At 34.4% G+C, this 57,671-nt stretch carries 58 protein-coding genes, 2 tRNA genes and 2 rRNA genes (1 of these 62 running past the window's edge); 10 read left to right on the top strand and 52 right to left on the bottom strand.

Annotated features, from left to right (window positions below; translation table 11 throughout):
* Window positions 1–879, bottom strand: partial view of an ABC transporter ATP-binding protein gene (locus NE544_RS03720; protein WP_118115515.1) — the 5' portion only. The gene continues 858 nt to the left of window position 1, outside the view; only the first 879 of its 1,737 coding nucleotides appear in the window; the start codon lies at window positions 877–879; its stop codon lies off the left edge, out of view.
* 89 nt (window positions 880–968) lie between these two features.
* On the opposite strand from NE544_RS03720, the gene NE544_RS03715 reads away from it, so the two are divergent.
* Entirely contained in the window at window positions 969–1,739 is a 771-nt protein-coding gene (locus NE544_RS03715) for a Cof-type HAD-IIB family hydrolase (RefSeq protein ID WP_256268372.1), read from the top strand.
* Between the two features lie 39 nt (window positions 1,740–1,778).
* Here the strand turns inward: NE544_RS03715 and fusA are convergent, their stop codons facing one another.
* The 16 genes from fusA to gap form a co-directional block, all read right to left on the bottom strand.
* Window positions 1,779–3,851, bottom strand: coding sequence for an elongation factor G (gene fusA, locus NE544_RS03710; RefSeq protein WP_256268371.1), 2,073 nt, complete (start codon window positions 3,849–3,851; stop codon window positions 1,779–1,781).
* A 10-nt stretch (window positions 3,852–3,861) separates the two neighbouring features.
* Window positions 3,862–4,533: an ankyrin repeat domain-containing protein gene (locus tag NE544_RS03705; protein WP_117571872.1), complete on the bottom strand. Its 672-nt coding sequence runs from the start codon at window positions 4,531–4,533 to the stop codon at window positions 3,862–3,864.
* Between the two features lie 222 nt (window positions 4,534–4,755).
* The gene (locus tag NE544_RS03700; RefSeq protein WP_256268370.1) at window positions 4,756–5,136 is read right to left on the bottom strand and encodes a VOC family protein; all 381 of its coding nucleotides are present in this window, start codon (window positions 5,134–5,136) and stop codon (window positions 4,756–4,758) included.
* A complete protein-coding gene (gene rnr / locus NE544_RS03695; protein WP_256268369.1) occupies window positions 5,129–7,195 on the bottom strand; it encodes a ribonuclease R in 2,067 nt (688 codons plus the stop codon). The genes NE544_RS03700 and rnr overlap by 8 nt, the downstream gene beginning before the upstream one ends.
* Before the next feature lie 45 nt (window positions 7,196–7,240).
* Complete coding sequence (secG, locus tag NE544_RS03690; RefSeq protein WP_256268368.1) at window positions 7,241–7,471, bottom strand: preprotein translocase subunit SecG; 231 nt, start codon at window positions 7,469–7,471, stop codon at window positions 7,241–7,243.
* A 55-nt stretch (window positions 7,472–7,526) separates the two neighbouring features.
* Entirely contained in the window at window positions 7,527–8,297 is a 771-nt protein-coding gene (locus tag NE544_RS03685) for an HAD-IIA family hydrolase (protein WP_199593230.1), read from the bottom strand.
* Window positions 8,298–8,320: 23 nt separating this feature from the next.
* The gene (nusG, locus tag NE544_RS03680) at window positions 8,321–8,866 is read right to left on the bottom strand and encodes a transcription termination/antitermination protein NusG (RefSeq protein ID WP_117925674.1); all 546 of its coding nucleotides are present in this window, start codon (window positions 8,864–8,866) and stop codon (window positions 8,321–8,323) included.
* Between the two features lie 10 nt (window positions 8,867–8,876).
* Window positions 8,877–9,074 carry a preprotein translocase subunit SecE gene (gene secE, locus NE544_RS03675; RefSeq protein WP_117571877.1) on the bottom strand — a complete coding sequence of 66 codons (198 nt, stop codon included), beginning with the start codon at window positions 9,072–9,074 and terminating at the stop codon, window positions 8,877–8,879.
* Between the two features lie 9 nt (window positions 9,075–9,083).
* Window positions 9,084–9,233 (bottom strand): 50S ribosomal protein L33, encoded by a 150-nt coding sequence (gene rpmG / locus NE544_RS03670; protein WP_117571901.1) that lies wholly within the window; start codon window positions 9,231–9,233, stop codon window positions 9,084–9,086.
* Window positions 9,234–9,277: 44 nt separating this feature from the next.
* Window positions 9,278–9,874, bottom strand: a complete 597-nt coding sequence (locus tag NE544_RS03665) for a hypothetical protein (protein WP_256268367.1) — start codon at window positions 9,872–9,874, stop codon at window positions 9,278–9,280.
* Window positions 9,875–9,949: 75 nt separating this feature from the next.
* Window positions 9,950–10,666, bottom strand: coding sequence for a 23S rRNA (guanosine(2251)-2'-O)-methyltransferase RlmB (rlmB, locus tag NE544_RS03660; protein ID WP_117925677.1), 717 nt, complete (start codon window positions 10,664–10,666; stop codon window positions 9,950–9,952).
* On the bottom strand, window positions 10,663–11,049 hold the full coding sequence (locus tag NE544_RS03655; protein ID WP_118116320.1) for a Mini-ribonuclease 3: 387 nt from the start codon (window positions 11,047–11,049) through the stop codon (window positions 10,663–10,665). The genes rlmB and NE544_RS03655 overlap by 4 nt, the downstream gene beginning before the upstream one ends.
* Window positions 11,049–12,380 (bottom strand): cysteine--tRNA ligase, encoded by a 1,332-nt coding sequence (cysS, locus tag NE544_RS03650; RefSeq protein ID WP_256268366.1) that lies wholly within the window; start codon window positions 12,378–12,380, stop codon window positions 11,049–11,051. The genes NE544_RS03655 and cysS overlap by 1 nt, the downstream gene beginning before the upstream one ends.
* 71 nt (window positions 12,381–12,451) lie before the next feature.
* Window positions 12,452–13,132 (bottom strand): hypothetical protein, encoded by a 681-nt coding sequence (locus tag NE544_RS03645; protein ID WP_256268365.1) that lies wholly within the window; start codon window positions 13,130–13,132, stop codon window positions 12,452–12,454.
* On the bottom strand, window positions 13,125–13,301 hold the full coding sequence (locus NE544_RS03640; RefSeq protein ID WP_186998664.1) for a hypothetical protein: 177 nt from the start codon (window positions 13,299–13,301) through the stop codon (window positions 13,125–13,127). Before NE544_RS03640 ends, NE544_RS03645 begins: the two co-directional genes overlap by 8 nt.
* 179 nt (window positions 13,302–13,480) lie before the next feature.
* Window positions 13,481–14,494 (bottom strand): type I glyceraldehyde-3-phosphate dehydrogenase, encoded by a 1,014-nt coding sequence (gap, locus tag NE544_RS03635; RefSeq protein WP_040466502.1) that lies wholly within the window; start codon window positions 14,492–14,494, stop codon window positions 13,481–13,483.
* A 193-nt stretch (window positions 14,495–14,687) separates the two neighbouring features.
* Here gap and NE544_RS03630 point away from each other — a divergent pair, with 193 nt between their 5' ends.
* Together NE544_RS03630 and NE544_RS03625 are read left to right on the top strand one after the other, a co-directional pair.
* The gene (locus NE544_RS03630; protein WP_117926831.1) at window positions 14,688–15,182 is read left to right on the top strand and encodes an Lrp/AsnC family transcriptional regulator; all 495 of its coding nucleotides are present in this window, start codon (window positions 14,688–14,690) and stop codon (window positions 15,180–15,182) included.
* Complete coding sequence (locus NE544_RS03625) at window positions 15,182–16,342, top strand: pyridoxal phosphate-dependent aminotransferase (RefSeq protein WP_256268364.1); 1,161 nt, start codon at window positions 15,182–15,184, stop codon at window positions 16,340–16,342. The genes NE544_RS03630 and NE544_RS03625 overlap by 1 nt, the downstream gene beginning before the upstream one ends.
* A gap of 59 nt (window positions 16,343–16,401) precedes the next feature.
* On the opposite strand, the gene NE544_RS03620 is transcribed toward NE544_RS03625, so the two are convergent.
* The 8 genes from NE544_RS03620 to NE544_RS03585 form a co-directional block, all read right to left on the bottom strand.
* Entirely contained in the window at window positions 16,402–18,096 is a 1,695-nt protein-coding gene (locus NE544_RS03620) for a phospho-sugar mutase (RefSeq protein ID WP_305145698.1), read from the bottom strand.
* Between the two features lie 67 nt (window positions 18,097–18,163).
* Window positions 18,164–18,430: a phosphocarrier protein HPr gene (locus tag NE544_RS03615; RefSeq protein WP_003866017.1), complete on the bottom strand. Its 267-nt coding sequence runs from the start codon at window positions 18,428–18,430 to the stop codon at window positions 18,164–18,166.
* 61 nt (window positions 18,431–18,491) lie between these two features.
* Window positions 18,492–18,917: a DUF523 domain-containing protein gene (locus NE544_RS03610; protein WP_118116604.1), complete on the bottom strand. Its 426-nt coding sequence runs from the start codon at window positions 18,915–18,917 to the stop codon at window positions 18,492–18,494.
* Window positions 18,917–20,356 carry a glycogen synthase GlgA gene (glgA, locus tag NE544_RS03605; RefSeq protein ID WP_118116602.1) on the bottom strand — a complete coding sequence of 480 codons (1,440 nt, stop codon included), beginning with the start codon at window positions 20,354–20,356 and terminating at the stop codon, window positions 18,917–18,919. The genes NE544_RS03610 and glgA overlap by 1 nt, the downstream gene beginning before the upstream one ends.
* Window positions 20,356–21,471 (bottom strand): glucose-1-phosphate adenylyltransferase subunit GlgD, encoded by a 1,116-nt coding sequence (glgD, locus tag NE544_RS03600; protein ID WP_118116600.1) that lies wholly within the window; start codon window positions 21,469–21,471, stop codon window positions 20,356–20,358. The genes glgA and glgD overlap by 1 nt, the downstream gene beginning before the upstream one ends.
* Before the next feature lie 2 nt (window positions 21,472–21,473).
* On the bottom strand, window positions 21,474–22,613 hold the full coding sequence (locus NE544_RS03595) for a glucose-1-phosphate adenylyltransferase (RefSeq protein ID WP_256268363.1): 1,140 nt from the start codon (window positions 22,611–22,613) through the stop codon (window positions 21,474–21,476).
* 115 nt (window positions 22,614–22,728) lie between these two features.
* Window positions 22,729–23,949 carry a chloride channel protein gene (locus tag NE544_RS03590; RefSeq protein WP_256268362.1) on the bottom strand — a complete coding sequence of 407 codons (1,221 nt, stop codon included), beginning with the start codon at window positions 23,947–23,949 and terminating at the stop codon, window positions 22,729–22,731.
* A 62-nt stretch (window positions 23,950–24,011) separates the two neighbouring features.
* Window positions 24,012–24,380 carry a desulfoferrodoxin family protein gene (locus NE544_RS03585; RefSeq protein ID WP_118114986.1) on the bottom strand — a complete coding sequence of 123 codons (369 nt, stop codon included), beginning with the start codon at window positions 24,378–24,380 and terminating at the stop codon, window positions 24,012–24,014.
* A 91-nt stretch (window positions 24,381–24,471) separates the two neighbouring features.
* Between NE544_RS03585 and NE544_RS03580 the strand changes: the two genes are divergently transcribed.
* Window positions 24,472–25,233, top strand: a complete 762-nt coding sequence (locus NE544_RS03580) for an RluA family pseudouridine synthase (RefSeq protein WP_158570502.1) — start codon at window positions 24,472–24,474, stop codon at window positions 25,231–25,233.
* Here NE544_RS03580 and NE544_RS12280 read toward each other — a convergent pair.
* The 4 genes from NE544_RS12280 to NE544_RS03565 are packed head-to-tail and all read right to left on the bottom strand — an operon-like array spanning window position 25,206 to window position 28,446.
* Entirely contained in the window at window positions 25,206–25,667 is a 462-nt protein-coding gene (locus tag NE544_RS12280) for a prepilin peptidase (RefSeq protein WP_370866036.1), read from the bottom strand. The genes NE544_RS03580 and NE544_RS12280 overlap by 28 nt on opposite strands.
* Before the next feature lie 52 nt (window positions 25,668–25,719).
* Window positions 25,720–26,916 carry a cation:proton antiporter gene (locus tag NE544_RS03575; RefSeq protein WP_256268361.1) on the bottom strand — a complete coding sequence of 399 codons (1,197 nt, stop codon included), beginning with the start codon at window positions 26,914–26,916 and terminating at the stop codon, window positions 25,720–25,722.
* 14 nt (window positions 26,917–26,930) lie between these two features.
* Window positions 26,931–27,818, bottom strand: coding sequence for an RluA family pseudouridine synthase (locus tag NE544_RS03570; protein ID WP_256268360.1), 888 nt, complete (start codon window positions 27,816–27,818; stop codon window positions 26,931–26,933).
* A complete protein-coding gene (locus NE544_RS03565) occupies window positions 27,805–28,446 on the bottom strand; it encodes an HAD family hydrolase (protein WP_256268359.1) in 642 nt (213 codons plus the stop codon). The genes NE544_RS03570 and NE544_RS03565 overlap by 14 nt, the downstream gene beginning before the upstream one ends.
* 137 nt (window positions 28,447–28,583) lie before the next feature.
* On the opposite strand from NE544_RS03565, the gene NE544_RS03560 reads away from it, so the two are divergent.
* Together NE544_RS03560 and NE544_RS03555 are read left to right on the top strand one after the other, a co-directional pair.
* On the top strand, window positions 28,584–30,101 hold the full coding sequence (locus NE544_RS03560; RefSeq protein WP_256268358.1) for a 4Fe-4S dicluster domain-containing protein: 1,518 nt from the start codon (window positions 28,584–28,586) through the stop codon (window positions 30,099–30,101).
* A 65-nt stretch (window positions 30,102–30,166) separates the two neighbouring features.
* On the top strand, window positions 30,167–32,071 hold the full coding sequence (locus tag NE544_RS03555) for an NAD(+) synthase (RefSeq protein WP_256268357.1): 1,905 nt from the start codon (window positions 30,167–30,169) through the stop codon (window positions 32,069–32,071).
* 14 nt (window positions 32,072–32,085) lie between these two features.
* Here the strand turns inward: NE544_RS03555 and NE544_RS03550 are convergent, their stop codons facing one another.
* From NE544_RS03550 to NE544_RS03505, 10 genes are all read right to left on the bottom strand, one after another.
* Complete coding sequence (locus tag NE544_RS03550; protein ID WP_256268378.1) at window positions 32,086–32,301, bottom strand: DUF2179 domain-containing protein; 216 nt, start codon at window positions 32,299–32,301, stop codon at window positions 32,086–32,088.
* 175 nt (window positions 32,302–32,476) lie between these two features.
* Window positions 32,477–32,821: a type II toxin-antitoxin system RelE/ParE family toxin gene (locus NE544_RS03545; protein WP_256268356.1), complete on the bottom strand. Its 345-nt coding sequence runs from the start codon at window positions 32,819–32,821 to the stop codon at window positions 32,477–32,479.
* Window positions 32,818–33,123, bottom strand: a complete 306-nt coding sequence (locus NE544_RS03540) for a type II toxin-antitoxin system RelB/DinJ family antitoxin (protein WP_256268355.1) — start codon at window positions 33,121–33,123, stop codon at window positions 32,818–32,820. The genes NE544_RS03545 and NE544_RS03540 overlap by 4 nt, the downstream gene beginning before the upstream one ends.
* Before the next feature lie 84 nt (window positions 33,124–33,207).
* Complete coding sequence (gene yihA, locus NE544_RS03535) at window positions 33,208–33,792, bottom strand: ribosome biogenesis GTP-binding protein YihA/YsxC (protein WP_118012332.1); 585 nt, start codon at window positions 33,790–33,792, stop codon at window positions 33,208–33,210.
* 1 nt (window position 33,793) lies between these two features.
* Window positions 33,794–36,100 carry an endopeptidase La gene (gene lon / locus NE544_RS03530; protein ID WP_256268354.1) on the bottom strand — a complete coding sequence of 769 codons (2,307 nt, stop codon included), beginning with the start codon at window positions 36,098–36,100 and terminating at the stop codon, window positions 33,794–33,796.
* A 64-nt stretch (window positions 36,101–36,164) separates the two neighbouring features.
* On the bottom strand, window positions 36,165–37,442 hold the full coding sequence (gene tig / locus NE544_RS03525; RefSeq protein WP_256268353.1) for a trigger factor: 1,278 nt from the start codon (window positions 37,440–37,442) through the stop codon (window positions 36,165–36,167).
* The gene (locus NE544_RS03520) at window positions 37,435–38,166 is read right to left on the bottom strand and encodes a DUF3196 family protein (protein ID WP_118114997.1); all 732 of its coding nucleotides are present in this window, start codon (window positions 38,164–38,166) and stop codon (window positions 37,435–37,437) included. The genes tig and NE544_RS03520 overlap by 8 nt, the downstream gene beginning before the upstream one ends.
* Before the next feature lie 114 nt (window positions 38,167–38,280).
* Entirely contained in the window at window positions 38,281–39,657 is a 1,377-nt protein-coding gene (locus NE544_RS03515; protein ID WP_256268352.1) for an MATE family efflux transporter, read from the bottom strand.
* Window position 39,658: 1 nt separating this feature from the next.
* Window positions 39,659–40,426 (bottom strand): InlB B-repeat-containing protein, encoded by a 768-nt coding sequence (locus NE544_RS03510; RefSeq protein ID WP_256268351.1) that lies wholly within the window; start codon window positions 40,424–40,426, stop codon window positions 39,659–39,661.
* A 228-nt stretch (window positions 40,427–40,654) separates the two neighbouring features.
* Window positions 40,655–41,056 carry a hypothetical protein gene (locus tag NE544_RS03505; RefSeq protein WP_256268350.1) on the bottom strand — a complete coding sequence of 134 codons (402 nt, stop codon included), beginning with the start codon at window positions 41,054–41,056 and terminating at the stop codon, window positions 40,655–40,657.
* A gap of 383 nt (window positions 41,057–41,439) precedes the next feature.
* On the opposite strand from NE544_RS03505, the gene NE544_RS03500 reads away from it, so the two are divergent.
* Window positions 41,440–42,279, top strand: coding sequence for a CPBP family intramembrane glutamic endopeptidase (locus NE544_RS03500; protein WP_256268349.1), 840 nt, complete (start codon window positions 41,440–41,442; stop codon window positions 42,277–42,279).
* Between the two features lie 176 nt (window positions 42,280–42,455).
* On the opposite strand, the gene NE544_RS03495 is transcribed toward NE544_RS03500, so the two are convergent.
* The 4 genes from NE544_RS03495 to NE544_RS03480 form a co-directional block, all read right to left on the bottom strand.
* Window positions 42,456–42,532, bottom strand: a tRNA-Arg gene (locus NE544_RS03495).
* A 54-nt stretch (window positions 42,533–42,586) separates the two neighbouring features.
* Window positions 42,587–44,410, bottom strand: a complete 1,824-nt coding sequence (locus NE544_RS03490; protein WP_256268348.1) for an ABC transporter ATP-binding protein — start codon at window positions 44,408–44,410, stop codon at window positions 42,587–42,589.
* The gene (locus NE544_RS03485; RefSeq protein WP_256268347.1) at window positions 44,400–46,130 is read right to left on the bottom strand and encodes an ABC transporter ATP-binding protein; all 1,731 of its coding nucleotides are present in this window, start codon (window positions 46,128–46,130) and stop codon (window positions 44,400–44,402) included. Before NE544_RS03485 ends, NE544_RS03490 begins: the two co-directional genes overlap by 11 nt.
* 30 nt (window positions 46,131–46,160) lie before the next feature.
* Window positions 46,161–46,586, bottom strand: coding sequence for a MarR family winged helix-turn-helix transcriptional regulator (locus tag NE544_RS03480; protein WP_256268346.1), 426 nt, complete (start codon window positions 46,584–46,586; stop codon window positions 46,161–46,163).
* Window positions 46,587–46,695: 109 nt separating this feature from the next.
* Between NE544_RS03480 and rlmD the strand changes: the two genes are divergently transcribed.
* Window positions 46,696–47,991, top strand: coding sequence for a 23S rRNA (uracil(1939)-C(5))-methyltransferase RlmD (gene rlmD / locus NE544_RS03475; protein WP_256268345.1), 1,296 nt, complete (start codon window positions 46,696–46,698; stop codon window positions 47,989–47,991).
* 14 nt (window positions 47,992–48,005) lie between these two features.
* A tRNA-Leu gene (locus NE544_RS03470) sits at window positions 48,006–48,091 on the top strand.
* 67 nt (window positions 48,092–48,158) lie between these two features.
* On the opposite strand, the gene NE544_RS03465 is transcribed toward NE544_RS03470, so the two are convergent.
* Genes NE544_RS03465 through NE544_RS03455 form a run of 3 tightly spaced genes read right to left on the bottom strand, consistent with a single transcriptional unit; the run spans window position 48,159 to window position 51,959 of the window.
* Window positions 48,159–48,449 carry a septum formation initiator family protein gene (locus NE544_RS03465; protein WP_117926585.1) on the bottom strand — a complete coding sequence of 97 codons (291 nt, stop codon included), beginning with the start codon at window positions 48,447–48,449 and terminating at the stop codon, window positions 48,159–48,161.
* 53 nt (window positions 48,450–48,502) lie between these two features.
* Complete coding sequence (gene mnmG, locus NE544_RS03460) at window positions 48,503–50,350, bottom strand: tRNA uridine-5-carboxymethylaminomethyl(34) synthesis enzyme MnmG (RefSeq protein WP_256268344.1); 1,848 nt, start codon at window positions 50,348–50,350, stop codon at window positions 48,503–48,505.
* 1 nt (window position 50,351) lies between these two features.
* Window positions 50,352–51,959 carry an oligosaccharide flippase family protein gene (locus NE544_RS03455; RefSeq protein ID WP_256268343.1) on the bottom strand — a complete coding sequence of 536 codons (1,608 nt, stop codon included), beginning with the start codon at window positions 51,957–51,959 and terminating at the stop codon, window positions 50,352–50,354.
* Window positions 51,960–52,059: 100 nt separating this feature from the next.
* Here NE544_RS03455 and NE544_RS03450 point away from each other — a divergent pair, with 100 nt between their 5' ends.
* The gene (locus NE544_RS03450; RefSeq protein WP_256268342.1) at window positions 52,060–53,556 is read left to right on the top strand and encodes an NAD(P)H-hydrate dehydratase; all 1,497 of its coding nucleotides are present in this window, start codon (window positions 52,060–52,062) and stop codon (window positions 53,554–53,556) included.
* Here the strand turns inward: NE544_RS03450 and NE544_RS03445 are convergent.
* The 6 genes from NE544_RS03445 to NE544_RS03420 all read right to left on the bottom strand — a co-directional run.
* Window positions 53,553–54,338 carry a nucleoside phosphorylase gene (locus NE544_RS03445; RefSeq protein ID WP_256268341.1) on the bottom strand — a complete coding sequence of 262 codons (786 nt, stop codon included), beginning with the start codon at window positions 54,336–54,338 and terminating at the stop codon, window positions 53,553–53,555. The genes NE544_RS03450 and NE544_RS03445 overlap by 4 nt on opposite strands.
* A gap of 8 nt (window positions 54,339–54,346) precedes the next feature.
* Entirely contained in the window at window positions 54,347–54,646 is a 300-nt protein-coding gene (locus NE544_RS03440; RefSeq protein ID WP_118115008.1) for a hypothetical protein, read from the bottom strand.
* Window positions 54,646–54,933 (bottom strand): hypothetical protein, encoded by a 288-nt coding sequence (locus NE544_RS03435; protein WP_256268340.1) that lies wholly within the window; start codon window positions 54,931–54,933, stop codon window positions 54,646–54,648. Before NE544_RS03435 ends, NE544_RS03440 begins: the two co-directional genes overlap by 1 nt.
* Before the next feature lie 9 nt (window positions 54,934–54,942).
* Window positions 54,943–56,406 (bottom strand): DUF1846 domain-containing protein, encoded by a 1,464-nt coding sequence (locus NE544_RS03430; protein WP_117572897.1) that lies wholly within the window; start codon window positions 56,404–56,406, stop codon window positions 54,943–54,945.
* Between the two features lie 64 nt (window positions 56,407–56,470).
* Window positions 56,471–56,584 (bottom strand): 5S ribosomal RNA (rrf, locus tag NE544_RS03425).
* Window positions 56,585–56,644: 60 nt separating this feature from the next.
* Window positions 56,645–57,671 (bottom strand): 23S ribosomal RNA (locus NE544_RS03420); the annotation flags it as partial.

The following is a 57,671-nucleotide window of genomic DNA, read 5'->3' as shown; positions in this document are numbered from 1 at the left end:
TTCAATTGGAGAAACAAAGACATTGATATATAAGGCAAACGTAGCTAACACAATTGGGTTTAAATCGCCATTAGCGATAAACAGCCCACCAAATACAATGATTGTGACATATAAAAGTCCTTGGAAGAAATTATTTCCACCTTGAAAAGTACCCATAACACGATAATTGTCTTTTTTAGATTCCAAAAATTCCATGTTTGAATGATTGAATTTATCAATTTCAATATCTTCATTCGCAAAAGACTGTACAACACGAATACCACCTAAGGAATCTTGAAGACTTGCATTCACACTACCAATCTTCTTTCTGTTTTCCATAAAGGTTCTTCGCATCTTTTTATTTTGAGAATAACTAAACACCATCATCACAACAGTCACTGCCAAAAGAATCAATGCCAATGGCCAATAAATCGTAGCCAAAATAATGAAAGATCCAACAATTTTGAATAATGAAATAAATAAGTTTTCAGGACCATGATGTGCAAACTCACAAATATCAAATAAGTCTGAAACAACACGAGACATCATAACCCCTGTATTGTGTTTATCATAATAGGAGAAAGATAAACGTTGATATTGATTGAATAAGTCTTGACGCATATCACTTTCCATGTTGGCTCCCATCACATGGCCTTGACAACTCACATAATAACGACACAATGCACGTATCACATACATAACGAGTAAACCTATTCCTAATACGAAAACTCCTTTTAAAATTTCATTCGATGATTTCAAAAAAAATTGTCCTGTACAATAACTTAGAATCAAAGGAAACGAAAGATCTACAATACACATGATAAGTGCACAAAATAGATCCATAAAGAAAATCCCTTTATATGGTTTATAATATTGTAAAAATCGCTTAAATGTACTCATATATACCCTCCCCGATTTCTGTATTATACACAAAATTTATTGAATTTTCCAAAGTAATGCTAAAATAAAATAAGAATGGAGAATGGATTATGATTAAAATTTTATTTTTTGATATTGATGGCACACTTTTAGAACTTGGCAAGAAGGAAATGCACCAAGAATTGATTATTGCATTAAACTTAGTTAAGCAAAAAGGCATCAAAATCATTTTAGCCACGGGAAGGCCTCCTTTTGTCGTTCCTAAATTTCATGGCATCGAATTTGATGGAGTACTTTCCTTTAATGGATCTTATTGTTTCACACCTAACGAATTGATATACAAAAATCCCCTAAATAAAAAAGATATTCAAACATTCGTAGATAATGCCAAGAAATTAAAAAAGGCTGTTACTCTAGCTGGAATCAATAAGATGGGATGTAATTTTGATGATGAAATCTTAGAAGAATATTTCATGATTGCCAACCAACATGTTCATGTACTTGATGAATTTAATAATTTTATGGAAGAAGAAATTTATCAAATGATGGTTGCCACTACAGAAGATCAAAATGAGTTGATTCTAGAAAACACAACCACATTAAAAGTAGCTCGCTGGTGGAATAGAGCTTGTGACATTATTCCTTGTAACGGTGGAAAAGATATAGGTATTCAAAAGATATTGGATTATTTCAATTTCAACAAAGAGGAAGCTATGGCCTTTGGTGATGGAGGAAATGATATCTCTATGTTGAAATATGTTGGTACCGGTGTTGCGATGGGTAATGCCAAAGATGACGTTAAAGCTATAGCTGACTACATTACAGATTCTGTACAAGAAGATGGAATAGTCAGTGCGTTAAAACATTTTGAAATTATATAGAAAAAGACAGCCTTTTTTTGCTGTCTTTTTACGTATGTCCTATTCTTTTTCTTTCTTGCTATCTTCGATCACTCTTGAAGCATAAGGTTCTGGTACTGGATCATAACGGTCCATTTCCATTGTATATGTTCCTAAACCAGTTGTCATACTTCTAAGTTCAACACAATATCTAGACATGTTTGCCATTGGAACTTGTGCATCAATTTCTTGATCTGAATCCACTGGAGTCATACCCATGATTGAACCTCTACGCTTGTTCAAATCACCAATGACAGCACCTGTAAATTCATCTGGAACACGAATCTTGACATTCATGATTGGTTCTAATAAGATTGGGCGAACTTTTGTCATCGCATCTTTAAAAGCTAAGTGAGCAGCCATCTTAAATGCCATTTCACTTGAGTCAACATCATGATATTTACCATCTAACAATGTCGTTTTTACATTTACCATCTTATATCCTGCTAAAGGACCCTTTTGGCAACATTCACGAAGACCCGTTTCAACAGCTGGGAAGTATTGTTTCGGAACAGCTCCACCAAATACCTTTTCTGCAAATACCATTTCTTCTTCATCAGGATTAGGACTAAATTCTACAAATACATGTCCAAATTGTCCATGTCCACCCGATTGTTTTTTATGACGACCTTCACCAACAGCTGTCTTTGTGATAGTTTCACGATAAGTAACCTTTGGATTACTTAAGACAACTTCAGCTTTAAATTTAGAATTTAATTTATTCACAATCACGTCTAAATGCTGATCACCAATACCATAAATCACTGTTTCTTTTGTTTCCGGATTATTCACCACTTTAAATGTTGGATCTTCTTCTTGTAAACGAGCAAGACCATTTGATAAACGATCCTCATCATTTTTAGTCTTAGGTACAACAGCCTGTCCATACATTGGAGTTTCAAATGTGATTGGATCAGCCATCAACAATTTACCTTTATCACACAATGTATCGTTTGTTCTAGTATTTTGTAGTTTTACTAAAGCGCCAATATCTCCTGTAAATAATTTACCAGCCGCTGTCTGATGTTTACCCTTAACAATATAGATTTGACTGATTTTTTCTGGTTTACCATTATTGGCATTCACAACTGTACTATCAGCTGCAAGTACACCACTCAATACTTTTACATAACTAATTCTTCCAACAAATGGGTCCATAATCGTTTTAAATACTTGTGCTGTTAAAACTTCTGTTTCACTTGTCAACAATTCAACTTTAACACCATTTGGAGTTGTAGCTGTGTACATACCTCTTTCTGAGTATGTTGGGAAATAATCAACGATTAAATCCATCAAACGTTGGATACCAATTGAATTGACTGCACTACCAGAATATACTGGACAAATTTCTCCATTACGCACACCAATTCGAACACCACGTTTTAATTCGGCATCACTAAATTCTTCACCAGAGAAGAATTTTTCCATTAATTCATCATCCCCCATAGCTACAGCTTCTGCAATCTGATCTTTATAAAGAGCTACTTCTTCTTGCATAGATTCAGGAACTGGGCATGGTTTATCTGCCAATTCTGGATTATAATACCAAGCTTTATTTTTAATGATATTTACAGATCCAACGATTTTACCATCTTCAACGATAGGAACTTCAAACGGAATAACACTTTTACCAAATTCTTCACGCAACGCTTGATAACTTGCATCAAAGCTTGTGTGTTCTTCATCTAATTTATTAATAAAGAAAATAGTAGGTTTCTTTTCAGCAACGGCTTGTTTATACGCAAGTTTTGTTCCTGATTGTAAAGGATCTTTGGCATTAACTACGATTAAACTTGAATCACCTACCGAAAAACCACCTTGTTTTTCACCAACAAAGTCTAAATAACCTGGTGTGTCAATGAAATTAATTTTACTATCTTCCCATTCAATTGGAACAATTGTTGTATAAACAGATAGTCCACGGCGAATTTCTTCAGCATCGAAATCGATCATTGAACTTCCTTCTGTTGTTTTACCAAAACGATCTGTTGCCTTTGTATAATATAACATAGCTTCTAGAACACTTGTTTTTCCTGCTCCACTATGTCCGATTACGCTTACGTTACGTACTTCAAAACTCTGATAATCTCTCATACGCTTAACCTCATCTTAAGATCGGCTCTAATTGAGCTCTACAGTGTTCACGAACATAATCTAATGCAACGCGACCTTGTTTATCTGTCATATCTTTATCAGCGCCATATGCCAATAATTTTTCTACTAAACTTGGATATCCTCCATAAGCTGCACGCATCAATGCAGTTACACCATTATTATCAAATAAGTTTACATCTGCGTTTCTTTCAAGCAATAAGTGAATTGTGTCACGCTTAAACGCAATACAAGCTTCCATTAAAGCACTACGACCTACTTCATCTTGATCATTGATTTTTGCCCCAGCATCTAATAATACTTCAACACAACGATCTTGTCCTAATAAGCAAGCACGCATTAAAGCTGTACGTCCTCTGTCATCTTTGGCATTGACATCTGCACCTGCATCAATCAAAGCCTTTAAAATTGTTTTATTACCTTTTTTTGCAGCTGTCATTAAAGCTGTTTTCCCTTTATTATCTGAAATATTCACATCAGCCCCATTATCAAGTAAAACCTGCACAACATCTTTACGGTCACGCTTACTTGCACGCATCAATGCAGTACGTCCATCACCATTTTGATAGTTTACGTCCGCTCCTGCTTTGATTTGAGAACAAACCATTGGGAAATCTCCATTCGCACATGCATCCCAAAATACCTTATTAAAATTCTGATCCATTTCAACCATCCTCCTCATCATTATTGCTCTTGAAATCACAGAAAAACTGGAATGATAGTTCACCCCAGTTTACATATGTACAAAGAAAAGATTGAAATTTTTATTTACTTTTACGCCTTGAACTTGATTCATCTCAATCACTCCTTTGTTTAACTGATTCCATTCTAACAAAGAAAATATTTAGTGCAAATCAAGTACCAACTTGGACAGAAAACCTACCAATTATGCCTTTTCACAAAATAATTCGATAGATTCATGAAGCGGACCTTCAATAAAAGCTACACGAATAGGAAATACAGGATCTGTTTTCATAACTACATCTACAGGTTCAACACTCACTATATAGCCATCATTACGAACTTTTTCAACAATTTTATCCACATGATCTGTTTCAAACGCAAAATGACGAATACATCCTTCACCGACGGATTTTGTGCCATCCAAAAAGATTTCAATACAACTATTAAAACAATCCAAATGAATTCCTGAATCCCACTTTCTTAAAATAGGAAGTCCAAGTAATTCGTGATAAAAATAAATCATTTCATCAAATTGTTCTTGTGTCTCACATTTAAATGCGACATGATGAATACCTTTAATCATAATTTCTCCTTTCCAACAAGCTAAATGTAACTTGTCCTTTTTCTCTTTGGACATCCGTACAAACAACACGTACACGCATTCCCATTTGGAACACTTTACCATGTGTCTGTCCCTTTAAAGTCATTGTATCTGCATCATAATCGTAGAAGTCATTTGATAAAGTATGAACTGGGACAAGTCCTTCCACTGTATTATCCATTTCTACAAAGAAACCAAAACTCATCACACCAACAATTGTTCCTTCAAAAACTTGACCAATTCTTTTTTCCATGAACTGTGCCTTCTTATAGTCATTCACCATTCTTTCCATCATGATCGCATCTCTTTCTTTTTCAGAAATATGGAAAGCCTGTTTTTTGATTTTCTTTTCATCATTTGATGGTGTACGCTTTTGTTCATTAAAACAATACGCATGCAGCATACGATGTACTACTAAGTCTGAATAACGACGAATTGGACTTGTAAAATGACAATACTCTTCAAGTGCCAAACCAAAGTGTCCTAAACAATGCGCATCATAACGCGCCTTTTGCATAGAACGCAAAGCAACCATAGACAAGACTTCATATGCATTTTCATCTTGAATCGATTCTAAGAATTTTTGAATTTGACTGGCATTCACTTCATCTGGATAGAAATCAAATGGAATACGCAAAGAATTCGCAACAGTACAAATTGTTGCCACTTTTTTAGGATCTGGATTTTCATGCACACGATACATGCTTGGAATTTTATTCACATGCATATGGTGAGCCACACAAACATTGGCTAAGATCATACATTCTTCAATCATTTGTTCGGCAAAACCGCGCTCTAAAACTGTTACATCTACAGGATAGCCATTTTTATCCATAATGATCTTTGCTTCTTTGGTATTAAAATCAATACATCCACGATTGTGTGACTGTTTCTTTAATAATTTAGCCAAAGACTCTAAAGTAAACAATAAATCTTTAACTTCTGAATACTCTTCCAGTATAGTTTCATCTCCAGCTAAACATGCGTTTACCTTTTTATATGTACAGCGCTTATCGGAATGAATCACACTCGGGAAGACATTATATGTTAATAGATTTCCCCTCTCATCCACTTGCATAGCACAAGTAATCGTTAAACGGTCTACATTTGGATTTAATGAACAAATACCGTTACTCAAATCAAATGGAAGCATAGGCACAACTCGATCACAAACATATATAGAATTTCCTCGTAAATAGGCTTCTTGATCAAGGGCACTATTTTCTTTTACATAATGTGAAACATCGGCAATATGTACATACAATAAATATCCCTTTTCATTTTTCACAATCGAAATTGCATCATCAAAATCCTTGGCATCATCCCCATCAATTGTGACAGTTAATAGATTTCTTAAATCTTTACGATTTTCAAGTTCATCCTTTTGTACTTTTGCTGGGATTCTTTTACACTCTTTTACAATTTTCCCATTAAATACCTGACGAACCTGGTTGCTTGTAAGCATAGCACTAATATCTACGCCTGCATCGTCTGGATGTCCTAAGACTTGGATGATCCTTACTTCTAGAGGATCTGCATACTTCACAATTTGGCATACAACTTTTGTACGTTTTTTAAAACTAAATTCTTTTTCATTGACTACACGAATTGAACAGTGTAAATCTAAATCGCTATAGAAGAATGTTTTCTTCTTTTTAACAATCATAACGCCTGTAATATTTGTCAATCCATGATTAAACACTTTGATTAAAGACGGTTCTGGCTTTAAGCGTACTAAAACTTCATCTTTATCAAAGATCTTCATCTTTTTATTTTTAGGAACATACACCTTATTATTTTCATTAAAAACAGCAATTTCATATCTGGAAATATCTTTCGCACTTCCAGCCATAAAATGTATATCATCAATCAAATATAGGCTTGTATGATCGTTATAAATCAATTTTTCATCTTCTAATTCATTTAAAGACTTCACCATTTCTGTAAATTCTTTACTTGACTTAGGTCGAACGACTTTTTCTAAATCACGTATTTTACATTCTTTTTTTTCTTCTAAATATTGAATGATTTTTTCTTTCATTTCTTCCTCCTTTAAAACAGAAAAAAGACCTTAACGGTCTTTTAATTACACAATCTGCAATGCGATCACAATCGCAAAGAACAAAATTCCACAAACCAAAGTTAAACGAGAGATAACTTTTTCAGGGCCTCTTTCTTTTTGTACCGCAAACAAGTTCAAATCTCCACTTCCTGTAAAGGCAGCAGACAACCCGTCTGATTTACCACTTTGTAATAATGTCAATATAATAATAACACCAGATAATGTCATTAAAACCACGTTTAATATATCTTTCATTTTTTCATCACACCTTCTACGATATTTCGATTATACCAATAATTCAATAAAAATACTAGTCAAAATTATAGTCTACTAAATCCATCAACGTATTCACCACATGAGTTGGATATATTTTTAGTCGTTCAATATCTTCCTTGTTGTGAACCCCCGTCTGTACAAGCACAGTTTCAATATTTTGTTCATACCCAAGTTTAATATCCGTTTCAAGATTATCACCAATTAATACAATTTCATCTTCTTTTAAGCCAAAATATTCTAAACACAAATCAAGGATTGCTCGATTAGGCTTACCAATACGAGGAGATTTTTGATTGGCTGCATACTCAAACATATCGACTACACTTCCATTACCTACTTCAAATCCGCCAGGTTTTGCTAAGATACGATCATTATTTGTACCAATAATTTTGGCTCCATTTAAAATCAAAGATAGAGCTTTTGAGTAAGATGCATATGTGGCATCTTTATCCAATCCTATGAAGACAAAATCTGGATTTTCATCATCAATAATAAAACCTTCTTGATTCAATGCATCTTTCATGCCTTGTTTTCCAATGTAATAAGCTTTATTCCCTTCATAATGTTTCTTAACATATTGGCTAGCTGCCATAGCACTATTATAAAACATCTCTGGCTTAATATTTGTATATCCCATCTCTTCCATATGCTTTACATTTTCTTGTGGGGTACGCATCGAGTTGTTTGTCAAAAAAATAAATGGAATGTCCTTTTGGATACAATAATCTAAAAATTGATGAGCACTTTCAATGATCTGCGTCCCACGATACATTGTGCCATCTAAGTCAAATACTAAAGTTTTCATTATTCACCTAAAAAAAGAAAGTCTTAGTCGACTTTCTTTAAATCCATATATGGAATTTCTGTTGGTGTTTCACGACCAAATAAGATTAATAGAACTGTAGCTTCTTTCTTTTCTTCGTCCATAGCTTCAATAACACCTTCGGAGTTTTTGAAAGCTCCATTTGTGATTTCTACACGGTCTCCCACTTCAAAATCAACTTGAACATTTACATCCTGACGTCCTAGACGGCGTAATACAGCATCAACTTCTTCTTGAGCTACTGGGAATGGTTTAGCACCCTTTCCACTTGATCCGATAAATCCAGTTACACCTGGAGTGTTACGTACAACATACCAAGCTTCATCTGTCATGATCATTTGCACTAATAAATAACCAGAGAATAGATTGTGTGTTTTTTCTACTGGTTTACCATTTTTATATTCAATTTCTTTTTCTTCAGCAACGACGATCTGGAACAAAGAATCTTCAAGACCCATAGTTTTTACACGACGTTCCAAGTTTTCTTTTACACGATTTTCTTGACCTGCATATGTATTTACTACATACCATTCTTTTTTTAACTCTGACATATTTTCCTCCCTATGCGCCAACGATCATTTTCACAAGACCGCTTGATAAAACCTCACAAACAAAGAAATACAAACCAAATAATACTGTAAATACGATTACCAAACCACTTGATGACATTAATTCTTTAAATGTTGGCCATTTAACAGTTTTTAATTCTTTGAACACTTTTGATGGTGAATATGTTCTTTCTTTTTTTTCTTTACTCATATGGATTCCTCACTTTGTTTCCTTATGCAAAGTATGCTTGCCACACTTTGGACAATACTTTTTAATTTCAAGACGTTGCGTGTTGGTCTTCTTATTCTTTGGGGTCGTATAATTTCTTGATAAACACTCTGTACACGTCAAAACAACTTTATCTGCCAATTCCTTCACGCTCCTTAACTCAATAAATGTACCATTTTATCCAGTCAACTGTCAATTGTCGTATACCACTTTTTTACCTTTTCAAACATAAAACTTACCTTTGAAGCGCTTAAGCCAAGTTCTTCCGCTATATTTTTTAAAGTATAGCCCTCCATTCGATAGTCAATGATCTGTACATAATCTTCACCAAAAACTCGGTTGATACGATTTTTTGTATATTCCCACATGAGTTTATCTAAAACAACATCATGAACTTCTAATGAATCAAACATGTTCACATCACCATAGTATAGTTTTGTATCCTCACGAATTCTTTGGTCTAAACTAATACAGGTTTGATTTAAGTAACACTGCTTTCTTATGCTATGACGCAAAATATCATAGGCCTTATTTTTAGTGCAACGCCTATAAAATCCTGAAAACGAAAGTGCACGATCCATTCGATATTCAAATATACAATGATACAACAATAAATCGGCATGACGATAGAATTCTTCTTTTTCGCAAAGAATTGTGTTTGTCTTTCGTACAAATACATCCGCCCATATGTCCGTCACCATAGGTCTATAGTATTGAATCAAATTTTTCATTTCCGTAAAATCATTCATTTGAACCATGTATATACATTCATATATATTCATCTTTATCACCTAAATCCATTATAACGAGGCAATGTGAAAAAGACATTAAAAAAGCCGATTTTATAAAAAATCGACTTATTTGATTGGATTTCTTTGGTTGTATACCTCATACATCAAGACTGCTGCTGCAACACTCGCATTTAATGAAGTGATACTTCCGACCATTGGTAGATACACCATATAGTCACATTGTTTCTTTACAAGATTTGAAATACCCTGACCTTCAGATCCTATAACCAATACAGTTGGTGAATCATACATACCTTCACGATATTCTCTTGCATCCTTCATATCTGTACCAACAACCCAATATCCTTCTTGTTTCAAGTTTCTTAATGTCTGCGATAAATTCGTCACAATCGAAACAGGTACAGTATAAGCAGCTCCTGTACTTGCCTTAACAACCGTTGGAGTTAATCCACAACTATTGTGTTTCGTCAAGATGACACCATCAACACCCGTACAATCACAAGTCCTTAAAATAGCACCTACATTATGTGGATCTTGAACACCGTCCAAAGCCACTAATAAGCCAGGCTTTTTAGCACGTCTAACTAATTCTTCAATACTATATGTTTCAATTTCACTTACTTTTACCGCAACTCCATTATGATGTGTCGAATTCGCAATTTTATCTAATTTTGCACGATTACAATATTCTACCTTTAAATTTGATTTTTGAATCGATTTTAAAAGCTTTGCGTCTTTCAATCCCTGAAGTACATATACTTTTTCGATTGAATCCGGATCATTTTGAAGTGTAGAATACACATTTTTTCCATATACGATCATAGACTGTCCCCTATCTCAATTATTCTATCTAGACAAAACTTAAGTCTATCCTGATGTCCATATAAATATAAATATCCCAACATAGATTCTAATGCAGTTGCCTCTAAATATGTTTTGTGCGTCGCATTTTTAGCTTTTGAATGAATCGTCGCATTTCTTCCACGTGCAAGAATCGTTTTCTCATCCTCGGTAAAGAAATCTTCATCCATCATTGTATTTAACATAACAGATTGCCCTTTAGCACTACAAATAACAGCGTTTTTCTTTTGAAGAACATGGGCCTTACGATACCCTAAACTTAGAAGGTGTTCGCGCACAGCCAAAGACATAACGGCATCACCAATCCATGCTAGACTTGTCGCATTTTCCGTTACAATTTCCATTACAGAATTCCTTTTTCAATCAATGCAGCACGAAGTGAATCCGCTGTTTCAAAATCTTTTTCTTTAACTGCACTTCTCCAGTTTTGATACAATTCTTTATCTTCTTCACTCATTGTGATCTTATCAAATTCAATACCCAAAATATAAAGCATCTTTTCTAATGTATGTACTAAAACAGCTAAATTTTCAACATCGATTTCTCTTTGACGAACCGCCTGATTGATTTTTTTAACGACTTCATAAACAACACTGATCGCATTAGGTGTATTTAAATCATCATTTAATGCATCAATAAATGAAGTATACGTTTCATCAAATGCAGTTGTTTCTTTAGCATTTGATAAAGCCAATTTTACACAAGCCTGTTTATAAGCAGCTGCAATCTTATCTAATTCTTTCTTTGAAGTTGAAAATGCCTCTTCATTTAAGTTTAGTGGAGCGCGATAATGTGTAGAAATCATCAACCAACGAGTTAAGTTTCCTCCATGGTTAGCGATCAAGTCTTTAGCCCACCATACATTACCTAATGATTTTGACATCTTGATACCATTGATATTGATCATACCATTGTGTACCCAAATATTTGCCAAGTGTGTATCGTTGCATACTTCACATTGAGCAATCTCATTTTCGTGGTGAGGAAATTTTAAATCTAAACCACCACCATGGATATCAATCAATGTTTTCTTAAATACATCCTGTATCATAACCACACATTCTGTATGCCATCCTGGACGTCCTTTTGACCAAGGTGAATCCCATTTAATTCCTTCTGTTGTCTCTTTCCACAAAGTAAAATCTAATGGGTTCTCCTTCTTTTCATTTTCATCAATACGAGCACCAACCATTAGATCATCAATACTTTGATGAGACAGTTCTCCATATTTTTTATCACTATTAACTCGGAAATAAACATCGCCTCCCACTTGATAAGCTGAACCATTTTTAACCATCTTATCAATAAATTCGATAATACGATCCATTGTTTCTGTAACGCGAGGTGCATAATCTGGAAGATCTGCATGTAAACCTTTACGTACATCGTTATAGGCAACTATAAATTTGTCTGTGATTTCCTTTTCAGTCACATTTTGTTCAATAGCTGTTTTAATGATCTTATCGTCTACATCTGTATAGTTTGAAGCAAAAGTCACTTCGTAGCCTTGTGCAGACAATGCTTTTTTTAATGTATCAAATACAACGATAGGACGAGCATTTCCAATATGTGGATAGTTATAGACTGTTGGTCCACATACGTACATGGAAATCTTTCCTGGTTCGATTGGTTTTAATTCTTCAATGGTTTGAGAATAACTATTATATAATTTCATAATAAAATGTCCTCCAATTCATACTGTTTATTATACAATACAAAACATGAAAAAAAAAGCTAACCAAATGGTTAGCCTACATGTAAATTAGTCATGATACGACGAATATCTTCTTCATATGGTGTACCTGCTAAATTTTCTAATGCAGGATTAAAGTATTCCATCATATGATCCACATCTTTTAAATAAGAATATTGAAGCCCAATTAAATATTGAATGGTTCCAACAGGGAATTTTTTATTGTTGTCTAGTCCGGACTTACCATCCCACATACCATTTAAAATTTCTTTACAGTCATCAATATATTTGGCTTCTTTCTTCATTAATATGCTGAATTGAATCTGCATATTCTTGAATGTCTTTTCATCAATATAGCTTTTTCCGTAAGAAAGCATGCCCTCTGCTTTTTTGATTTTTCCTTTTTCTAAATAATAATAAAATCCACGAGTTGCGACACTAGCCTTTTGTTTATTTGAAATACGCATATTTTTCAACAATTCAAATTGTTCTTCGATTTTCGCATCATTTCTTTGTGCCAAATAACCACTTAAACGCATATACTCACGGTTAAATGCCTGATATGAGAATTTACATGCGCCTGTATCTAATGTTTTGTAGAATTCGTCATATTGTTCATTGTTCAATTGAACTAATAACTTCTTCCATACAACTTTTTTCATAATCATTGGCACTAAGATAAATACTAATGTCAATACAATTATGATTATTACATTCATTGTCTTACTATCCATTTTGTTCCTTATCCTTTTCTAATTCTAAAGTTAAATCACGGAACTGAGCTAATAAATCTTCGTCAATTCCATCTTTTCTTAATTTTTCCATGTAAACAGCATCTAAATCGTCTACATCTTTTGTTAAATCATCACGCTCAGAATCCGTCAAACGATGTCGAATACCCATCGCTAACACCTCACAATCTCTAAAGGTTAGAATACATGATTTACCTATTTATTTCAAGGTTTTGATTTGCACTTTTTAGTAAAGTATTAAAAAAAAGGAACCCAAACTGCTCCGAAACCAAAATCATAATATACAAAAAAAAGGAACCCTATTGGATTCCTTTAAAAGTCTTACAATTATTAAGCTAATTCTGAGAAGTACTTAATTGTACGAACCATTTGGCTTGTGTAAGAGTTTTCGTTGTCGTACCAAGAAACAACTTGTACGTGAGTAGTTCCGTCACCTAATGAGTGAGCCATTGTTTGAGTTGCATCGAACAATGATCCGTAACGCATACCAACGATATCACTAGATACTAATTGTTCTTCAGTGTATCCGAATGATTCAGTTGTAGCAGCTTTCATAGCAGCGTTGATTTGGTCAACTGTAACTTCTCCGTCAACAACAGCTACTAAAATAGTAGTTGATCCTGTAGGAGTTGGAACACGTTGAGCAGATCCGATTAATTTTCCGTTTAATTCAGGGATAACTAATCCGATAGCTTTTGCAGCACCTGTTGAGTTAGGAACAATGTTAACTGCAGCAGCACGGCTACGACGTAAATCACCTTTACGTTGAGGTCCGTCTAATGTCATTTGGTCACCAGTGTAAGCGTGAACTGTAGTCATGATACCTGATTTAATTGGAGCTAATTTGTTCAAAGCGTTAGCCATTGGGGCTAAACAGTTTGTTGTACAAGAAGCTGCAGAAATTACTGTATCTTCTGGTTTCAATGTTTCGTGGTTTACATTGTAAACGATTGTTGGTAAGTCATTTCCTGCTGGAGCAGAGATAACAACTTTACGAGCACCTGCTTTAATGTGTGCTTCTGCTTTAGCTTTTGAAGTATAGAATCCTGTACATTCTAATACTACGTCAACTCCTAATTCACCCCAAGGTAATTTAGAAGCATCAGCTTCTGCGTAGATAGTGATTTCTTTTCCATCTACTGTAATTGAATTTTCACCAGCAACAACTGTGTCAGCCTTAGCGTAAGTTCCTTGAGTTGAATCATATTTCAACAAGTGAGCTAACATCTTAGGGCTAGTCAAGTCATTGATAGCTACTACTTCGTAGCCTTCAGCACCAAACATTTGACGGAATGCCAAACGTCCGATACGTCCAAAACCGTTAATCGCAACTTTTACTGTCATGTCAGTAAATCCTCCTTTAAATACCATTGTTATTATAAAAGCCTACTGTTGATTTGTCAATTCTCTAACAAGTAAAACTTTTTACAACTAACAACCATTTATATTTTAGACTATTTACAGTTCATTCTCAAGCATTTTCACACTTTTTACATAACCTTAATTGTGCTATTATATTCAAAAGGAGGAATTAAAAATGAACCAAAGTTTAATCCTAGATTTACTAGAAAATAACGCTCGTCTAACTTCACAAGATCTAGCGGATATTTTGAATGAAGATGAAGCAAGTATAAAATCAGAGATTCAATCTTTAGAAAAAAACAAAATTATTTGTGGCTATCACACAATTATCAACTACAATAAAGCGTTAAAAGATCAAAAAGTTTTAGCTTATATTGAAGTAAGTTGTACACCTACAAGAAATAGAGGCTATGACAAGACAGCAGCATTAATTGCCAACTATCCAGAAGTAGATACAATGTATCTATTAAGTGGAGATTGTGATTTCTTATGTTTAGTACAAGGTAAAACCATGTTTGAAGTGGCTCGCTTTGTTTCAGATAAGATTGCCTGTGTTGAAGATGTTCGTTCCACAAAGACATTATTTGTCTTAAAACAATATAAGCAAAGTGGTATTGTCATGATTGACAAGCCAGAAGATAAAGAATCAAGATTGGTTGTGACTCCATAATGAAAAGTTTATCTACAAAAGCAACATCTATTAAACCAAGTGGAATTCGTAAATTCTTTGATTTAGCAAGCACAATGGAAGGCGTTATCTCTTTAGGTGTTGGTGAACCCGATTTCGCTACGCCATGGCACATTTGTGAAAATGCGATTCACTACATGAGTACAGGACATACGCACTATACAGCCAATCGTGGATTGTTGGAGCTTCGTGAAGAAATCTGTAAATTCCATAAGGAACATTACAATCAAACATATGATCCTGAAAATGAAGTAATTGTCACAATTGGTGGTAGTGAAGCCATTGACTTATGTATGCGTGCCCTGTTGAATCCTGGCGATGAAGTTATTGTATTAGATCCTAACTACGTTGCTTATGCACCAAGTGTTATACTAAGTGATGGTGTTGTTGTTCCTTTACAGTTAAAAGAAGAAAATGACTTTAAAATTCTTCCAGAAGATTTAAAGAAAGTCATCACACCAAAGACAAAAGCTATGATTATCAATTATCCTAGCAACCCTACAGGTGGTGTCATGACAAAAGAGGACTACGCAAAAATTGTTGATATCATCAAAGAATCCGGTATATATGTTGTGAGTGATGAAATCTATGCCGAACTAAGCTTTGATCAGCCTTTTGCATCATTAGCCCAATTTGACGAAATCAAATCTCAAATTATTGTCGTAAATGGTTTTTCAAAAGCATATGCGATGACAGGATGGCGTCTAGGCTATTGTATGGCCAACAAAGAACTTTCTTCTGTTATGAATAAGATTCACCAATATGTAATCATGTCAGCTCCTGTTATGTCTCAATATGCAGGAATCGAAGCCATTAAAAACGGTTATGATGATGTTTTGATGATGAAAGATGATTATCTAAAAAGAAGAAACTTCTTAGTCAACAGACTCAATCGTATGGGACTAAAGACAAATATGCCTCATGGTACATTCTATGTTTTCTGTAACATTCAATCGACAGGACTGGATTCAGAAACGTTCTGCGAAAGATTACTACAAGAACAAAAAGTTGCCTGTGTTCCAGGAAATGCTTTTGGACAAAGTGGTGAAGGATATATCCGTATCTCTTATGCATATAGCATAGATCACATCAAAGAAGCTGTTGTTCGCTTAGAACAATTCTTGAAGGATTTAGACAAATAAGTCTAGATTCTTTTTTTTATGAAAAATCAAAAAAGGATGCCCTTAGACATCCTTTAATACTACTTGGCAATCAAATCATCCATTGCCTTTTGGAAATGAACTGTTTTGTTGTGAGCATCCTCTTTTGAAGCTCCCTTGATACAATAGTAGAATTTACATTTTGGTTCTGTTCCACTAGGACGTACCGCAATCCAACTTCCATCTTCTAGATAATATTTTAATACATCCGATTTAGTGAATCCAGTAAGTTCAGTTACTTTATCTGCTTCTTTGATTACACATTCTTTATAGTCTTCACTACGAACCACTTTTGTGCCACCAATGTGAGTTGGAGCATCTTTTCTTAAATTAGCTAAGATTTCTTTAATACGTTTAGCACCCGCTTCACCCGCTAATGATAACGCAACTTGACTTTCTTCATATGTACCATGACGGTCATATAAGCTATCTAATACATCGACTAAATCTTTTCCTTGTTCTTTGTAGAATGCACAAGCTTCTGCCAGCATTAAACAAGCTTGAGGAGCATCTTTATCACGTACAAAAGGTTTAATTAATGAACCATAACTTTCTTCATATCCAAATACATAGTTCTTTTCGTGCGTTTTTTCATATTTTGCAACTTTTTCACCAATGAATTTAAATCCAGTTAAAGTTTTTTCTGTTGTAACACCATAATCAGAAGCTACTTTTTCTCCTAGATCACTTGTAACAACCGTATTGAACATTACAGGATTTTCAGGCATTTTGCCTTGTTTTTGAAGTTGTGAACAAATATATTCAATTTCAACAGAACCAGATTGGTTTCCTGTTAATACAACATATTCACCATTATGCAAGACTCCAACTCCCATACGGTCAGCATCTGGGTCACAAACTAAAATTAAGTCTGCTTGATTTTCTTTTGCGTATTTTAATGACAATTCATAAGCACCCGCTTGTTCTGGGTTTGGTGTAGGTGTATTAGAGAAATCAGGATCTGGACTACATTGCTCTACAACTGGAATGCAAGTGTATCCTGCACGTTTATAAACTTCTTGAACAGGAATATTAGCAGTTCCATGTTCTGGTGAAAATACGATTTTAATATCTTTTTTAACCTCAGGATTCAATTGAATACTTAATACATTTTTGTAGTATTCCTCATCCACATCTTTACCAATAACTGTAATTAATTTCTTTTGTTCTTCTGTACAGTTTGCATCAATCGCCAATTCATCTTCAATTGCGTTAACCTTATCAATAACCTGACTAGCTAAACAAGGAATCAACTGACATCCTTTATCATCATACAATTTATATCCATTGTATTCTTTAGGGTTGTGACTGGCAGTAATCATAATACCACCAAAGCAATTTAAGTGACGTACCGCAAAGCTCAATTCTGGAGTTGGACGTAATGACTCAAACACATATGATTTAATGTTGTTTTTTGCTAATAAGTCAGCACAATCAAACGCAAACTCTTTTGACATGTGACGGTTATCATAACCAATCGCAATACCAGCTTCACCACCGTTATTTTCATTAATGTAATTTGCGTATCCTTGAGTTGCCTTACGAATTGTATGAATATTAATTCGGTTTGTTCCCGGACCTAAAAGACCACGCATACCTGCTGTACCAAACTCAATTGTAGTATAGAATGCATCATTTTTTTCTTCTGCATCCATTGCTTCTAAAACAGGTTTGTATTGAGGGGCTAAATTTTCATGATTTAACCATTTTGAATATCTTTCTTCAACAATAGACATTATTTATTCTCCTTCTTTTCTAACTTTGAAATAAAAAAGTCTCATAAAACTATGAGACTTTCTTTAATTAAGCAATGATCTTTTGAGCACGCAATACTTCTTCGATTGCAGCTACAGCAGCATCTTCATCTTCGCCTGAGCAGCTAATTGTGATTTCTGACTGTGTAGGAATTCCTAAAGACATAACTCCCATGATAGATTTCATGTTTACTTCACGTCCTTTGAAAGCTACATTGATTTCACTTTTAAATTTACTAGCAGCGTTAACAGCTACAGTTGCTGGACGTGCGTGAAGACCTACTGGATCTACTACAGTTACAGTTACTTGTTTCATAATTATCCTCCTAAATCAAATCTAAATGTATTTTATGACATTTTGCCAAAGAAAACAATACCTAAACGAATTTTTCTGATTCCGCTTCCATAATCGGTATATTTAAACCTTGCAACATTTGTGCAAAGACACCACTACCAGTTACTAGATTACCTGTAAAAGTCCCATCATAAATAACAGAATATCCACAACTAGGTGATCTTCTTTGTAAAATTGCAAAATCTACTTGTTTTTCTTTCGCTATATTCAGAGCAATTTCTGCCCCTTTGATAAACTGTTTTGTACAATCATTTCCCTCTTTATCCAAAATTCTATCTCCTACTTTTTCACAAGGAATACGAGGACAACAAAGTCCTCCAAGCATCTCTGGGCATACAGGAATCACTTCATGATCTTTTAAAAGCTCAACAATTTTTTTGTTTAAATTGTTTTTTCCGTTATACTTACAGTTATATCCTAATAAACATGCACTAACAAGAATTCTCATCAGTCAACTAATTCATCATACAACAAAGAATATGTTTTAGCACTTTGTTGCCATGACACATCTGTATTCAATGCATTTCTTTGTAACATTTCCCAATCCTCTTTACGATTGTAATAAACGTCACAAGCATAATATAAAGTATGAATCAATTCATTCGAATCGTAGTTTTCAAAACTAAATCCATTTCCTGATTTTTCATACTCATTGTATGCATCAACCGTATCTTTTAAGCCACCAGTTTCACGAACAAGAGGTAAAGTACCATAACGCATAGAACACAATTGTGAAATTCCACATGGTTCAAATAAACTAGGCATCAAGAACAAATCACTTGCCGCATAGATACGGTGTGCCAAGCTTTCATTGTATCCATAATAGAAACAAATCTTTCCTTTATTTCCATCTTCAAGTTCACGGAACTTATTTTCAATTTGACTTTCACCACTACCCAAAATAACCAATTGGATTGGAGCTGCACATAATGCGTCTAATTGTTCCATCAATAGATAGAATCCTTTTTGCCAAGTCAAACGAGAAACGACACCTACCATCATTACATCAGGATTCTTTTCTAATCCAAGTTCTTCTTGTAGAGCCATTTTTGCCTTTTTCTTTTGAGCCGCAATATTCACTTTATTAAAGTGATATGGAATTTCTGGATCTGTGTTAGGGTTCCATAACTCGATATCAATACCGTTGACAATACCCCATAGATCATATTTACGCATATTCAATACAGCTTCTAAGTGTTCACCATATTGAGGCGATAAAATTTCTTGTGCATAAGTTGGTGATACAGTTGTAACTTTGTCCGCATATAAAATACCAGACTTCATAAATGAAATACCACCATCAAAACGTACATTACCATTGTCTAACAAATAGTATGGTAATCCTAAACAACTATCTAGCATTTCAGGACCGAAATTTCCTTGATAAGCCATGTTGTGGATTGTATACACAAAACGAATTGCACGATATCTAGGATCTGCATCGTGAGTTTCTTTAACCATACAAGGAATCATACCTGTATGCCAGTCGTGGCAATGGATAATATTTGGCCAGTAATTCAACTGGTTCAACATTTCAATAACAGCCTTTTGGAAATATCCAAAACGCTCGCCATCATCTTGATAACCGTATAATGAATCTCTTTCAAAGTAACCTTGATGTTGAATGAAGAAGAAACATACATTATCTACTACTTTTGAGAATACACGTACGGGTACTTCATGATAATTGATTGAAACTGAATATTCACAATCAAAGTGAAGTTCATTATAGTATTTATCACTAATTTTCTTATATAAAGGCATGACAACCTTTACTTCATGTCCTCTTTCAGTAAGTGCCTTTGGTAAAGAACCAATTACATCAGCAAGTCCACCTGTCTTAATGAATGGTAATCCTTCCCCAGCAACCATCAAAATTGATGCCATTAAACGTTCTCCCTTCTACCAATATACAAAGGTTGTTCTTCTAACCCTGCTAAATCTTTTTTCTTTGCGATTCTAGAATGTTTATCTACAATCACATTCTTTAAGTGAGCACCATCTGCAATTTCTACATCTGGCATAATAATGCAATTTTCAATCAATGCATCTTTTCCAATTTTACAAGAACGACCAACAATTGAATTCTTAACTACACCACTGATTTCACAACCATTCGAAATTAATGAACCTGTTGCAGTACCACCATTCAAATAAATGGCTGGAGCTGAATCGCTTGTACGAGTATATACAGGCCATTCTGGATCTGCGATATCTTTCATTTTTTCTTCCGTTAAGAATTGCATATTACTTTCATAATATGATTTCAAATCATTAATTACATAAATGTGTCCACGATAATTCAATCCACGAATATCCATATCTACACATTTATCATTTAAGATATCTTTAAACCAATACATTGAACTTGTTTCTTGCGCTTCTTCAACTAATGTTTTAAAGATTTCTTTTGACATGATGTAAGTCTGTAAAGATAAATATCTAGATTTATAGTTACCTAAGTTTTGATCAATACTTAATACGCCACGTTGTTTATTCATTTGAAGTACATCACATCCAATGTAGTTTTCTTTTGCGTTATCAACATGTTGATATAAAACAGAAACTTCTGCGCCACTTTCGATGTGTTGTTTCAACAATTCCTCATAATTTCCTTTATAAAGCATATTAACAGGAGCAATCACAACATAATCATTGTGATTTTCCATCACAGCATGAATGTTTTCAGCATAACATGAAATATCTGTAGTAAAACGTGAAGTTCCACCTTCAGAATATACAGGCACTAAAGATAAGTGTCCATGTTTAGAGTTGATGTTATAGTGACGACCAGTACCAACGTGATCAATTAAAGAACGAGGATTTCCATTTACATAAATTTGAATATCATCAATTCCTGAATTTGACATATTTGAAATCGCAAAGTCAACTAAACGATAACGTCCTAAAAAACTGAATCCAGCGATTGGACGATATTTTTGCATACCTTCTACATATACAGAAGAATCGTTGTAAGTAATTATTCCTAAAGCGTTACACATAATTATTCACCCTTCTTTACTCTTTTTGAAATCAATACGATTTCTTCACTGTCTGGACTACCCACAACAGCACCATCATCAATCTTCACACCATCCGCAACAATTGCACGATAGATTTTTGCACCTTTACCAACTTTTACATTTGGCATTAATACAGCTTGAGATACAAATGCACCTTCATCAATGTCAACATTGTTAAATAATACGGAATCTACTGCTTCACCACGAATGATAGCTCCCTGGTTGATGTAGCAATGTTCAACTTTTCCAGTTGGACCTACATAGTGAGGTAAAGTTGGAATATCTTCTGTATAGATTTTCCAGTTTGGATCATCCAAATTCAATTCATTGTTTTTGTTCAACAAGTCCATATTTGCTTCCCACAATGAATCAATTGTTCCAACATCTTTCCAATAACCTTCAAACTTGTAAGCATATAAACGTTTGTTGGCATTTAAGAAGTTAGGAATAATATCTTTACCAAAGTCATGGTGTGATCCTTCTGCAGTCATATCCGAAATCAATTCTTTACGTAATTGTTTCCAGTTAAAGATATAAATACCCATACTAGCTAAATTGCTCTTTGGATGTTCTGGCTTTTCTTCGAATTCAACAATTCTTCCTTCATCATCTGTATTCATAATACCGAAACGGCTAGCTTCCTTCATTGGCACTGGAAGTACCGCAATTGTACAATCGGCATTATTTGCCTTGTGACAAGATAACATATCCGCATAATCCATTTTATAGATGTGGTCACCTGAAAGAATTAAAACGTATTCAGGATCAAACTTATCAATAAAGTCAATGTTTTGTGTGATGGCATCTGCTGTTCCTTGATAAACGTCAAATTTTGTACCATCTTTTTCACGTGGTGGCAAAACATAAACACCACTTCCACGTGCATCAAGTCCCCATCTTTGTCCAGCACCAGCGTACGCATTTAATTCTACAGATTCGTACTGCGTTAAAACACCTACAACATTGATATCTGAATTCGCACAGTTACTTAGCGGGAAATCAATAATACGATATTTTCCTCCGAAATAAACAGCCGGTTTCGCATTCTTTTTAGTTAGTTCCAAAAGACGTGTTCCACGGCCCCCCGCTAAAATCATGGCGAGCATATTATTCTGTTTCATAATCATCCTCCTAATAATACTCTTTATATAACTAAAGTATATCACTTTTTCAAATAAAATCTACTTGTTCCCTTAAATTTGTATGCGTTTTCAAAATGCTACAAAAAAAGACAAATCATTCTCTGACTTGTCTTTGCAAAGCATAAATCGATTCATTTTGATTTACTATATAAGCTATAGCACACACTACAAAGAAGAATGGAAAATATTGATATCCAAACACTTCCATGCCTATCGCAATCGGCGCTAAAAAAGTATTCGTTGCAGCACCAAAAACGCTGCAATATCCTAAAGCTGCCACAAATAAAGGGTTTAACCCAAAAACAGGTGCAATTATAACTCCTAGACTTGATCCAATCGCAAATAATGGTGTAACTTCTCCACCTTGAAAACCAGCTGATAAAGTTAAAATTGTTAAAACAAATTTTAAGATCCAATCATAACTATATATCTTTTCAGATGTTAAAGATCCCACAATCAAGTTTTCACCAACCCCAGAATAACGACACTTGCCAAATACAAACAATAAAATTGCAACAAGAATACCCATCATAAAAATGCGTTTATAAGGATTCTTTATTTTATTTGCCACAAAAGCTTTTGTATGCTTTAAAGAAAATGCAAACAATCCGCCAATCAAGCCAAATAAAATTCCTAAAACTAAAAGTTTTATGGATAGTTCGACATCTAAATCACTTACACTTCCAATTTTAAATGTACTCTTATGTAATCCAAATAAACTAGAAACATAGGCTGCTGTAAAACTAGCCGGAATTGCACATGACATAGCTCGATATTTTAAGGTTCCCGCAACAAGTACTTCTAAGGCAAAGAAAATAGCCGTAATTGGAGTCCCAAATAAACCGGCAAAACCAGCTGCCATACCTGCAACCATGAAGATAACACCACTATTTTTAAAACGAAAATACTTACCGAAATAATGAGATACAGTCGCTCCAATCTGCATTGCAACTCCTTCTCGACCAGCACTACCACCAAAGAAATGTGTAATCCATGTTGACACAACCATAAACGGTGCCATACGAAGAGGAATCCAATCACTCTTTCCTTGATCAACTTCAAAGACAAGCCCCATACCTTTTCTTGAGATTCTTCCCCAATGATCAAACAAGAACACAATTGCTAAACCAGCAAACGGAAGTCCTACTAACATAACACATCCCATATGTTCTCTAAAATTTAAGATCCATTCTAATCCTTTACCAAAAATGACTTCACATATCGCAACAATAGCACCAATAAAAATACCACAAAAACACTTTAAAACAATTTCATCATAAACTTTAAACGATTCTCTCAACTTTTCTTTATACATACGATTATTATAGAAAAACAGATTGTTTATTTCAACAATCTGTCATTATTTTTACATTTTAATTACAATTCTATTTCATTTTTCCACAAGCCATGCAAGTTACAATACTCATACACAGTCACCTTACCTGTTCTTCCTTTTAGATCAAAAACATATTCTGGTTTCATTCCTGGTACTAATCCTGCACGATCCACAGTTCCATCACTATACTCAACCCAAATATTTGTGATATAGTGTGCTTCTAACATTGGATGTTCAACACTTCCAACTACAACTTTAAGTTTATTATCTTCTACACTCACTTGTGGAACATGTTTTTCTTGTGCCGCATCCACTTCACCAGCTTTTAATTCACGATACCCATTAGGAACTACATCCATCAACAATCCTTCAACAACACTACCGTTTTCTAAATTTTTAAAGATTTTCATAAGTATTCCTCCTGTTCTTCTATTGACATTATGACACGCATCATTAAAATATTCTATTGATATGCTCATAAAAAACATAAATGAAAACTACATGCGCTATACAACAACTTCTCAAGAAATCTTTGAGACTTTTTGTATTTCAAAAACACATAAAAAGCATCTTAAAATAGATGAAGAGAAAAAGACGATTTATTTTAATTACCCAGAAAAAGATGTTGAAATAAATTATGAACCGGTTGACATTTTATACGAAAATACATTTTTGATTGTAGCCTTTAAACCTCCATTTTTATTGGTTCACGATGATGGAAACAACCAAGACACTCTACAAGCTCGAGTCAATGGATATTTACAATTAAACCAAAACAAATATCCAGCTCAAGCTATCCATCGAATTGACTATGAAACAAGTGGTTTGGTGTTATTTTGTAAGCATCCATTCTTTCAGGCATATTGCGATAAAAATATGGAAGAGCACCATATAAAAAAAGAATATATTGCCTTAGTACAAGGTCATACAAATTATAAAAATAAAAAGATCATTTCAAATATCGCAAGAGATCGTCATAATGCCAAGAAAATGATCATTCATCCAAATGGAAAAGAAAGTGTTTCAATATTTAACACACTTAAAAACTATAAAGATTATTCGCTGATTCAAGTAACGATTCTTACCGGAAGAAAACATCAAATCCGGGTTCAATGCGCTTCTTTGAAACATCCCATTTTAAACGATTCCTTATATGGAGGTAAAAAAATTGATAATACTGGACTTTTACTTCAAAGTCATCATATTCAATTTAATGATGTAGATATTACTTGTCCTCAAGAAAAAAGATTCATTAGAAAATAGAATATCGTATATCCTTTCAAAACGGCAATCCATACACCGATGCATAAACATGACACATATGGAAGGATATGCTTTTTTTTATATAAAATCCAAAGTATTCCAAGTAAAACACTAATATATAAAGCTACAAGCATTCTTTCTATGCCCAAATAAAATCCAAAAAAAGTCAAATAACACACATCGGCACTGCCAATCCAATCGGATTTAATCAATTTAATGGTTCCACTGACAAAAAGAAAAACTAGACTTGTACAGACTCGATTTAATAATGGCACATAACTTGAACAAAAGAATAAAAGAAGTATCGATGGAAAAATCCAATACTTTTCAATATACATCGTTTCATAGTCTTTTTTGGCAAGAAAATACAAGAATAAAACGAAATAAACAGTCGATAGTTGAAATGGTTTTATTAAAAATGTAATTATAAACATAAATAAAAGAGTCTTCATACTTTCAGTATAAAGACTCAATGTGAAAATAATATTAACAATTTGCAGTTTGTACAAAATCTGCATCATTTGGTTTCTTTTTGTATACGATTTTTAATAAGATTGGTGTAATAACCGTTGTGAAAACGACACACAATAATACTGGAGTCACAAAGACCTCAGGTAAAATACCTAATGCCATACCTTTATTTGCGACAATCAAGGCAACTTCTCCACGACTAATCATACCACATCCAATACGAATAGCTTGTGTAGGTGTATATTTACATACAATAGCACCTAAACCACATCCAATAATTTTTGTCAAAACGGCAACCACACATAATACAATAACTAACTCAATAAGTTTGGCATTCCATGTGATTGGAGAAAGTTTTAATCCAATACTCGCAAAGAATACAGGTGTAATCAACATATAAGATAATGTTGAAATACGTTTAGTGACATAAGCACATTGTCTTGTACCCGAAAGAATCAAACCAGCCACAAAACTTCCTGTGATATCCGCTACACCAAAGAATGCTTCTGAACAAAAGGCCATGATCAATGCGAACGCAAATGATACGATTGAATATCTTTGAAGTCCACCACATGAATCGTGTTCAAACCACCATGAAAATACTTTGTGTAAAATCAGACCTACAACAACGGCAAACACAAAGAATAGTAAAATTTTAAACATAACAACGCCGATGTTCACTGAACTGTCAGCCATTCCTGTTACTAATGTCAAACAAATAATACCTAAAACATCATCAATAACAGCGGCTGCTAGAATCGCATTTCCACTTTCTGTAGACATACAACCCATTTCTTTCAATGTTTCTACCGTAATACCAACACTTGTGGCTGTTAAAATAACACCTAAGAATAGGTTGTGTAACCAAGCGTCTGGCCCAACATTATAGAATCCACCAACTACATATCCAACAGCTAATGGAACTAATACACCCAATGTTGCGATGATAAAAGCTTTTAACCCAGCCTTTTTTAAATCTGTAATACTTGTTTCAAGACCGGCCGCAAACATTAAGACAATAACACCAATTTCTGACAAAGATTCAATCAACTTACTTGGCTCAACTATATTTAACACCGCAGGCCCTAAAACAATACCTGCGATCAATGCACCTACTACAGATGGCATACGTAAACGACGAGAAAAAAGTCCAAAGGCTTTTGTCATTAATAAAATTAAGGCAATATCTAATAGATATCGATATTCTTGCATATTCATACCTCCTACTATGCTCTTGGAATTTCAAACACCGTTTGTTGAAGTGGCAAATCTACATCATGAAACTCCAACCGATATGCCATCAATTGTATCGGCCTTTTCTTTCCATGATATCCATATTTGACGTCACCCAACAAAGGATGCTTTATATGCCCCATCAGGGCACGAATCTGATGAAATCTTCCTGTATGAAGTGTAATTGTACATATTGAATTCTCGCCATCATTTCTTTCAACATGCACATCCATCAATGCTTTTTGATAGCCCTCTAATTTTTTATCACTTACTTTCGCAACAGTATTTTCTTTGCGAATGTAATAACACATACTAAAATCTTTTTCTTTAAAAGTACCAGTAATATATGCCCGATACATCTTCTGGATTTTACGATTTGCGATTGCTTCGTTTACTTTTCTTAAAGCATTCGCATTCTTTGCAGCAATCACTAGACCTGTCGTATTCCGATCCAGTCTATGACAAATACTTGGAGCAAAAGAATGTTCCTTATTTGGATCATACTCGTTTTTTTCCATTAAGTATGCTTGTACACGATTTACCAAACAATCTTGAGTTTTGCTTCGATCACTCTGTGACAATAAACCATAGGGTTTATTCACAATCAAGATATTTTCATCTTCATAAATAACATCCAACTGTGATGATATATATTGCGTGTCTACTTGTTTCTCTTCTAAAACATCCGGAGGTAAAAATAATAAAATACTATCATTTTCCTGGATTTTCTGATCAAAAGTACAACGTTTACGATTCACTTTTATTTTCTTATTTCGAATCGCCTTATACATCATTGACTTGCCTAGTTTAGGAAAAGTTTTCATTAAAAACTTATCTAATCTTTGATTCGCATCATTTTGATTGATCTTAATCTCTTTCATAAATAAAATCCAAACTTTCCATTAAACTGTCCATAACCGGTACATTTACACTTTCTAAAGTTGCTCGATTTTGATGCCCTGTAGTCACCAAGATACATTTGGCATCAATACTTTTTGCGACTTCATAATCATGAACGCTATCTCCTACAAAATAAATTTCATCATCTAGGCTACAAGTTTGTTTAAACGCATGAGCTAATTCCACTTTACTTTTTGCATAGATATCATTGATTCCGTATATCGAATCGAATAAATCATCTACATGCAAGGTTTTCATTTGTTTAAGAAGATAATCCATTTTACTTGCAGAAAGCACGGTTTGCGAAAAGCCTAGATTCTTTGCCTTATTCACAACATCCAATACATCTGAATGCAAATCACAAGCATAGCTTTTTTCTTGATAATCCTCCATATATTCGTGAGCCAACATGGAAAAAGGTATTTTGTCAAAATCAAAGCCTACCCTTTTATAATAATCTTCTATTGGAAAAGTAAATACTTCACGATATTGACTTAGAGTATCCAGAGGTTTCAAATCATGACTGACTAAAAGACGGTTGATACAAGAAAAACATAAGTCAACATCATTCAATAATGTTCCATTCCAATCCCATACAATTTTTACCAAACAATTCACCCCGCACGGTATTATATCACTATTAGAAAAAAATAATAACATTTTATACTAATTAAAACTTTCACAAATATAGTTTTTACTATATAATATTGTATGAGTCTATATGAGGAATAAAAATAGGAGGAAATATGAGAGGAATTTATAACTCGGTAACTGACCTTCGTCGTCAGGTCTTTACTGCCATCGCTTCAATGGCGTACGATGACAATACAGATTATTCTAAGCGTATGGAAGAAATCCCATATGAAATCTTACCTGGTACAAAAGCAAAATATCGTGATAGTATTTTTCTAGAACGTGCAATTATCGGGGAAAGATTACGTTTGGGTATGGGCTTGCCTGTTCGTGATATTACTGAATATACAAACATTTCAGATGGAATTGAAGAAAGTACAATTGCGAAAAAATATTATGATGATCCCCTTATCAATATTATTAAATTCGCATGTAATGCGTGTCCAGAAAAGAAAGTATTTGTAACAAACGCTTGTCAAGGATGTTTATCACACCAATGTACAGAAGTATGTCCTAAAGATGCAATCCATATTGTAAATGGAAAGAGCTGTATTGATCAAGAAAAATGTATTAAGTGTGGACGTTGTATGGATGCATGTCCTTATCACGCAATCACTAAATTAGAACGTCCATGTGCTGCAAGCTGTGGAATGGACGCAATCAAATCCGATGCAGATGGAAAAGCAGAAATTGATTACGATAAATGCGTTAGCTGCGGAATGTGTCTAGTTAACTGTCCATTTGGAGCTATTGTAGATAAAGGACAAATTTTCCAAACAATCTATGCCATGAAAGAAGGCTATGACGTCATTGCGGCTGTTGCCCCTGCTTTCGTTGGTCAATTTGGTCCAGCTGTAACGCCAGACAAAGTAAAAGCAGCATTAAAAGCTGTAGGTTTTGCGGATGTTGTGGAAGTTGCGATTGGTGCTGACTTATGTACAATTGAAGAAGCTGAAGACTTCTTAGATAAAGTGCCTGAAAAACAACCATTTATTGCTACAAGTTGCTGTCCTGCATGGTCCGTTATGGCGAAGAAAAACTTCCCTGACTTTGCACCATACATTTCAATGGCATTAACTCCAATGGTATTAACGGGTCGTTTAATCAAAAAAGAAAAGCCAAACGCTAAAGTTGTATTCATCGGTCCTTGTGCTGCTAAGAAATTGGAAGCAAGCCGTAAATCAATCCGTAGTGATATTGACTTCGTATTAACTTTTGAAGAAGTTATGGGTATGTTCAATGCGAAAGGTATTGCATTAGACCAAATCACTACTTCTGATCCATTAACAGAAGGAACAAATGCTGGTCGCGGATTTGCTGTCAGTGGTGGTGTTGCCAAAGCCGTTAAAGACTTGATTCAAAAAGAACATCCTGGAACGGAAGTAAAAGTTCAGGCTGCAGAAGGATTAAAGAACTGTAAGACAATGTTGATGATGGCTAAAGCTGGAAGACTAAACGGATACCTACTTGAAGGTATGGCTTGTCCTGGTGGATGTGTTGCCGGTGCTGGTACTTTACAACCAATCAACAAATCAAGTGCATTAGTTAAAAAATACGCTACTGAAAGCGATAAGAAAGATGCAGATGAATCTGCATATGGAGATCGTCTTCACGAACTAAGTGAACTTTAATCAAAGACGTCCTTAAAATGGACGTTTTTTTTTGATATAATCATGTTTGGAAATGAGGTATGAACATGCATCGTTATTCATATTATAAAACGGCTGCCTGTACTTTAAATGTTTCAATTGGAGATCCACAGGCAAATAAAGAAGAAATTTTAAAATGTATCCAAGAATTGGATTCAGATACACAACTTGTAGTATTTCCAGAACTATGTATTACAGGATATACATGTCAGGATTTATTCTATGAACATACATTATTAAATAGCGCAAAACAAGTCCTATTTGAAATTGTAGAAGAACTACCAGAAAACCTAGTTACAGTTTTAGGCTTACCTTTAGAAATCGGAAACAAGCTTTATAACTGTGCCGCCATTTGTTTCAACCATGATATTCTAGGTATTCAAGTAAAAACATATATTCCAAGCTATAATGAATTCTATGAAACAAGGTGGTTCTCGAGTGCTAGTGAATTAAAAGAAAACACAACTTTTACATACAAAGATAAAAAGGTTCCCGTTTCAAATCATATCGTATTTAAAGATACAACAACATCGGCTTGTTTAGGTATTGAAATATGTGAAGATCTATGGGTGACTATTCCAGTAAGTTCAACCCATGCATTAGCTGGAGCGAATGTATTATGTAATCTAAGTGCTTCCAATGAAATCATCTCAAAAGCAAATTACAGAAGAAATCTAGTCAAAGATCAAAGTGCTAAATGTTATGCGGGATACGTATATGCCAGTGCAGGACCTACAGAAAGTTCGAGTGACTTGGTTTTCTCTGGACACAATTTAATTTGTGAAAATGGGACTATATTAAGTGAAACTAAAACAGACAAAACCATTTATGGACAAATCGATTTAGACCATTTAAATCATGATCGTCTACACTATAAGACAAGCATGCAAGATTTATTCCATGTAAACTATACAACCGTGGAATTCACATCAAAACCCATCGAAGAAATTGAATTTGATCGCTATATCGATGCTTATCCTTTTGTTCCAAACAATCAAGATGAAAGAATTGTTCGCTGTTTAGAAATATTACACATTCAAGCTCAAGGCTTGGCAACCCGCCTTTCAAAAATTCATTGTAAAGATGTTGTGATTGGAATTAGTGGAGGACTCGATTCTACTTTAGCTTTGCTTGTATGTCATGAAGCCTTTAAAATTAACAATTATGATTCAAAAGGAATTCATGCGATCACAATGCCTGGATTTGGTACGACGAAACGTACTAAATCCAATGCGCAAATCTTAATGGACCTACTTCATGTATCTAGTGAAGAAATTTCTATCGTGGATGGTGTAAACCAGCACTTTAAAGATATTCACCATGATCCAGAAGTTCATAATATTACGTATGAAAACTCACAAGCTCGTGAAAGAACACAAATTCTGATGGATTTAAGCAATGCCTATAATGCGATTGTTGTTGGTACTGGAGACTTAAGTGAACTTGCCTTAGGATGGTGTACATATAATGGAGATCACATGAGTATGTATGCGGTAAACGCTAGTGTTCCTAAGACACTTGTTCGTTATATTGTTGAAAGTGTTGCCTTAAAAGATGAAATATTACATGATGTATTGATGGATATTTGTGATACACCAGTATCCCCAGAGCTTTTACCACCAGATAAAAATGGTAAGATTGCTCAAAAAACAGAAGAAGTATTGGGTTCTTATGATCTTCATGATTTCTTCTTATATCAAATGTTAAGACATCACGATGAGCCTAAGAAAATCTATGATTTAGCTTGTGTTGCATTTAAAGATGTAGAAAAGGAAACAATTAAAAAGGCCATCACAACATTCTATAATCGTTTCTTTACCCAACAATTTAAAAGAAACTGTATGCCAGATGGTGTTAAGGTCGGATCTATTTGTTTCTCACCTAGAGGTGATTGGAGAATGCCAAGCGACGCATCAAGAAATCTATGGACAAAACAAGTGGAGGAAATTTAGTTCCCCCACTTTTCTTATACTTTATCCATATTATTTGAAAAAATATCTGCAACTTCACTCATAATAAAATAAGCACCCAAATCGATTTCATGAACTTGTTCTTTCATGCGGTGTCCCTGATATCGATTGACTATAAAATAAACTATGGATTTAGGCCTTTTTGAACAACCACCCGTGGCATCTACACGAGTAACGCCACTTCCAAATGTATCACTTAATGCTTCACATATTTCTTATTGTAAGCATAAATAAATTCATAATACGAGTGTTGGGTTTTGTTTCATAAGCTCAGCACTCCTTTTTAGGGTTTCATTTTTACATACTCATGCACCAAAATCATTTCATTCTCAAATCTTTTAGACAATTTAAAAGAACAAATTATTTTTTAGCCTGTTCTACTATTTCTTAGTCAGATTCTACCACATAAGGGATTTCATTTTCTGCAAGAAAAAAATTATTAGTAATATTTTGCGAATGATGAATAACTCTTAATATATAAACTTTATCATCCATTATTTCATAAATTATTTTATATTTTTTGTATATTGCATATCTAACATTAGTTTCTTTTTTTAATAATTCAAATCTTGGATATCTTTCTGGCAAATATTCTAAAGATTTAATGAGTGAAACAATTCCGTTAATTAAGTGCTTCACATAATTCAAATCAAAATTATTCATGACATAATACTCATAGATGTGTCGAATATCCAAATTTGCCTTATATGATATTTCTACTTCAAAATTCATAGTTTTAGATCCTTTTTCAATGTTTCATAAAACTGATCAAAAGGAATTGTATTCCCTTTTAAAACTTCATCATGAGCAGCAAATATCTCTTTAGCTAATTCCTCTTTTGTAAGTTCATCTTCATTTAAAATTTTATTTGATGGAATTTTCACATCAAAAGGCAATCCATTATTTAAAATAATTTGATTATAAAACATGTTAATTGCGACAGAAGATGGTATTCCTAATTTTGATAAAATTGCTTCTGCTCGTTCTTTTGTTTCTGGTTCAATTCTTGCGTATACATTTGATGTTTTTGGCATAAAATAAGCTCCTTTTTTTCTTTATTATAAGTCAATGTACTTACATACGCAATCGATTATCATACATTATAATAAAAGAACAGACTATTTTTTAGCCTGTTCTACTATTTCATTGATTCTTTCTAAGACAGGTTCAAAACCTGTTTTTTCTGTACTACTGATACCGAAAATATTCTTCATTGGCAAATGAAGCTGTTGAGAAATATCTTTCAACGCACGAACACGTTTTGTCTTAGGAATCTTGTCAACTTTTGTAGCTACAATAACGATTTGAATTCCAAGACTTTGAATCATTTCAATCATATCTAAATCATCATGCGTTGCGCCATGTCTTGCATCAACAAGTTGTACAACACAACAAATCTGCTCTCTTTGGTTAAAATATGTATCCATCATTTTACCCATCTTGATCAGCATTTGTTTAGACATTTTCGCATAGCCATATCCAGGAACATCCACTAACATCCAAGTATCATCAATCTTAAAGAAATTGATCAACCGTGTTTTACCTGGTGTATTTCCTACATAGGCAAGTTTTTTCTTATTAGTCAATGCATTAATAAAGCTTGATTTTCCAACATTACTACGTCCAACGACTACAACTTCTGGTAGATCAGATTCTGGCCATTGTTCTTTTTCAACAGCACTAATCACAAATTCACTGATCATACTATTTTACCAATGCGTTATGTAACACTTGAGATACATTTGAACAAGGAATAAAAGTAACTGCATCTTTTACTTCTTGAGGAACATCATCTAAGTCTTTTACATTTTCTTTTGGAATCAAGATCGTATCAATTCCAGAACGATGTGCTGCCAATGATTTCTCTTTCAATCCACCAATAGGAAGAACATTTCCTCTAAGTGTAACTTCACCAGTCATAGCTAAATTCGCCTTAACTGGAATATTAGAGAAACAAGATACCAATGCCGTTGTCATTGTAACACCAGCACTCGGTCCATCTTTAGGAACCGCACCTTCTGGTACGTGAATATGTACATCATTTTCTTCAAACAATTTAGGATCAATTTTGAATTCATTTGCATGCGTACGAACGTAGTCTAGCGCAATACTAGCACTTTCCTTCATGACATCACCTAATTGTCCAGTAAGAACAAGTCTTCCTTTACCTGTAAAGCGAGTTGCCTCGATTTGAAGGATATCCCCACCAAAACTTGTATAGGCAAGTCCTGTTACAGTTCCAACTTGATCTTTCTTTTCTTTTTTACCATAATCAACTTTTTCATTACCCAACCACTCATGAATTAATTTTTTAGTCAATTTAATGCTACGTTTGTTGTTTTTTAAGATAGCAAGTACTGTTTTACGGCAAATTGTCGCAATTGTACGCTCTAAAGAACGAACTCCAGCTTCACGAGTATAGTAACGAATTAAATATAGTAACATATCATCATCAATTTTTAACTGAGACGCTTTTAAACCATTTAATTCTATTTGTTTAGGAACTAAGTGATCCTTTGCAATATGAACCTTTTCTGCATCTGTATAGCTTGATAATTCGATAATTTCCAAACGATCTCTTAATGCAGGTGGAATATTTTCTAAATAGTTTGCCGTCGCGATAAACAACACTTTTGATAAGTCATAAGGCTCTTCAATATAGTGATCTGAGAATACTGAATTTTGTTCAGGATCCAATACTTCAAGCATTGCACTTGATGGATCTCCCTTATAATCACTTGCCATTTTATCAATTTCATCAATCAAGAACACAGGATTCGTAACGCCTGCCTTTTTCATACCTTGAATGATACGACCAGGTAAAGCTCCTAAATATGTTCTTCTGTGACCACGAATCTCTGCTTCATCGCGAACACCACCAAGTGACATTTTCACAAATTTACGATCTAAAGCTCTCGCAACACTTTTTGCCAAAGACGTTTTACCAACTCCTGGAGGACCTACCAAACAAATAATTGGTGCATTCAATGAATTTGTCATTTGTTTAACAGCCAAATACTCTAGAATACGTTCTTTTACTTTTTCTAGACCATAGTGATCTGCGTTTAAAATAGCTTCAGCTTCATTTAAATCTTCATTGTCCTTCGTTTCTTGCCACCAAGGAAGATCCATTAACCAATCAATATAAGATTTAATGACACCTGTTTCTCCACTTGCCATAGGTAGCATTTCATAACGACTCACTTCATCCGATACCTTTTTCTTAATGTAGTCTGGGTATGGATTTTCAGCTAAACGCTTACGAATCTTAGCTGCATCTTCATCTTGGGCAACTGTATCCCCTAATTCTTCACGAATGACATTCATCTTTTCACGAAGATAGTAATCTTTTTGTCCTTGATCAATTCTTTCTTTGACAGTTTCGTTGATTTGTTGTTCAACTTCACTCATCTTTTTCTCTTTAGCCATATCTTGAAGCAACATCATTAGACGATCATTTACCCCTAATGTTTCAAGATACTGTTGTTTTCTTTCAATATCCAAAGGCAATCCTTGAACAGCTTTATCACTTAAGAATTCACCGCCCATACCCTTTGAAATTTCCATAACAATTTCTTTAGTCACAAAACGATCTTGACCTTGCATACGATCAAGTTCATCTGCGATCATACGAATCAAAGCTTCTTCTTCAACAGCGTCCTGTTTTTCACTTTCAAGAATTTCAACTTCGGCTAAATCACTTAGGCTTCCATTGATCCAATTGTTTAGCTTAACACGCTTAATTCCACGAAACTTTACACGTAAAAAGTTATCAAAACGACGAATATGACGAACTTCACATAAAGTTCCTACAGGATATATATCTTCTTTTCCAGGATTTTCTTGTTCAAGTTCTTTTTGAGAAAATAAACAAATCTTTTTATCATAATTATCCTGTGCATTTTCAACAGCATGTACAGAAGTATCCCTTCCTACATCAATCACAATTTCTTGATTTGGATATAAGACAACTCCTCTTGTACAAACTAAAGGATAGGTATTTAATTCCATACAAAAACCTCCTTATATTAAATATGGAAAAAGACGCTAAGCGTCTTTTTTCTTTAACATTATACTACTTTACAGAAGTTTTAATGAAGTCTAATGCTTTTTGATTTGCTAAATCTGCTTTAATACTTTCTGGAGAAATCAATGATTTGATTTTTTCTACTTCCATGTTATACATTTCAGACATTGTAGTAAATTCTTTTTCTACATCTTCATCACTAGCTTCAATGCTTTCAGCTTTAACGATAGCTTCTAATACTAACTGAGTTTTAACACGAGCAGCAGCTTCTGGACTCATTTGAGCACGGATTGCTTCTTCAGTTTGGTGAGTTGCTTCTAAGAATTGTTTAGCAGTGAATCCAGATTGTTGCATACGACCTTCGAATTCTTTGTACATACGATCAACTTCAGCATCGATCATTACTGCAGGGATTTCAACATTAGCGTTGTCACAAACTTTTCCTAACAATTCATTTGTGAAATTTTCTTCAGCTTCTCTTTCTTTTTGAGCAGTTAAATCAGTTTTTACTTTTTCTTTGTAAGCATCTATTGTTTCAACATTTTCAATTTTTAATTTTTTGATTAATTCATCATTTAATTCAGGAAGATCTTTATATTTTACTTCGTGAACTGTGCAGTGGAAAGTTGCAGGTTGACCAGCAAGTTCAGCTGCTTGGTAGTTTTCAGGGAAAGTAACTTCAACGTCTTTTTCTTCACCTTTCTTAACTCCAACTAATTGTTCTTCAAAACCTGGAATGAATGATCCTGAACCAAGTTCTAATGGATAGTTTTCTCCAGATCCGCCTTCAAATGCTACACCATCTTTTGTTCCAACAAAATCGATAACTACTTGATCACCTAATTGAGCAGCATCGTCATCTTCACGAACAACCCAGTCAGCATAACGATCTTGAACACGTTTAACTTCGTTTTCAACATCTTCTTCTGTAACTTCTACATCCGCTTTTTTGATATCTAATCCTTTGTATTCACCTAAAGTTACTTCAGGAAGTACTGTACATGTAAATACTAATACGGCTTTTTCATCATCAGCTTCTTTAACATCTAAAGTAGGACGAGCTACTAAATCGATGTTGTGTTCTTTGATTCCTTCTGATAATGCTTCATTAGCTACTTCTTCACTAGCCATATCATATAATGCTTTTGAAGAAAGTTGTTTTTTAACTAAAGCATCAGGAATTTGTCCTTGACGGAATCCTTTCAAATTCATGTGAGATTTAGCATAGTTTAATGCTTTTTTCTGTGCTTTTTTCCAAGCTTCACCTTCTACTGTTACTTCTAATTCACCAGTAGAATTTTCTTTCAAAGTCCAAGTACTAGTCATTGTTTTCTCCTCGCTTTTCAATGGATAACTCAATATCCTCAATTCTTTCAAGACCTTGTTTTTTGACAAAACCAGGCCATTCATCGGATTTCTGCATTGCATCATACACAAGTCTACAAATACCTTTCGCAAGTTGGTAAGGATCTTTGTCTTCTTGATCGAATGGTCTTTCATATAAAACTAACTGCATCAAAAGTGACATACAAAATTGAATCATAGTAGGATCCTCATTTGTAAACCAACTTTCGAATAATGAGCTAGCCTCATTGATTGACTGATCTTGCTCCATAGGTAAAATAGCACTTGGTATAAACGTAATGTTCAACCCGGATTTTATCAAATCAAACGGATCATCAATTTTCTGCTCCATTAAAGCTTCAATCAATGTACCCTTATATTCATCAGGTAAATCTGAATCTAGTAATTCCTGAACTTCATCATGACACATTCTTAAATTCATGTTTTCTAAAATAGAAATCGCATAGATTTTTTGTTCTAGAGTACCATGAACATAATCCTGTAACTTGCTGAAATCCATACTCTTACTCTTTTGTTCCAAATAAGGTTTACATTCTGACTTATAATATTCCAATAACTCCAATGCATCCTCTGGAACATAAGGCATGTTCAGTTCCTGACAAATCAATTCGTACGCCTGGGCATAACTTTTTTCATCTATCTCTTTTTTTATTTCTTCGATTAAAGAATGATAATATGCGTTCACTTATACCTCCATGCGAAACATTAATATTCTACCATAAACATCGGTAATAATCAATTCTACGTGCTTTTAAAATACAGAATCAAAAGAATGTCAACACGAAAAAAACTCTCCAATTTATAGAGAGTTTACTTTTATCCTTTTTTCTAATTCATTTAACTTCTTGAATTCAGCTAAAATACAAATAACAGAAACTACGAAAGCGACAAAATCCGCAATGGGAGCCGCGTATAAGATTCCATTCAATCCAAAAAATTTAGGCAAGATCAAAACAAGTGGAATCAAGAACAACACCTGTCTTGTCATAGACAAAAACATTCCTAAATATGCTTTTTTAATAGATGCAAAGAAGCTAGACGATAACATCTGTACTCCATCAATACATACTAGCATTAGATAGATTCGCATAAACATTGTCGCAAATTCAAAATAGTTCGCATCCCCTGATCCAAATATAGATAATACAGTACTTGTGCAGAATTGAAATAAAGCCCAGCCAATAAATGAAACAACCAAATTTGCACTGATCGCAAGCTTGAACGTCTTTTTAACACGCTCATATTTTTGGGCTCCATAATTAAATCCAATGATTGGCTGCATTCCTTGTGAAATACCAATGATGATAGCTAATAATATCGCATTGGTTTTCATCACAATGCCACAAGCAGCTAAAGGAATATCACTACCAAACTTAGTAAATTGCCCATAATACGTCAATGAGTTATTTAAAACGATTTGCACAAACAAAATCGCAATCTGATTTAATGAAGCACTCATTCCAATGGTTGCCATTTCCTTTGTATCCTTCAAAGAAATACGTAAACTCTTTTTATTAAATTCAATATGTTGAAAACTCTTAATATACCAGGCGGCAATAAAAAACGAAATCACTTGACCAGCTACTGTGGCAATGGCAGCTCCAGCGACACCCATATGAAATACAAAAATAAACAAAGGATCTAATATTGTATTCACAATAGCTCCCGCAACCATACATGTCATCGAATAGTTTGGTGATCCATCTGCACGAATCAAGTTACTAATCACATTTGTCGTAATCAAAAACGGAACACCCAAAGTTGTAATTCGTGTATATTCAAGTGCCAAAGGCATAATTGTACTTGTAGCCCCGAACGATTTTAATAGTGGTTCAAGAAATACAAGTACTAAGACAACATAGATTACTGAGCAAAGTAAAGACATACTAATACTATTCCCAGCAATACTACTTGATCGTTCTGGCTTCTTTTCACCTAGATATAAACTAAATAAACTTGCTGAACCAATCCCAATCAACAATGCAATCGCAAGCGCAATTGTTGTTAATGGAAACGCCACATTAGTTGCAGCATTTCCTAAAAAACCAACACCTTGACCGATAAAGATTTGATCTACAATGTTGTATAGTGACGATACAAGCATTGAGATAATACTTGGTATCGCAAACTTTTTTAATAATGATGACTCTTTTTCATACCCTAATGGATTTTGCATACTAATCAAATTCCCTCTTTCTAAACTGCGCAATTAAATGCTTATTTCCCATTGAATGCTCACGAATCACATTCAACTCATTTCCTCTTTCATCAAACCAACCCACAAATTCACAACCTGGCTTTGTAGCCGGCAATAAATGAATCGTATCCGAAAAATACGTATATGACTTTGGATTTCTTCGACTACTTAGTCCACCATTTAAATCATACACAATCTTATATTGACTTACTTGCCAATGAGCATATAAAGTACAAGACTCATGAATGGGTTCATCCAAGTTATAACGCCAACGATAATCACAATCCCAGAACCATCCATCAAAGGTATATCCAACTCGAACTGGCGGCTTTAAATCCCCCAATAAACCATGTTCATCCGTACATACATCCATATAATTAGCTCCACCACACGTTTCAAAGTGGACAACTGGACACTCTTTATAAATAGCTGTCAATATAACAGGTTCATGAATGCCTGCTGGTACACTCGTTATAATTTCACCATTCAACTGCCAACCTACAAACATAACACCCTTCTTAAATGCCGGATACAACAACAATTCTTCTGATTCAATACATGTATATCTCGGATTACGACGCGACATAACTCCACCATCCACATCATATTCAATGGGATACCAAATAGGAATCCATTTATCATATAAAGTTACAGAATGAGGAAGAACACCACCTGGATTTAATCTTTTTGTACACTCTTTATCTATATACCAACCAACAAATTGGTAACCTTCTCTTTTCTCGCTCATCAAATATCACCTGCCCATTATTTTATCACAAATAAAAAAAACACCCAAGACTCCGTTAGTTAGACGGAGAGGAGTGTTTTCAGAACACATCTGCAAGTAGTAGTCTTGTAGTAGTTCTATTTATATCATAGTCCTTTTTACAAACCATTGTGTTAACACAAACACACAAAGACAGAAAACAAGAATAAATCAACTTTAACTACTTTTAGTATGGTAGTTCAATATGTTTTAATTCAAACTATTATTTTCAAGAGACATTCTTTTTAACTTTTTATCTATTTGTTTTGCGATTTTATAATCTTCTTCAAATTGAAGGTTATGTTGAACGACCGGATTTTTCGATATATATACATATACCTTACCTATATTTGATAATTCAATTTCAATACCTATATACACTTTTTTTAATTCAATAAAAATACTTGTATTAAACGTACTAATTAACACTCTATGCGAAAATAATGGTGATTTACCTTTATATCTAGCATGTTCATAAACTATTTGACTTCTAACAACATCACAAAATTTGTAAGTTCCTAAACTACCATCACAAATTGTGAATTCTTTATTCTTCTCATCAAAAAGAATGCTGTCATTTATTTTATTGATATACAATGTTGAGTTGCTCATTATTTCTTAACTCCTAAATTTTTTTACATAACATAAATTGTATCCATGCCTACCACTAATATTTTACTATTATCTTAGTCTTTCTACCATTTAAATATAAGACAGTAAAATTAATTTTCAGATTAAGGGCTTTGCTTACAAGAAGGTATCAACGAAAAAAAGTGCTAATAAAGCACATTTTCAAACAATAGTCTTGTAGTAGTTTTATGCATATAATAGCCCTTCTTACAAACCATAGTGTTAACACAAACACACAAAACAGATAAAATTTTCTATTGATAATTCAATCAACATGATTATAATGAAGTCTAAAAATAGATAAATCGGAATTTGCTAAGTTGGTAGCAATTTTTTGCAATAATGAAGGTAAAGGAGAGCATTTTATGAGTACAAGAAAGACGATAGGGGGGGCTTTGGGAGCTATCATTGTATTGATAGTAGCTCAAATATTAGCTCAGTTAGTGGCAAGTTTGTTTGTTTTGGTTAAAATTCCAGAAGGTATATGCAATATTATAGCAGGAATTATATATGTTGGATTAGCATTTGTTTTAATTGAATTATTTTCAAAAAGACTACTTAAAATAAAAATAGAAAATTTGGGAATGCCAAAATTTTCAATTAAAGCTAAATGGATTATTGTAGGTGTATTATTACCTGTGACAGTAATAGCGGTTTATCTTTTTTTCTTTTCTGGAAAGTACGTTTCTTCTGGAATGAATAGTAATCAGATTTTTTCAATACTGAGTGCTGGTATTGCTTTTACAGGCATAGCCGCTGGTTTTGTTGAAGAAATGGTTTTTCGAGGAGTTATTCTAAATCTGTTAAAAGAGAAATGGAATATTAAAGTAGCTGTATTAGTTCCATCAGTTTTATTTGGATTAGTACATATTATAGGAATGGATTTTTCCATTGTAAGTAACCTGTTGGTTCTTATTGCTGGAACAATGGTAGGAATAATGTTCTCAATGGTTGCTATTGAAAGTGGTTCTGTTTGGAACAGCGGAATTGTTCATTCACTTTGGAATATTTTAATTATTGGCGGCGGTTTATCGATAAGTGAAAAGGCAGATGAATATTCGGTTATGACATATGTACTTGATTCAAAAGACTTTGTTTTCACTGGTGGAGAATTTGGAATTGAATCATCAATTATTGCACTATTAGGTTATGTTATAGTTACTTTAGCAGCAATATGTATGATTAAGAAAAAAGCAAAATTGTAATAAGTATCAAAAAACAAATTCCAGTTTATTAAATCTTAACATCAATATTTTTGATTAAACCTTTTCAACAAAGAGACATAATGTTTCTTTGTTTTTTTATAAAGGTTTTCAAAAAGGTTTTCAAAACTATCTATAAACAGAAAAAAAGCCCTTATATAAGGACTTAATTTACAAAATGGCGTCGACGGAGGGATTCGAACCCCCGACCGTGCGCTTAGAAGGCGCATGCTCTATCCAGCTGAGCTACGTCGACAACGCATATATTCTATAACATAATCGAAATATATGCAAGCTTAAATTTAAATATTTAGTCTAACTCAAAAGCACCTGTATACAATTGATAGTATTTACCCTTTTGTTTCAACAAGTCTTCATGATTACCACGCTCAATAATATGACCTTGTTCTAACACCATGATCGCATCACTATTTTGGATAGTTGAAAGTCTGTGTGCAATCACAAATACCGTTCTTCCTTCCATCAACTTATCCATACCTTCCTGAACGATTCTTTCTGTATGTGTATCAATGGAACTTGTTGCTTCATCCAAAATCAAAACAGGAGGATTGGCAACGGCTGCACGTGCAATGGATAAAAGTTGTCTTTGTCCTTGAGACAAGGATTCTCCACCCGCATGAATCATTGTGTCATAACCATGTTCTAAGTGTTTAATAAATTCATGCGCATTCGCTAACTTACTTGCCGCAATACACTCTTCATCACTCGCATCTAAACGACCATAACGAATATTATCCATAATGGTACCGGTAAATAAGTTTGTATCCTGCAATACAATACCCAATGATTTTCTAAGATCTGCTTTCTTGATTAGTTTTACATCAATACCATCATACGTAATGGAACCCGATTGAATATCATAAAAACGATTGATTAGATTCGTGATTGTTGTTTTACCAGCACCTGTAGCTCCTACAAAGGCAATCTTTTGTCCTGGTTTCGCAAATAGAGAAACGTCAAATAAAATCTGTTTATCTGGATTATAAGAGAAGTTCACATTTTCAAAACGAACATCTCCACGTAGTGGAACCAATTCATCTTGTCCATCTTTTCTTGGATGATGCCAAGCCCAGTGATCATGATCAATTTGTTCTAAAGTCACGATACCATCATCCACTTCACTTTCTGTATCTATGATTTCATAAATACGCTTAGCACCTGCATCCGCCATAATCACTGCATTTAACTGCATACTAATTTGTCCGATTGGATTTGTGAAACTACGATTTAACTGTAAGAAAGCGGCAATGCCACCTAATGTTAATCCTGCAATATGATTTAGGGCAAAGATAGAACCAACTACCGCAACAAGTACATAAGAAATGTACCCAATATTCATTACGATTGGCATTAAAACATTCGCAAACGTATTCGCATTCGCACTCGCTTCAAATAACGCATCATTTACTTGATCAAAATCTTTGATACTTTGTTCTTCATGCGTAAAAACTTTAATGACTTTACTTCCTTCCATCATTTCTTCAATAAACCCATTTTCCACACCCAATTGTTTTTGTTGGGCAATAAAGTATTTACCTGATTTTGCCGAAATCTTTTTTGAAGTATACACCATCAATAAACCACATGCGATTGTTAAAACAGCCAATGGAACATTTAAGATGAACATGGAAATCGTAACTGAGATAATCGTCATTAAAGATACAATAACCTGAGGAATACTTTGAGAAATTAGCTGTCTTAAAGTATCCGTATCATTTGTATAAACAGACATGATATCCCCATGTGCATGTGTATCAAAGAAGCGCAATGGCAATGTCTGCATATGTTCAAATAATTCATCACGAATATGTTTTAAAGTACCCAATGAAATTGTTACCATTATACGATTAAATCCATACGTAGCTAAGATACCAACACCATAAATCATTACCAATTCCATTAATGCATTGAATAAAGGCATATAATTTGGAACTGTTTGCGATAATAATGGAACAATATAATCGTCAATCAAACTCTTTAAAAACATGCTTCCATATACATTGGCGATACTAGATACAATGATCAATACAAGCACAATAAAACTTTCAATCTTATAAGAAGTGATTGTTTCTTTAATAACTCGCTTTAAACTATTTGTATCTCTATTGTTCATCAAAATCACCTCCATTATTTTGTGCTTCAAACGTTTCTTTATACATCGCATTTGATTTTAATAATTCTTCATGCGTACCTAAACCAGAAATTTTTCCATCATCAATAACCAAAATTTGATCTGCATCCTGAATACTTGAAACGCGCTGCGAAATAATGATTCGAGTTGTATGTGGAATCTTCTCTAAGAAGGCCTGACGAATCAAAGCATCGGTTTTTGTATCCACGGCACTTGTAGAATCATCTAGAATCAAAATTTTAGGACTCTTTAGTATAGCTCTTGCGATACACAAACGCTGTCTTTGTCCACCCGAAACATTCGTACCACCTTGCTCAATATACGTATCATATTTATTAGGCATCAATTGAATGAATTCATCCGCCTGTGCTAATTTACAAGCTTCCATGATCTCTTCATCTGTCGCATTTGGATTTCCCCAACGCATATTCTCTTTGATTGTTCCCGAAAATAAAACATTCTTTTGTAGAACCATGGCCACATTATCACGCAATACTTTTAAATCATAATCACGAACATCCATTCCCGCTACTTTAACACTACCTTGTGTTACATCATATAGTCTTGGAATCAATTGTACTAAACTCGACTTACTAGATCCTGTTGCTCCTAAGATACCCAAAGTCGAGCCTGAAGGAATGTGCAAATCAATATGACTTAAAATATCTTCATCATTGCCATAATGAAATGAAACATCTTCAAAATCAATGGCTCCATTTTCTACAGTTTCGATACCATTTTCAGGACTTGTTAAATCGGATTCTTGATTTAATACTTCGGCAATACGTTTTCCACTCGCAATGGACATTGTCACCATGACAAAAATCATACTCATCATCATTAGAGACATTAAAATACTTGCAGTATATGTAAATAAAGACATTAATTCTCCAGTTGTCATATTTTGAGCCACAATTTGATGAGCTCCTAACCATGAAATTAAAAGAATCGTCGCATACATACAAAGTTGCATCACAGGAGAGTTAAACACCAAGATTTTTTCAGCTTTCCCTTGAATACTAAAAATAGTCTCACTTTCTTTACGGAATTTATCAATCTCATGATCCTTACGAACAAAAGATTTCACAACACGAATCCCTAAAATATTTTCTTGAATACTCGCGTTTAAAGTATCGTAACGAGAAAATAAACGGCTAAAAATAGGACTTACGATAAAAATGATTCCAAATAAAATAACACCTAAAATAAGTACGACAACCACATAAATCATAGCCATTTCTTTATTAATGATAAAAGCCATGATCAAAGATGCGATTAACATCAATGGTGCACGAACACAAACACGAATAATCATCTGATATGCATTCTGTATATTTGTCACATCCGTCATCATACGTGTGATTAATCCACTTGTTGAATAAGCGTCAATATTTGAAAAAGAAAAGTTTTGAATATTACGATACTCTGCCTTTCTTAAATTCTTCGCAAAACCACTCGATGCGATAGCCGCATGCTTTCCACTTTTAGCACCAGCCCATAAAGATACAAAGGCTGCCACCAACATTAAAGTCCCATAAAACCAAATTGAACCCATATTTCCTTTTTCAATACCATTATCCACTAATAATGCCATCAAAAATGGAATAAACACTTCAAGTATGGCTTCGATTGAAACATAAACCGGACTCAATAACGTATCCTTTTTATATTCTTTAACCTCATTCAATAAAGTCTTGACCATAATAAAACCTCCATTATTCTAAATCTTCAATTATTCTAAATTTTCAGCTAGCTCTTTTAAGATTTCTAACAATTGCACCTTCTTTTCTTCACCCAACACATTTCCAAATCTAGATTCCATTGTTTGAATCTGCTTCACGATATCTTCATGAAGATCCTGCTCTTTTTGTGTTAATACGATTGCACGAACTCTTTTATCCTTTTGATTCAATTTTCTTTCAATAAACCCCTTCTGTTCCAAGCGATTTAAAATCCCTGTAACTGTTGGATTCGAAATATGAAAATGCTCTTCAATATCTCTTTGAATGACTGGATCCTTATCCGTAAAATGTAGATATCCTAAGACGTCTTGTTGAGATTTAGTTAAATCATATTTTTTTAAACCTTCATTCATATGTTTGTCCATTTTTTTTTTAATCAAACCAAAATAAAAACCAATCTCATTATTGTCACACATTTTTCTCACCTCATTTCATAGCACGCTATACATTTACATAGTACGCTATATATATTACTATAATAATTCCATTTGTCAATTCTTGTTTTTTTAGATATCATAAATGTGTATGAAAAAAAATGAAGAATATATAGTAACGTGTATCGATGATACAGATTTAAATAGTGGTGTTGTTAAAATTGACGATATGGTTGTCTTTGTGCCAAACTTATTGATTGGTGAAAAGGCAAAAATTAAAATTGTTAAGGTCAACAAAAAATATGCTTTTGGTATTATTACTCAACTTTTAGAGCCAAGTATAAATCGCCAAGAACTTACTTGTGAAGTTGCTAAAACATGTGGTGGGTGCCAACTTCAACACATGAAGTATGCTTATCAATTAGACTATAAATATAAACATGTCAAAAAATTATTTGAAGATATTGAAGTCAAGCCAATACTAGGTATGGATAATCCTTGGTACTATCGTAACAAAGCACAGTTTCCGGTTAAAATCAAAGATGGTAAAGTCCAAATGGGTTTTTATCGTCAACATTCAAATGACGTTGTGACATGTAAAGAATGCAAAATTCAAGATTTTACAATCAATGAAATCTTTGGCTTCATTCAAAAACATATCACAATTGAAATGGCAGAAGGCTTACGCCACATCTTTATCCGCCACTCAAGTACAGATGAAATTCAAGTGGTATTTATTGGTAAAAATGAAAAGAATATTTTGTCTTTGTCTAAACTATTAAAAAACACATTCTCAAACATCACAAGTATTGTATTTAACTACAACACACGAAATGACAACGTGATCTTAGGTGATACATATAAAGTCTTATATGGAAATGACTACATCATTGAAAAATGTTTGGGTAACAAAGTGAAACTGCACTTTAAATCCTTCTTCCAGGTCAACCCTATACAGATGGAAGTTTTGTACAATCAAGCCATTAAAGCCGCTAATCTTTCTGGAAACGAAACATGCATTGATATGTATGCAGGCACAGGTACCATCGGTATGGCTGTCAGTAAACATGCAAAAAGCGTGATTGGTGTTGAAATCGTTAAAGAAGCCGTTGATAATGCCAACGACAATACTAAAATGAATTACCTTGATCATTGCCACTATGTTTGTCAGGATGCCACAGATTTTGCGCATGATCATAAAGATGATAAAATTGATGTCGTCTTTATTGATCCACCAAGAAAAGGAATGACAGAAAATGGTATTAAAGACACAATAACCATGCAACCTGATAAAATCGTATATGTTTCTTGTAATCCTAAAACGTTATCACGAGATCTAAAAATTTTTAAAAATTATGGATACCAATGCGAATACGTTCAACCTGTAGACATGTTTTGTCAAACAACCGGACTTGAATGTGTTGCCAAGCTTGTTAAAATAGTGTAATATTTTAACAATATGAGGCCGTGGTGGAATCGGTAGACACGCTACTTTGAGGGGGTAGTGAGTAATGCTCGTGTGCGTTCAAATCGCATCGGCCTCACCATATAGACATCAAAAGTGCTTATGCACTTTTTTATTTTGCATAAAAAAACTAGGCCACAATAGCCTAGTTAGTCTTTACTTGGAAATTTAAATACTTGCTCCCCCTCTTTTGTCACTAAGTATTTTCCACGTGCAATATATTCAACATAATCTGGATTTGTCAGATTCTGTTTTGCCTTCTCCAATTCTTTCTTTTTAGAAGACAATTCTTTTTTTTCTTTTTCCTTTTGAACAATACTCGACTTTAACTCATGCGTCATTGACAATTGCTGCAAACCACCCATGATTAAAAAGCCAGACATAACCAGCATTGCGATATACACAAAGAAATGTTGAACTTTTTTTCGTTTTCCCTTCATATTTTTATCCCCTTTTTACTATAGCATATAATAGAAAACGATTTCAATGTAAATTATTTCACACGCATAGCTAAAATCGCAATATCACTAGGATTTATACCAGAAATACGACTTGCTTGTCCTAATGTTAAAGGCTTGATAGCCGTTAATTTTTGTCTTGCCTCCAAAGATAAATTATCCATATTTTCATAATCCAAATCAGTTGGAAGCTTCATTTTTTCCATCTGTTGTAAATGTTTCGCATCGCGCTTTGCCTTGGCAATATAACCAGCATACTTTGTTTGGATCTCAATCTGCTCATTGATTTGAGTTTCATAATCCAATCCCGTATATTTTGCCAAGCCCTTAACTGTAATTTTTGGACGTTTAATTAAATCCAATGCACTACATCCATGTGCCAATGGATCAAAGCCTAAGCTATCAAGATATTCATTGACCTCACCATTCGGTTTAATATGTGCATTTGAAAGTTCTTCTCGAGCAGCCTCAATATCATCCATCTTCTTTTTATATGCATCATATCTTTCTTGTGAAACCAAACCAATTTCATAGCCTTTTTCAAGCAATCTTTGATCCGCATTGTCATGACGTAGCAACAATCTATATTCCGCTCTTGAAGTTAATAAACGATAAGGTTCCTTTGTTCCTTTTGTACATAAATCATCTAACATGACACCAATATAAGCTTCATCACGACGAAGAACAAATGGTTCTTTACCATCCACTTTCAATGCCGCATTCGCCCCAGCCATCAATCCTTGACCAGCCGCTTCTTCATATCCGCTCGTACCATTGACCTGTCCTGCCGTAAATAAATTCTCAACAATTTTATTTTCCATATTCGGCTTCATCTGAAGTGGATCAATCGCATCATATTCAATCGCATACGCATATTTTTCAATCACACAATTTTCAAGTCCCGGCAAAGAATGAACCATCTTTTCCTGTACATCAATAGGCATTGATGTTGAGAATCCTTGAATGTAAATTGTATCTAATTCTTTAGATTCAGGCTCTAAGAAAAGCTGATGTCTTTCTTTATCCGCAAAACGAACCAATTTATCTTCAATACTTGGACAATAACGAGGACCTACCCCTTTTACTAACCCAGAATACATTGCAGAATCATGCAAATGTGTATGAATGATTTCATGCGTTTCTGGCTGTGTATAAATTAAATGGCAAATCTCTTGTTTTTCAAAAGGCAATACATCCTCTTGTTTTGTTGTTTCACTAAAGCGCAAAAATTGATTTGTCCCTGGTTGTGGTTCTGTCTTTGAAAAATCAATTGTATCCATTTTAATACGAGGTGGTGTCCCCGTCTTTAAACGGAAAGTTTTAATTCCAGCCTCACGCAATGATTCTGACAACGTATTAACCGTCCTTTGATCTTCTGGACCAGAAACAGTGGAAGTATGTCCTCTTAAAACATTACTTGTCATATAAGTACCTGTTGTCAAAACAACCGTCTTACTTTCAATAAATGTTCCATCTTCTAACTCAACACCACAGGCTTTTCCATCCTTGATTACAACAATTTTACATGCTGCCTCAATAATATCTAAATTATCCTGTTCTTCTAATGCTTTTTTCATAAAACGTTTATAAGCAATCTTATCGCTTTGAACACGCAAACTCCAAACTCCAGGTCCTTTTGTCGTATTCAACATCTTAAACTGTAAAGCCGTTTTATCTGCCGCAACAGGCATCATACCACCCAAGGCATCAATTTCACGAACTACAATTCCTTTTGCCGGTCCTCCTACACTAGGATTACATGGCATCGAACCAATCATATCTTTACTTAACGTTACGATAGCCGTTTTTTTATTCATTCGACTCGCCGCCAAACAAGCCTCAATTCCGGCATGTCCAGCTCCAACAACTACTACATCATACATTTTATACACCCGATTTCTTTCTTAGTTGAAAGTGAAAAATACTTTGTGGAACTTTTAAATACAAAGTAACTACCACATATACAATTACACCTAATAAACCATTTAAACACATCTTGAACAAACATGAAAGTTTTGATCCTTCAACACCATACAATCCAACTTTAGATAGAAGTATTGAAGTAATCCATAACGCGAACAATCCAATCAAAATACGCACTACAATAATTGAAGTTTTACGATATGAAATGTTGTATACATCTTGAATCTCTTTTAAATTTTTATAAATGATATATCCTGTACCAATAAAGCTTGAAATAACAGCACCCGCGATCCCCATGATCCATACAAATGGAATCAAAAGAACTCCTTTGATCAATACACCAATCGCAAGATTTTTTAATACATTTTTTCTTAATTCCAAAGAAACCATTAAATTCGTAACTAACGGAGCTAATGTAGATAAGAAACCTTCCAAAGCCATCCATTGTACAACGAATGTACACAATTCTAAGTTTTCGGAATAATATAACGTGTAATTCAATGGTCCTGCATACGCAAAAATACAAAACGATACAGGAATAGCTACATATAAAACTACGTTGATACTATCCAACACATTTTTCTTAACTAACTTATAATTTTTCTTTGACAAAGCCTCTGAAATATGCGGAATTATCGCTGTCGCAAAACCAGGACCCAAAATCATTGGGATCGCATTTAATTTACCTGCCACATAGTTTGATGCAGAAATGACAGTCGTTGTATCTTTGGCATTATAATGCATCTTTAATCCTGTAGGAAGTAAGAAACCATTAAATACCTGGTCAATATTTCCTAAAATTGCGACTACTAAATAAGGAATGGCTAGGATAAGAATTTCTCTGAAGATTTTCTTAGCTGAATGAGAACGTGTCGTTTGTCTTTGTGCCATTTCATCCACTACACATTGGTGTTTACGATCAAAATACGCAAATTGAACAATTGCCGCAATCGTTGCCACTGAAGTTGACATAACCGCCGCATATAATGCATACTTTTTATCCCAGCCAAACGCATAGACTACAAGGCATGCTGCACTTAGTAAAAAGGCAACACGGAATACTTGTTCAAAAGCTTGTGAAAAAGCATATTCTTCCATTTCTTTTAAGCCTTGATAATATCCTCTAAATGCAGATAATACAGGAACAAGAAAAATCGCTAGAGATAATATTTTTAAACAGTTTGCCATGATATCCGCATTCTTGGCGACCATAGCTGGCGCAATTACATTCGATAAAGTAAATAAGAGGATCATTCCAACAAATCCCGTTAAACCTAAAATTGCAAAAGCAATTTTCTTTACTAAAATAACACTTTTCGCATCTTCTAAAGCAATATAACGAGCTACAAGTGTGGCCACCGCAAAAGGGACTCCCGACTGAAAGATCGTCAATAAATACGCATATATATTATAAGATTGTGCATATACAGACTGATACGCTTCCGATTGAAGTATATATGAAAATGGAATTGTATAAGCCAATCCAATTAGTTTTGATACAAATAGACCGCCTGTTCCGATCAGGCCGCCAACAATAATCGACTTTTTGGCCGCTGAAGATTTCGACATAAAATAAATACCCCCAATTTCATAATTATAACATACATCCTTAAAAGTATTATGATTTTTTATATATTAAGAGTATAGTAAAGATAAGGAGTGTGAGATTATGTATCCAGCCTATATACATACGCAAACTACGGCTCGAAACATTGATCATGCAGCCATCAAAACATACCAGATTCCAAGTTTGATTTTGATGGAACATGCAGCTTTAAAATCAGCCGAAATTATTGAACAAATCACAAATACAAACCAATCTATCTGCATTCTTTGCGGTCCTGGAAATAATGGTGCCGATGGATTAGCAATCGCAAGACTTCTACAGCCTAAATATGCAAATCTATATGTTGTGGTTCCAGAAATTAAAAAAATGTCAGAGGATGAAAAAATTCAATTTCAAATGATACAAAATCTAAAGATTCCATTCAGCCAAAATCTTCCTAATGTCACTTATGACATTTATATTGATTGCCTTTTTGGCAATGGATTATCTAGAGATATTACCGGATTTTATAAAACTATGATTCAAACCGTTAACACATCTCATTCAACCATTATCAGTATTGATATGCCTAGTGGCATTGATTCCACTATGGGAAATGTTCTTGGATGCGCCATTCATGCAGATTATACGATTAGTTTAGATTGCTACAAACAAGGACAATGGTTAAATGAAGGAAAAAATCATTGTGGCAAATTATATCTCGTAGATATCGGAATCCCTCAAATACTTCATCAAAAATGCATGGACAAAATTAAAGTTCTAAATGAAGAGGATATCCATCTACCAAATCGCCCATTGAATGCACATAAGTCAACTTTTGGAAAAGCCCTAATGATTGGCGGAAGTCAAAACATGCATGGTGCAATCCATATGGCAAGTCTTAGTGCTTATAAAAGTGGTATTGGAACTCTTACTTTGATGGTTCCTGAATGTATTTCTAATGTTCTCGCAATCAAATCCGATTTTTATATGCTTCTTCAATGTGCCGATCGCAATGGTATATTTAGTTCTAAAGCCATTGATTTGTTGAAACAAAATATTAACAATTATTCAATTATTTCAATTGGAAATGGCATGCAAAAAAACAACATTACTGTCGCTTTAGTTGAACAAGCTTTAAAAAGTGACAAAAAAATAGTACTTGATGCCGATGCATTATGGGCTACACAAAAGAATATTGAATTATTAAAACGGAGTGAAACCACAATTTTAACTCCGCATATTAAAGAAATGTCCGATTTAACAGGTATCCATGTTTCAACCATTTTATCAAACCCATTCGAAGTGGCTCGCGGCTTTTCAAAAGAATATCCAAGCTGTGTACTAATACTAAAATCAAGTCAAACCTATATTGCCCATCAAGGCAATGTCTATGTTTTAGATGCACAAAATGCAGGTCTGGCAAAAGGCGGCAGTGGTGATATTTTATGTGGTATTGTCGTTGCGATGCTTGGACAGTGCAAAGATAGTTTACAAGCGGCTCTATGTGCTGCCTATATCCATTCGCAAAGTGCCAAACTTGATATAGATTCAGCAAGTTTCATGCCAGAAGATATTATCAACAATATTCCAAACACATTAAAAAGGCTGAGATCCTAGTGATTCTCAGCCTCATCTTTTTGTATCAAATTTTTCAGTGTTAAAACAGCACATTTCATTAATGGTTTTAAATCATGATTTTGAATATTTGATAATCCTGCTTTTTCTCTTTCCTGATTCGCTAAACATAAAAACATAGCTCCACTACGAACATGACGAGTTTGTCCTACAATAAACACAGTACTTGATTCCATTTCCGAAGCCAGACAATCCAGTCTGCAATACGCATCCCATTTGTTTTGCAACTCTTGATAAACTGGCATTGTTTCCGGTGCATGCTGACCAAAAAAAGAATCCTTACTTTGAACAACACCTACATGATAAGGAAGATTAAGTTTTTTTGCACTTTCGACTTGCACATTTAAAACTTCAAAATGAGGAACAGCTGGAAATTCAATAGGTGCATATTCACGTGTTGTACCTTCTTGACGAATGGCACCACTTGCAATTACAATATCTCCACCTTGAACATCAAGACGCATACCACCACATGTACCTACACGTAAAAATGTATGACACCCTAGTTGAATAAGCTCTTCCATTGCGATTGCAGTGCTAGCTCCACCAATACCCGTTGAAACCACGCTGCATAATACTCCATTAATATATCCTGAATATGTAACATATTCACGATTGTCCGCAACAAAATATGCATCATCTAAATAAGATGCGATATCCTTTACTCTTTTGGGATCTCCCGTTAAAATAACATAATTTCCAACACCATTTTCCTCTAATTGAGTATGATATTGTTTATTTGAACCTTCTGTGTAATCAATCATAATATATCCTAGAAAGATTGGAATTGTAAATAGTAGACATTTGGATGAAACATTGTCGTATTAAAGCTATAAGCCTGACAATCATCATTTTCTCCATCCCAGTCATTATTCAATTTTGATAATAAATCATCGATTTCATCTTCACTCAAATCACTTGTCGCATAAAACTCCATACAACCAGCTAAACTCGGCTGTAGACGACTTGGAGAATAAGACATCTTTGAACAAATTTCATTCAATGCATTTTGAACAACTTCAACAACAGCATCATCTTCTTTGTCAACAACCACATGCAATCTTATCTTCATTATGCATTCACCTTATCTACTACATAATTACATAATTTTTTTAAGTTTGTATCATTAGACAAAGTGATAACTTTACCCAAACTTAAATTCAATGCTGCAATAACGGGTTCACCATTATCCATCAATACATTTAAAGTACCCGTAGTATTTTCGTAATATACATCAAACAAATAACTTTGTTTTCCATTTTCTTCTTTCTTTTCTCTTAAATCAAAATGGAAAGCATCCTTATTTTTTAAAATAATACGAACAGCTCCTGCTCCAGAGCTAGGAATTGATTTTGCCATAGAAACCTCCTACTTTTTATTAGCATCATATGTAAGCATAATGCCTAAATTCGCATAAATGCTTAAATCTACATCCGCAACATCACAAGTCACATGAGCCTGCATACCTTTTAATTTTGGTAACATAGCTAATGCTTTCTTTGCATCTTCACTATGCAAAGCAGAAACAGATAGCGCAATTAAAATTTCATTTGAATGAAGTCTTGGATTTACCGAACCAAGATATTCTGTTTTTAAGTTTTGGATAGGTAAAATAGCTTCTGGTGAAATTAAAACTTTCTTTTTATCAATTCCTGCAAGATGTTTTAATACATTCATTAAAACAGCTGAACAAGCACCCATTAAATTCGTTGTTTTTCCTGTAATAATTGTTCCATCATCCAATTCAATAGCCCCAGAGAAAGAATGAGTTTGTTCTTCTTTTTTACGTGCAGCCACAACACAAGGACGATCTAATTCTGTAATACCCGCTTTGTTCATAACAACTTCTTGTTTTTGAACTTCTTCATATGAACATAGTTCATGCGCATATCTTGTTTTACTTACAAAATAACGACGAATGATTTCCTGGTTACTTGCATTACAACATGCTTCATCATCACTAATACATAAACCCGCCATATTTACACCCATATCTGTTGGACTTTGATAAGGACTTGAACCATATATTTCTTCAAAAATGTTCTTTAGGACAGGAAAAATCTCAATGTCACGATTATAGTTAACTGTTACTTCATTGTAAGCCTGTAAATGGAATGGGTCAATCATATTTACATCTGCCAAATCTGCAGTTGCAGCTTCATAAGCCAAATTTACAGGATGATTCAAAGGTAAATTCCAAATAGGGAAAGTTTCATATTTTGCGTATCCTGCCTTAATGCCATGTTTATGTTCATGATATAACTGTGATAAACAAGTAGCCATTTTACCGCTACCAGGACCTGGAGCCGTTACAACAACTAAAGGTCTTGTTGTCTTAACATAATCATTCTTTCCAAATCCAGAATCCGAAATGATTTTTTTAGTATCTGTTGGATATCCTTCAATAAAGTAGTGGAAATATACGTCAATTTTTCTACGTTTCAAACGAGCTTTAAATAAATCAACTGCTTTTTGACGATTATATTGTGTCACAACAACACTTCCAACATATAATCCTCTTTGTGTAAATTCATTGATCAAACGCAAAACATCTTCTTGATATGTAATTTGTAAATCTGAACGAGTTTTATTTTGTTCAATATCATTAGCATTAATAACAATGACAATTTCAGCATCATCTTTTAACTGCATCAACATTTGTAATTTTGAATCTGGCGAAAATCCAGGTAATACACGAGAAGCATGATTATCATCAAATAATTTTCCACCAAACTCCAAATATAATTTATCTCCAAATTGAGAAATTCTTTCTTTAATATGCTCTGACTGCATTTCTAAATATTTTTGATTATTAAATCCAATTTTTTTCATAATTTCAATCTCCATACAACTCATGATTTTACAATAAAACTACAAAAAAGGCAAAAAAAAAAGGACCCGGCAGCTAGCTATCTTCGCAGGGGCAAGCCCAACTATTGTCGCCGTGAAAGTGCTTAACTTCTGAGTTCGGGATGAGTTCAGGTGTGTCCACTTTGCTATCGCCACCGGATCTTGAGTTCTCTTTCGATCCCTCAAAACCGAACAACTATTCTGAAGAAATTCCATATTCCTGATTAAGTCCTCGACCGATTAGTACCAGTCAACTCCGTACATCACTGCACTTCCATCCCTGGCCTATCTACCTTATCGTCTTTAAGGGGTCTTACTTCTTGCGAATGGGAGATCTCATCTTGGAGTAGGCTTCGTGCTTAGATGCTTTCAGCGCTTATCCTTTCCCTACTTAGCTACCCGGCTATGCCCCTGGCGGAACAACCGGTGCACCAGCGGTAGGTCCATCCCGGTCCTCTCGTACTGAGGACAGCTCTCCGCAGATCTCCTTCGCCCACAACAGATAGGGACCGAACTGTCTCACGACGTTCTGAACCCAGCTCGCGTACCGCTTTAATGGGCGGACAGCCCAACCCTTGGAACCGAATCCAGCTCCAGGATGCGATGAGCCGACATCGAGGTGCCAAACCTCGCCGTCGATGTGAACTCTTGGGCGAGATCAGCCTGTTATCCCCAGGGTAGCTTTTATCCGTTGAGCGACGGCCCTTCCATTCGGCACCGCCGGATCACTATTCCCGACTTTCGTCCCTGTTCGACTTGTCTGTCTCACAGTCAAGCACGCTTCTGCAATTGCACTCGACGATTGGTTTCCATCCAATCTGAGCGTACCTTTGGGCGCCTCCGTTACTCTTTGGGAGGCGACCGCCCCAGTCAAACTGCCCACCTGACACTCTCCCCGTACCTGTTCTCGATACCAGGTTAGAACCCCGGTCACACAAGAGTGGTATCCCAACGTCGACTCCTCGTACACTGGCGTGCACGTCTCTTTGTCTCCCACCTATCCTGTACATGTATGACCAGAATTCAATATCAGGCTGCAGTAAAGCTCCATGGGGTCTTTCCGTCTAGTTGCGGGTAACCTGCATTTTCACAGGTACTAAGATTTCACCGAGTCTGCTGCCGAGACAGCGCCCAAATCGTTACACCTTTCGTGCGGGTCAGAACTTACCTGACAAGGAATTTCGCTACCTTAGGACCGTTATAGTTACGGCCGCCGTTCACTGGGGCTTCGGATCACTGCTTCAGAT

Source organism: Holdemanella sp. MSK.7.32 (assembly GCF_024460475.1).
Classification (GTDB): Bacteria; Bacillota_I; Bacilli_A; order Erysipelotrichales; family Erysipelotrichaceae; genus Holdemanella.
Note: the sequence above shows the minus strand (reverse complement) of the source record. Positions and strands in the feature narration are given on the sequence as shown.

Bases quoted from the DNA above. Each gene is read 5' to 3' on its own strand.
- secE (WP_117571877.1), bottom strand. From the start codon at position 9,074: ATGAGTAAAGAAAAAAAAGAAAGAACATATTCACCATCAAAAGTGTTC.
- NE544_RS03665 (WP_256268367.1), bottom strand. From the start codon at position 9,874: ATGAATATATATGAATGTATATACATGGTTCAAATGAATGATTTTACG.
- NE544_RS03485 (WP_256268347.1), bottom strand. From the start codon at position 46,130: ATGGTCAAGACTTTATTGAATGAGGTTAAAGAATATAAAAAGGATACG.
- NE544_RS03625 (WP_256268364.1), top strand. From the start codon at position 15,182: ATGAAAAGTTTATCTACAAAAGCAACATCTATTAAACCAAGTGGAATT.
- NE544_RS03715 (WP_256268372.1), top strand. From the start codon at position 969: ATGATTAAAATTTTATTTTTTGATATTGATGGCACACTTTTAGAACTT.
- NE544_RS03505 (WP_256268350.1), bottom strand. From the start codon at position 41,056: ATGAGCAACTCAACATTGTATATCAATAAAATAAATGACAGCATTCTT.
- NE544_RS03455 (WP_256268343.1), bottom strand. From the start codon at position 51,959: ATGTCGAAATCTTCAGCGGCCAAAAAGTCGATTATTGTTGGCGGCCTG.
- NE544_RS03645 (WP_256268365.1), bottom strand. From the start codon at position 13,132: ATGGATAGTAAGACAATGAATGTAATAATCATAATTGTATTGACATTA.
- NE544_RS12280 (WP_370866036.1), bottom strand. From the start codon at position 25,667: ATGTTTATAATTACATTTTTAATAAAACCATTTCAACTATCGACTGTT.
- NE544_RS03620 (WP_305145698.1), bottom strand. From the start codon at position 18,096: ATGTCTATTGTTGAAGAAAGATATTCAAAATGGTTAAATCATGAAAAT.
- NE544_RS03490 (WP_256268348.1), bottom strand. From the start codon at position 44,410: ATGAACAATAGAGATACAAATAGTTTAAAGCGAGTTATTAAAGAAACA.
- rlmB (WP_117925677.1), bottom strand. From the start codon at position 10,666: ATGATCGTATATGGAAAAAATGTGTATTCTACACTTCAAAATGATCCG.
- NE544_RS03615 (WP_003866017.1), bottom strand. From the start codon at position 18,430: ATGAAACAAGTAACTGTAACTGTAGTAGATCCAGTAGGTCTTCACGCA.
- NE544_RS03480 (WP_256268346.1), bottom strand. From the start codon at position 46,586: ATGTGTGACAATAATGAGATTGGTTTTTATTTTGGTTTGATTAAAAAA.
- gap (WP_040466502.1), bottom strand. From the start codon at position 14,494: ATGACAGTAAAAGTTGCGATTAACGGTTTTGGACGTATCGGACGTTTG.
- tig (WP_256268353.1), bottom strand. From the start codon at position 37,442: ATGACTAGTACTTGGACTTTGAAAGAAAATTCTACTGGTGAATTAGAA.
- NE544_RS03465 (WP_117926585.1), bottom strand. From the start codon at position 48,449: ATGAAGGGAAAACGAAAAAAAGTTCAACATTTCTTTGTGTATATCGCA.
- mnmG (WP_256268344.1), bottom strand. From the start codon at position 50,350: ATGTATGATGTAGTAGTTGTTGGAGCTGGACATGCCGGAATTGAGGCT.
- NE544_RS03700 (WP_256268370.1), bottom strand. From the start codon at position 5,136: ATGATTAAAGGTATTCATCATGTCGCATTTAAATGTGAGACACAAGAA.
- NE544_RS03500 (WP_256268349.1), top strand. From the start codon at position 41,440: ATGAGTACAAGAAAGACGATAGGGGGGGCTTTGGGAGCTATCATTGTA.
- secG (WP_256268368.1), bottom strand. From the start codon at position 7,471: ATGAAAGATATATTAAACGTGGTTTTAATGACATTATCTGGTGTTATT.
- NE544_RS03655 (WP_118116320.1), bottom strand. From the start codon at position 11,049: ATGGAAATTGTAACGGAAAATGCGACAAGTCTAGCATGGATTGGTGAT.
- NE544_RS03515 (WP_256268352.1), bottom strand. From the start codon at position 39,657: ATGCAAAATCCATTAGGGTATGAAAAAGAGTCATCATTATTAAAAAAG.
- NE544_RS03510 (WP_256268351.1), bottom strand. From the start codon at position 40,426: ATGAGCGAGAAAAGAGAAGGTTACCAATTTGTTGGTTGGTATATAGAT.
- glgA (WP_118116602.1), bottom strand. From the start codon at position 20,356: ATGGCATCAATTTTGATGGTTGCTGGGGAAGGATTACCATTCATTAAG.
- yihA (WP_118012332.1), bottom strand. From the start codon at position 33,792: ATGATCAGTGAATTTGTGATTAGTGCTGTTGAAAAAGAACAATGGCCA.
- NE544_RS03440 (WP_118115008.1), bottom strand. From the start codon at position 54,646: ATGAAGATAAGATTGCATGTGGTTGTTGACAAAGAAGATGATGCTGTT.
- lon (WP_256268354.1), bottom strand. From the start codon at position 36,100: ATGGAATTAAATACCTATCCTTTAGTTTGTACAAGAGGAGTTGTCTTA.
- NE544_RS03445 (WP_256268341.1), bottom strand. From the start codon at position 54,338: ATGATTGATTACACAGAAGGTTCAAATAAACAATATCATACTCAATTA.
- NE544_RS03610 (WP_118116604.1), bottom strand. From the start codon at position 18,917: ATGAGAATTCTTGTTAGTGCATGTTTATTAGGATATAACTGTAAGTAT.
- NE544_RS03580 (WP_158570502.1), top strand. From the start codon at position 24,472: ATGCGCTATACAACAACTTCTCAAGAAATCTTTGAGACTTTTTGTATT.
- rnr (WP_256268369.1), bottom strand. From the start codon at position 7,195: ATGAAAGAAAAAATCATTCAATATTTAGAAGAAAAAAAAGAATGTAAA.
- rlmD (WP_256268345.1), top strand. From the start codon at position 46,696: ATGAAAAAAAATGAAGAATATATAGTAACGTGTATCGATGATACAGAT.
- NE544_RS03450 (WP_256268342.1), top strand. From the start codon at position 52,060: ATGTATCCAGCCTATATACATACGCAAACTACGGCTCGAAACATTGAT.
- NE544_RS03555 (WP_256268357.1), top strand. From the start codon at position 30,167: ATGCATCGTTATTCATATTATAAAACGGCTGCCTGTACTTTAAATGTT.
- NE544_RS03705 (WP_117571872.1), bottom strand. From the start codon at position 4,533: ATGGATCAGAATTTTAATAAGGTATTTTGGGATGCATGTGCGAATGGA.
- nusG (WP_117925674.1), bottom strand. From the start codon at position 8,866: ATGTCAGAGTTAAAAAAAGAATGGTATGTAGTAAATACATATGCAGGT.
- NE544_RS03595 (WP_256268363.1), bottom strand. From the start codon at position 22,613: ATGAAACAGAATAATATGCTCGCCATGATTTTAGCGGGGGGCCGTGGA.
- NE544_RS03640 (WP_186998664.1), bottom strand. From the start codon at position 13,301: ATGGGTATTCGACATCGTTTGACGGATTCTGAGCGTGATGATTTAACA.
- NE544_RS03575 (WP_256268361.1), bottom strand. From the start codon at position 26,916: ATGCAAGAATATCGATATCTATTAGATATTGCCTTAATTTTATTAATG.
- NE544_RS03560 (WP_256268358.1), top strand. From the start codon at position 28,584: ATGAGAGGAATTTATAACTCGGTAACTGACCTTCGTCGTCAGGTCTTT.
- cysS (WP_256268366.1), bottom strand. From the start codon at position 12,380: ATGAAATTATATAATAGTTATTCTCAAACCATTGAAGAATTAAAACCA.
- glgD (WP_118116600.1), bottom strand. From the start codon at position 21,471: ATGTGTAACGCTTTAGGAATAATTACTTACAACGATTCTTCTGTATAT.
- NE544_RS03545 (WP_256268356.1), bottom strand. From the start codon at position 32,821: ATGAATTTTGAAGTAGAAATATCATATAAGGCAAATTTGGATATTCGA.
- NE544_RS03540 (WP_256268355.1), bottom strand. From the start codon at position 33,123: ATGCCAAAAACATCAAATGTATACGCAAGAATTGAACCAGAAACAAAA.
- NE544_RS03630 (WP_117926831.1), top strand. From the start codon at position 14,688: ATGAACCAAAGTTTAATCCTAGATTTACTAGAAAATAACGCTCGTCTA.
- NE544_RS03570 (WP_256268360.1), bottom strand. From the start codon at position 27,818: ATGAAAGAGATTAAGATCAATCAAAATGATGCGAATCAAAGATTAGAT.
- NE544_RS03590 (WP_256268362.1), bottom strand. From the start codon at position 23,949: ATGTATAAAGAAAAGTTGAGAGAATCGTTTAAAGTTTATGATGAAATT.
- NE544_RS03430 (WP_117572897.1), bottom strand. From the start codon at position 56,406: ATGAAAAAAATTGGATTTAATAATCAAAAATATTTAGAAATGCAGTCA.
- NE544_RS03585 (WP_118114986.1), bottom strand. From the start codon at position 24,380: ATGAAAATCTTTAAAAATTTAGAAAACGGTAGTGTTGTTGAAGGATTG.
- NE544_RS03435 (WP_256268340.1), bottom strand. From the start codon at position 54,933: ATGGCAAAATCAATTCCTAGCTCTGGAGCAGGAGCTGTTCGTATTATT.
- NE544_RS03685 (WP_199593230.1), bottom strand. From the start codon at position 8,297: ATGAAAACTTTAGTATTTGACTTAGATGGCACAATGTATCGTGGGACG.
- fusA (WP_256268371.1), bottom strand. From the start codon at position 3,851: ATGAGAGATTATCAGAGTTTTGAAGTACGTAACGTAAGCGTAATCGGA.